At 71.2% G+C, this 57,671-nt stretch carries 50 protein-coding genes (2 of these 50 cut by a window edge); 20 read left to right on the top strand and 30 right to left on the bottom strand.

Going from position 1 to position 57,671, the window contains the following annotated elements; all coding sequences use genetic code 11:
• Nucleotides 1-993: the 3' portion of a PspC domain-containing protein gene (locus tag ACUKCB_RS25580; RefSeq protein WP_473038102.1), read on the top strand. Its footprint begins 522 nt before the window's first position; only the last 993 of its 1,515 coding nucleotides appear in the window; its start codon lies beyond the left edge, outside the window; its stop codon occupies nt 991-993.
• On the top strand, nt 974-1,198 hold the full coding sequence (locus ACUKCB_RS25575) for a hypothetical protein (RefSeq protein WP_473038101.1): 225 nt from the start codon (nt 974-976) through the stop codon (nt 1,196-1,198). Before ACUKCB_RS25580 ends, ACUKCB_RS25575 begins: the two co-directional genes overlap by 20 nt.
• A gap of 22 nt (nt 1,199-1,220) precedes the next feature.
• Here the strand turns inward: ACUKCB_RS25575 and rsmA are convergent, their stop codons facing one another.
• Nucleotides 1,221-2,105 (bottom strand): 16S rRNA (adenine(1518)-N(6)/adenine(1519)-N(6))-dimethyltransferase RsmA, encoded by an 885-nt coding sequence (gene rsmA, locus ACUKCB_RS25570; RefSeq protein WP_473038100.1) that lies wholly within the window; start codon nt 2,103-2,105, stop codon nt 1,221-1,223.
• 69 nt (nt 2,106-2,174) lie between these two features.
• A complete protein-coding gene (locus ACUKCB_RS25565; protein WP_473038099.1) occupies nt 2,175-3,353 on the bottom strand; it encodes a ubiquitin-like domain-containing protein in 1,179 nt (392 codons plus the stop codon).
• A 345-nt stretch (nt 3,354-3,698) separates the two neighbouring features.
• Here ACUKCB_RS25565 and ACUKCB_RS25560 point away from each other — a divergent pair, with 345 nt between their 5' ends.
• From ACUKCB_RS25560 to ACUKCB_RS25550, 3 genes are all read left to right on the top strand, one after another.
• Nucleotides 3,699-4,793, top strand: a complete 1,095-nt coding sequence (locus ACUKCB_RS25560) for a CaiB/BaiF CoA transferase family protein (protein ID WP_473038098.1) — start codon at nt 3,699-3,701, stop codon at nt 4,791-4,793.
• Nucleotides 4,794-4,960: 167 nt separating this feature from the next.
• Nucleotides 4,961-7,231: a hypothetical protein gene (locus ACUKCB_RS25555; protein ID WP_473038097.1), complete on the top strand. Its 2,271-nt coding sequence runs from the start codon at nt 4,961-4,963 to the stop codon at nt 7,229-7,231.
• Nucleotides 7,232-7,826: 595 nt separating this feature from the next.
• Complete coding sequence (locus ACUKCB_RS25550; RefSeq protein WP_473038096.1) at nt 7,827-8,183, top strand: STAS domain-containing protein; 357 nt, start codon at nt 7,827-7,829, stop codon at nt 8,181-8,183.
• A 102-nt stretch (nt 8,184-8,285) separates the two neighbouring features.
• Here the strand turns inward: ACUKCB_RS25550 and ACUKCB_RS25545 are convergent, their stop codons facing one another.
• Entirely contained in the window at nt 8,286-8,981 is a 696-nt protein-coding gene (locus tag ACUKCB_RS25545) for a M50 family metallopeptidase (protein ID WP_473041137.1), read from the bottom strand.
• A 274-nt stretch (nt 8,982-9,255) separates the two neighbouring features.
• Here ACUKCB_RS25545 and ACUKCB_RS25540 point away from each other — a divergent pair, with 274 nt between their 5' ends.
• Complete coding sequence (locus tag ACUKCB_RS25540; protein ID WP_473038095.1) at nt 9,256-9,477, top strand: hypothetical protein; 222 nt, start codon at nt 9,256-9,258, stop codon at nt 9,475-9,477.
• 119 nt (nt 9,478-9,596) lie between these two features.
• Here the strand turns inward: ACUKCB_RS25540 and ACUKCB_RS25535 are convergent, their stop codons facing one another.
• From ACUKCB_RS25535 to ectA, 11 genes are all read right to left on the bottom strand, one after another.
• Nucleotides 9,597-10,040, bottom strand: coding sequence for an SRPBCC family protein (locus tag ACUKCB_RS25535; RefSeq protein ID WP_473038094.1), 444 nt, complete (start codon nt 10,038-10,040; stop codon nt 9,597-9,599).
• 65 nt (nt 10,041-10,105) lie between these two features.
• Nucleotides 10,106-11,098, bottom strand: coding sequence for an NUDIX domain-containing protein (locus tag ACUKCB_RS25530; protein WP_473038093.1), 993 nt, complete (start codon nt 11,096-11,098; stop codon nt 10,106-10,108).
• Entirely contained in the window at nt 11,095-13,197 is a 2,103-nt protein-coding gene (locus ACUKCB_RS25525) for an RNA degradosome polyphosphate kinase (RefSeq protein ID WP_473038092.1), read from the bottom strand. The genes ACUKCB_RS25530 and ACUKCB_RS25525 overlap by 4 nt, the downstream gene beginning before the upstream one ends.
• A gap of 226 nt (nt 13,198-13,423) precedes the next feature.
• On the bottom strand, nt 13,424-14,365 hold the full coding sequence (locus ACUKCB_RS25520; protein WP_473038091.1) for a lysostaphin resistance A-like protein: 942 nt from the start codon (nt 14,363-14,365) through the stop codon (nt 13,424-13,426).
• 199 nt (nt 14,366-14,564) lie between these two features.
• On the bottom strand, nt 14,565-15,401 hold the full coding sequence (gene ehuA, locus ACUKCB_RS25515; RefSeq protein WP_473038090.1) for an ectoine/hydroxyectoine ABC transporter ATP-binding protein EhuA: 837 nt from the start codon (nt 15,399-15,401) through the stop codon (nt 14,565-14,567).
• A complete protein-coding gene (gene ehuD / locus ACUKCB_RS25510; protein WP_473041136.1) occupies nt 15,388-15,993 on the bottom strand; it encodes an ectoine/hydroxyectoine ABC transporter permease subunit EhuD in 606 nt (201 codons plus the stop codon). The genes ehuA and ehuD overlap by 14 nt, the downstream gene beginning before the upstream one ends.
• 35 nt (nt 15,994-16,028) lie before the next feature.
• Nucleotides 16,029-16,757 carry an ectoine/hydroxyectoine ABC transporter permease subunit EhuC gene (ehuC, locus tag ACUKCB_RS25505; protein ID WP_473038089.1) on the bottom strand — a complete coding sequence of 243 codons (729 nt, stop codon included), beginning with the start codon at nt 16,755-16,757 and terminating at the stop codon, nt 16,029-16,031.
• Nucleotides 16,758-16,763: 6 nt separating this feature from the next.
• Nucleotides 16,764-17,624, bottom strand: coding sequence for an ectoine/hydroxyectoine ABC transporter substrate-binding protein EhuB (gene ehuB / locus ACUKCB_RS25500; protein WP_473041135.1), 861 nt, complete (start codon nt 17,622-17,624; stop codon nt 16,764-16,766).
• A 473-nt stretch (nt 17,625-18,097) separates the two neighbouring features.
• Nucleotides 18,098-18,499 carry an ectoine synthase gene (locus ACUKCB_RS25495; RefSeq protein ID WP_473038088.1) on the bottom strand — a complete coding sequence of 134 codons (402 nt, stop codon included), beginning with the start codon at nt 18,497-18,499 and terminating at the stop codon, nt 18,098-18,100.
• A gap of 123 nt (nt 18,500-18,622) precedes the next feature.
• Nucleotides 18,623-19,891, bottom strand: coding sequence for a diaminobutyrate--2-oxoglutarate transaminase (ectB, locus tag ACUKCB_RS25490; protein WP_473038087.1), 1,269 nt, complete (start codon nt 19,889-19,891; stop codon nt 18,623-18,625).
• Nucleotides 19,892-19,982: 91 nt separating this feature from the next.
• Nucleotides 19,983-20,489, bottom strand: coding sequence for a diaminobutyrate acetyltransferase (ectA, locus tag ACUKCB_RS25485; protein WP_268249150.1), 507 nt, complete (start codon nt 20,487-20,489; stop codon nt 19,983-19,985).
• Between the two features lie 776 nt (nt 20,490-21,265).
• Between ectA and ACUKCB_RS25480 the strand changes: the two genes are divergently transcribed.
• From ACUKCB_RS25480 to ACUKCB_RS25470, 3 genes are all read left to right on the top strand, one after another.
• Entirely contained in the window at nt 21,266-21,529 is a 264-nt protein-coding gene (locus ACUKCB_RS25480) for a WhiB family transcriptional regulator (RefSeq protein ID WP_191266404.1), read from the top strand.
• Between the two features lie 145 nt (nt 21,530-21,674).
• Complete coding sequence (locus tag ACUKCB_RS25475; RefSeq protein ID WP_473038086.1) at nt 21,675-22,346, top strand: copper resistance protein; 672 nt, start codon at nt 21,675-21,677, stop codon at nt 22,344-22,346.
• A 29-nt stretch (nt 22,347-22,375) separates the two neighbouring features.
• Nucleotides 22,376-23,011: a copper resistance CopC family protein gene (locus tag ACUKCB_RS25470; protein WP_473038085.1), complete on the top strand. Its 636-nt coding sequence runs from the start codon at nt 22,376-22,378 to the stop codon at nt 23,009-23,011.
• A 94-nt stretch (nt 23,012-23,105) separates the two neighbouring features.
• Here the strand turns inward: ACUKCB_RS25470 and ACUKCB_RS25465 are convergent, their stop codons facing one another.
• Complete coding sequence (locus tag ACUKCB_RS25465) at nt 23,106-23,867, bottom strand: PP2C family protein-serine/threonine phosphatase (protein WP_191266409.1); 762 nt, start codon at nt 23,865-23,867, stop codon at nt 23,106-23,108.
• An 838-nt stretch (nt 23,868-24,705) separates the two neighbouring features.
• Here ACUKCB_RS25465 and ACUKCB_RS25460 point away from each other — a divergent pair.
• Entirely contained in the window at nt 24,706-25,980 is a 1,275-nt protein-coding gene (locus ACUKCB_RS25460; RefSeq protein ID WP_473038084.1) for a glycosyltransferase, read from the top strand.
• A 16-nt stretch (nt 25,981-25,996) separates the two neighbouring features.
• Nucleotides 25,997-26,962 carry an anti-sigma factor RsbA family regulatory protein gene (locus tag ACUKCB_RS25455; protein WP_473038083.1) on the top strand — a complete coding sequence of 322 codons (966 nt, stop codon included), beginning with the start codon at nt 25,997-25,999 and terminating at the stop codon, nt 26,960-26,962.
• Here ACUKCB_RS25455 and ACUKCB_RS25450 read toward each other — a convergent pair.
• On the bottom strand, nt 26,952-27,299 hold the full coding sequence (locus tag ACUKCB_RS25450) for an STAS domain-containing protein (protein ID WP_473038082.1): 348 nt from the start codon (nt 27,297-27,299) through the stop codon (nt 26,952-26,954). The genes ACUKCB_RS25455 and ACUKCB_RS25450 overlap by 11 nt on opposite strands.
• Nucleotides 27,300-27,447: 148 nt before the next feature.
• On the bottom strand, nt 27,448-28,230 hold the full coding sequence (locus ACUKCB_RS25445) for an ANTAR domain-containing response regulator (protein WP_473038081.1): 783 nt from the start codon (nt 28,228-28,230) through the stop codon (nt 27,448-27,450).
• 172 nt (nt 28,231-28,402) lie between these two features.
• Between ACUKCB_RS25445 and ACUKCB_RS25440 the strand changes: the two genes are divergently transcribed.
• Nucleotides 28,403-29,560 carry a PAS domain-containing protein gene (locus ACUKCB_RS25440; protein ID WP_473041134.1) on the top strand — a complete coding sequence of 386 codons (1,158 nt, stop codon included), beginning with the start codon at nt 28,403-28,405 and terminating at the stop codon, nt 29,558-29,560.
• 54 nt (nt 29,561-29,614) lie between these two features.
• Here ACUKCB_RS25440 and ACUKCB_RS25435 read toward each other — a convergent pair whose 3' ends face one another.
• Complete coding sequence (locus tag ACUKCB_RS25435; protein ID WP_473038080.1) at nt 29,615-30,256, bottom strand: response regulator; 642 nt, start codon at nt 30,254-30,256, stop codon at nt 29,615-29,617.
• 6 nt (nt 30,257-30,262) lie between these two features.
• Nucleotides 30,263-34,672 carry a HAMP domain-containing protein gene (locus ACUKCB_RS25430; RefSeq protein ID WP_473038079.1) on the bottom strand — a complete coding sequence of 1,470 codons (4,410 nt, stop codon included), beginning with the start codon at nt 34,670-34,672 and terminating at the stop codon, nt 30,263-30,265.
• A 445-nt stretch (nt 34,673-35,117) separates the two neighbouring features.
• Here ACUKCB_RS25430 and ACUKCB_RS25425 point away from each other — a divergent pair, with 445 nt between their 5' ends.
• Nucleotides 35,118-37,283: a SpoIIE family protein phosphatase gene (locus tag ACUKCB_RS25425; RefSeq protein ID WP_473041133.1), complete on the top strand. Its 2,166-nt coding sequence runs from the start codon at nt 35,118-35,120 to the stop codon at nt 37,281-37,283.
• 160 nt (nt 37,284-37,443) lie between these two features.
• Here the strand turns inward: ACUKCB_RS25425 and ACUKCB_RS25420 are convergent, their stop codons facing one another.
• Nucleotides 37,444-38,082, bottom strand: coding sequence for a hypothetical protein (locus ACUKCB_RS25420; RefSeq protein WP_473038078.1), 639 nt, complete (start codon nt 38,080-38,082; stop codon nt 37,444-37,446).
• Between the two features lie 94 nt (nt 38,083-38,176).
• Entirely contained in the window at nt 38,177-38,782 is a 606-nt protein-coding gene (locus tag ACUKCB_RS25415; RefSeq protein ID WP_473038077.1) for a response regulator, read from the bottom strand.
• 247 nt (nt 38,783-39,029) lie between these two features.
• Here ACUKCB_RS25415 and ACUKCB_RS25410 point away from each other — a divergent pair, with 247 nt between their 5' ends.
• Together ACUKCB_RS25410 and ACUKCB_RS25405 are read left to right on the top strand one after the other, a co-directional pair.
• Complete coding sequence (locus ACUKCB_RS25410; protein ID WP_473038076.1) at nt 39,030-40,787, top strand: S1C family serine protease; 1,758 nt, start codon at nt 39,030-39,032, stop codon at nt 40,785-40,787.
• A gap of 308 nt (nt 40,788-41,095) precedes the next feature.
• Nucleotides 41,096-42,352, top strand: coding sequence for a glycosyltransferase (locus tag ACUKCB_RS25405; protein ID WP_473038075.1), 1,257 nt, complete (start codon nt 41,096-41,098; stop codon nt 42,350-42,352).
• A 64-nt stretch (nt 42,353-42,416) separates the two neighbouring features.
• Here ACUKCB_RS25405 and ACUKCB_RS25400 read toward each other — a convergent pair whose 3' ends face one another.
• The 3 genes from ACUKCB_RS25400 to ACUKCB_RS25390 form a co-directional block, all read right to left on the bottom strand.
• Nucleotides 42,417-43,958, bottom strand: a complete 1,542-nt coding sequence (locus ACUKCB_RS25400; protein WP_473038074.1) for a sensor histidine kinase — start codon at nt 43,956-43,958, stop codon at nt 42,417-42,419.
• A gap of 5 nt (nt 43,959-43,963) precedes the next feature.
• A complete protein-coding gene (locus ACUKCB_RS25395) occupies nt 43,964-44,659 on the bottom strand; it encodes a response regulator transcription factor (protein ID WP_473041131.1) in 696 nt (231 codons plus the stop codon).
• A gap of 119 nt (nt 44,660-44,778) precedes the next feature.
• Nucleotides 44,779-45,726 carry an HpcH/HpaI aldolase/citrate lyase family protein gene (locus ACUKCB_RS25390; RefSeq protein ID WP_473038073.1) on the bottom strand — a complete coding sequence of 316 codons (948 nt, stop codon included), beginning with the start codon at nt 45,724-45,726 and terminating at the stop codon, nt 44,779-44,781.
• Nucleotides 45,727-45,866: 140 nt separating this feature from the next.
• Here ACUKCB_RS25390 and ACUKCB_RS25385 point away from each other — a divergent pair, with 140 nt between their 5' ends.
• The 3 genes from ACUKCB_RS25385 to ACUKCB_RS25375 all read left to right on the top strand — a co-directional run bounded on the left by ACUKCB_RS25385 (nt 45,867) and on the right by ACUKCB_RS25375 (nt 48,824).
• The gene (locus ACUKCB_RS25385) at nt 45,867-48,224 is read left to right on the top strand and encodes a molybdopterin-dependent oxidoreductase (RefSeq protein ID WP_473038072.1); all 2,358 of its coding nucleotides are present in this window, start codon (nt 45,867-45,869) and stop codon (nt 48,222-48,224) included.
• A 61-nt stretch (nt 48,225-48,285) separates the two neighbouring features.
• Complete coding sequence (locus ACUKCB_RS25380; protein WP_473038071.1) at nt 48,286-48,567, top strand: type II toxin-antitoxin system Phd/YefM family antitoxin; 282 nt, start codon at nt 48,286-48,288, stop codon at nt 48,565-48,567.
• On the top strand, nt 48,564-48,824 hold the full coding sequence (locus ACUKCB_RS25375; protein ID WP_473038070.1) for a type II toxin-antitoxin system RelE family toxin: 261 nt from the start codon (nt 48,564-48,566) through the stop codon (nt 48,822-48,824). The genes ACUKCB_RS25380 and ACUKCB_RS25375 overlap by 4 nt, the downstream gene beginning before the upstream one ends.
• A 22-nt stretch (nt 48,825-48,846) precedes the next feature.
• Here the strand turns inward: ACUKCB_RS25375 and ACUKCB_RS25370 are convergent, their stop codons facing one another.
• The 3 genes from ACUKCB_RS25370 to ACUKCB_RS25360 form a co-directional block, all read right to left on the bottom strand.
• The gene (locus tag ACUKCB_RS25370) at nt 48,847-51,045 is read right to left on the bottom strand and encodes a PrsW family intramembrane metalloprotease (protein ID WP_473038069.1); all 2,199 of its coding nucleotides are present in this window, start codon (nt 51,043-51,045) and stop codon (nt 48,847-48,849) included.
• Between the two features lie 144 nt (nt 51,046-51,189).
• Nucleotides 51,190-52,533 (bottom strand): methyltransferase family protein, encoded by a 1,344-nt coding sequence (locus ACUKCB_RS25365; RefSeq protein WP_473041130.1) that lies wholly within the window; start codon nt 52,531-52,533, stop codon nt 51,190-51,192.
• A 74-nt stretch (nt 52,534-52,607) separates the two neighbouring features.
• Nucleotides 52,608-53,720 carry a hypothetical protein gene (locus ACUKCB_RS25360; RefSeq protein ID WP_473038068.1) on the bottom strand — a complete coding sequence of 371 codons (1,113 nt, stop codon included), beginning with the start codon at nt 53,718-53,720 and terminating at the stop codon, nt 52,608-52,610.
• Between the two features lie 109 nt (nt 53,721-53,829).
• Between ACUKCB_RS25360 and ACUKCB_RS25355 the strand changes: the two genes are divergently transcribed.
• Nucleotides 53,830-54,480 (top strand): TetR/AcrR family transcriptional regulator, encoded by a 651-nt coding sequence (locus tag ACUKCB_RS25355; protein ID WP_473038067.1) that lies wholly within the window; start codon nt 53,830-53,832, stop codon nt 54,478-54,480.
• Nucleotides 54,477-54,962, top strand: coding sequence for an NUDIX hydrolase (locus tag ACUKCB_RS25350; protein ID WP_473038066.1), 486 nt, complete (start codon nt 54,477-54,479; stop codon nt 54,960-54,962). Before ACUKCB_RS25355 ends, ACUKCB_RS25350 begins: the two co-directional genes overlap by 4 nt.
• A gap of 64 nt (nt 54,963-55,026) precedes the next feature.
• On the opposite strand, the gene ACUKCB_RS25345 is transcribed toward ACUKCB_RS25350, so the two are convergent.
• From ACUKCB_RS25345 to ACUKCB_RS25335, 3 genes are all read right to left on the bottom strand, one after another.
• A complete protein-coding gene (locus ACUKCB_RS25345; protein ID WP_473038065.1) occupies nt 55,027-56,079 on the bottom strand; it encodes a hypothetical protein in 1,053 nt (350 codons plus the stop codon).
• Nucleotides 56,080-56,158: 79 nt separating this feature from the next.
• Nucleotides 56,159-56,680 carry a hypothetical protein gene (locus ACUKCB_RS25340; protein WP_473038064.1) on the bottom strand — a complete coding sequence of 174 codons (522 nt, stop codon included), beginning with the start codon at nt 56,678-56,680 and terminating at the stop codon, nt 56,159-56,161.
• Nucleotides 56,681-57,353: 673 nt separating this feature from the next.
• On the bottom strand, nt 57,354-57,671 hold the 3' portion of the coding sequence (locus ACUKCB_RS25335; RefSeq protein WP_473038063.1) for a hypothetical protein. The gene runs 252 nt beyond the window's last position; the window shows 318 of its 570 coding nt (coding positions 253-570); the start codon falls outside the window, past its right edge; its stop codon occupies nt 57,354-57,356.

Genomic DNA, 57,671 nt, shown 5'->3' with positions numbered 1-57,671 from the left:
CCGGTACCGCAACCGGTACCCGCCTACTACAACCCGGCCCAGCCGTGGGCCTCGGCTCCGCAGGGGCCGGTGGACCTGGCGGTGGTGTCGGAGCGCACGTCACTCGGCACGGAGGACGGCGGGGACGACGGCGAGGAGGACGAGCCCGACGACGGCGGTGTCGAGGACGGCGGAGGCGGGACCCGCGGCGGCTGCGGCGAGCGGAGCGCACGGGGGGCCAGGCGCTCCCCCCTCGCCTCGCACGCGCTGTGGACCGTGGTGGCCGTGGCCGTCGTGTGGGCGTTCTCGGCTCCTCACCTGGGTCCGCCCCTGTCCGGGGCGTCGACCGCCGAGCTCCTGTTCGGCCCGGAGTTCGGTGTCTACTTCACGGCGACCGCGGTGGCGGTGGTCGGACTGTTCTCACTGATCGGCACCTGGGCCGGCAACCCGCGCGGACTGATGTTCCTCGGCTGCCTGGCGGTGACGGCCTCCGTCCTGGTGGCCTCGACCGACGTCACCGGGCTGCGGTACGGCGAGAGGGTGTGGCAGCCCGCCACGCTCGCCGAGGCGGGCTCCGAGGACCTGCGGCTGCACGTGGGTGCGGGCACGCTGGACCTGGGCGACCTCGCCACCGGACTCCCGCCGGGGGAGACGGTGGACGTCGCGGTCAGGGTGGACGCGGGCGAGCTGGTCCTGGTGGTGCCCGAGGACGCACGCACCAACGTGACCTCGCAGGTCGGGCTCGGCGCGATCGAGTCCCCCGCCCCGGAGGGCGGGAGCGGTGAACGCCACGGTTGGTCCCTCGGCTACGAGGAGACCTTCGAGCCGACGGCTCCCCCGGGGTCCGCCGGTGACGGCGGGGGTTCCGGGGAGAGCACCGGGAACGAAGAGACGGAGGAGTCCGCTGAGGGGTCCGGAGACGATACGGACCAGGACGGGGTGCCCGTGATCAACGTGCGCACCGACGTGGTGGTCGGGAAGGTGGAGGTGCGGCATGGCCAAGCGCAGAACTGACTGGGGTTCGCTCGTCGCGGGGCTGCTGTTCCTCGGGCTCGCGGTCGCCTTCGTCGTCCGGGGCAGCGGTTCGTGGGAGTTCGACGTGATGTGGTTGCTGCCGGTACTCGCGTTGGGCCTGGGTGTGGCCGGAGTGGCCCGGGCGCTGTTCCGGTCCAGGGCCCGTGAGTCCGGGGGATCCGCGTCCCCGCCGGAGCGGGACTGACCGCTCCCGCGCCCGGCCCGGCCTACCCCGGTCGGTGCTCGGCGATGGCGGCGAACTCCTCGATGCCCAGGGACTCGCCCCGCGCCCTGGGGTCCACCCCGGCGGCGCGCAGGGCCTCCTCGGCCGCGGGGGCCGAGCCCGCCCAGCCGGCCAGGGCGGCGCGCAGGGTCTTCCGGCGCTGGGCGAAGGCCGCGTCGATCACCCTGAAGACCTCCTCGCGAGGGACCTCGGTGCTCGGCTGGGGCCGGCGGACCAGCTCCACCAGCCCGGAGTCGACGTTGGGGGCCGGCCAGAAGACATTGCGTCCGACCGTCCCGGCGCGACGCGCGGCCGCGTACCAGGCGACCTTCGCGGAGGGCACGCCGTAGATGCGGCCACCGGGTGTGGCGGTGATCCGGTCGGCGACCTCGGACTGCACCATGACCAGGACCCGCTCCAGGGCGGGGAGGAGTTCGAGCAGGTGCAGCAGGACGGGCACGGAGACGTTGTAGGGCAGGTTGGCCACGAGCGCGGTGGGTGCGGGCCCGGGGAGCTCGGTGATACGCATGGCGTCGCCGGGGACCACGGTGAGCCGGTCGGCGAGGTCGGGTGCGTGGTCGGCGACGGTCCCGGGCAGCGCCTCGGCCAGTGCCGGATCGATCTCGATCGCCGTGACCCGGCGGACGTGCGGGAGCAGGGCGAGGGTGAGCGAGCCGAGCCCGGGCCCCACCTCGACGACCACGTCGTCGGCGCCCACGCCCGCGACGCGGACGATGCGGCGGACGGTGCCGTGGTCGATGACGAAGTTCTGGCCCAGGGTCTTGGTGGGCCTGACACCGAACCGCTCGGCGAGCGCCCGCACGTTGGCGGGGGTGAGCAGGCGGGAACGGTCGTCGGGGTCGGGTGCGGGTGTCTGTGTCACCCACACATCTTGCCGGCCGCCGCCCACCTGCTCGTCCGCCCCGGGGGGACCGGTCGGTCGGGTGGACCGCCGGGCTCAGTCGAAGAGGTGGACCCCGCAGTGCGGCCACTGACTCTGCCAGTTCCCGCCGACCGCGTCGTAGAGCTGCTGTGCGCGCCGGGTCTGTTCGGCCGGGCCGGCCTCGGAGGGCAGGCCGCTGCCGCCGACGGACGCCCAGGTGCTGGTGCTGAACTGGTAGAGGCCGTAGTAGCCGCCCGCGGAGTTGACCGCCGCGGGGTCGCCGCCGGACTCGCACTCGGCGAGCCCGGCCCAGTCGAGGCCGGCCGCCCCGCCTCCGGCCGGGGACGGGGCGGAGACGTCCTCCTCGACCTTGGTGCCGATCTCCACCAGGCCCTGCACGGGCTCGGTGACGACCTCCTCGGCCAGTTCGTGCTCGACCTCCTCCCCGTGGCGCAGGACCAGGGCGGTGGTCACCTCCTTGAGCCCGTCCTCGGGTTCGGTGACGACCTCGCGTTCGCCCTCGGGGAGGTCGGGGTTCTCCCGTTCCACGGTCTGTGCCTCGATGACGATCTCCTCCGTCTCGGGTGTGCCGAGGACGGGCACCACCCGGACGACCATGTCGGGTTCGGCGGGCTCGTCGGGTTCGGGGGAGACGATGTCGTGTTCGCCGGGCTCGATCCCGGCGGAGTCGAGGACGTCCTGGACGGTTCCGCCGGTGGTGCGCGTCTCGGAGCGGACCGTGTCGTACATGACGACCATGCGGGGTGCGCGCTCGGCGCTGACGGAGAGGCCGTCCTCGGGGACGGGGGTGTCGTGGCCCCGGGAGAGCTCGACGCCCTCCGGGTCGAGCCCGATCTGGTGGAGGGCCTCGCCGAGGGTGGCGGCGTTCACCCGGTGGACGTGCTCGTGGCCGTCGAGGTCGATGGTGACCGCACGCGGGGATCGGACGATGACGTGGTCTCCGCTACTGACGGGGGTGTCGGGGGCGGGTGCGACGGCGTCGTGTTCGCCGAGCTGGATCCCGGCGGAGTCGAGGACGTCCTGGACGGTCCCGCCGAAGGTGCTGACCTGGGTCTGCGCACCGTCGGCGTCCAGGGTGACGTTCTTCTCCACGGCCATGGCGGTACCGCCGCCCGCCGCGACGAGTCCGGCGACCGCGGCCGCCAGGAGGAGGAGCGGGGGCGGGGACGGACGGGAGCGTTGGTGCCTCCTGGAGCGACGGGCGCCCCCGTTCCTCCCGGTTTTTGCGGACATGACTTCTGCACCCTTCTGCGCGGAAGGACTGATCGTGTGTGGGAATTCCGGGGGGCGCTCCCGTTGCGGAGCGTTCACGCCCCCGGAGGTGTCGTCGCTGTTCGGGCATGGCGCGCACGGGGAGAGCGAGTGGCCGTTCGGCCATCCGGCAGCTGAACAGGGTCACATTAACACCACCCCTGGAAATGCTTTTGTCTTTGACCAAAAACCATTTACTGACAAAATCCCCGAAGGTGATCTTTTCCCTTTCTCCGTCACCAGCCGGGGGGCGGCCTGGCGGCGGCGGGGCCTACCCTGCACAATGAACCGAACGTCGTTCTAGTAAGCCTGAGCCCCGGAGGCACCATGGGACCCCTCAACGGAATCCGCGTCGTCGAGTTCACCGGGATCGGCCCGGCGCCGATGGCCGGGATGCTCCTGGCCGACCTGGGCGCCAGCGTCATCCGGATCGACCGCCCGCAGGCGGCGAAGGCCATGCGCGCGGGCTCCGCCGGGCCGCACATGAGCGAGGGGCGCCCCGTACTGGGCGTCGACCTCAAGTCGGAGGAGGGCCTGGCCCGCGCACGCGAACTCGTCTCACGGGCCGACGTCCTCCTGGAGGGCTTCCGACCCGGGGTGATGGAGCGCCGAGGGCTCGGCCCCGACGACTGCCTGGAGCTCAACCCCCGCCTGGTGTACGCGCGCGTGACCGGCTGGGGACAGGAGGGCCCGCTGGCCCACACCGCCGGGCACGACATGAACTACGTGTCCGTGAACGGGGCCCTGCACTCGATCGGCCGGGCGGGAGGCCCCCCGGTCCCCCCGATCAACCTGCTCGGTGACTTCGCCGGCGGCACGATGTTCGCGGTCACCGGTGTCCTCGCCGCCCTCCTGGAGCGGCAGGGCTCCGGACGCGGCCAGGTCGTCGACGCCGCCATGGTCGACGGCAGCGCCCTGCTGATGTCGATGGTGCTGGAGGACCGGGCACGCGGTTCGTGGAGCGACGAACGCGGCACCAACTACCTCGACACCGGGGCCCCCTGGTACGACGTCTACGAGTGCGCCGACGGCGGGCACGTGTCCGTCGGCTGCATCGAGCCGCAGTTCTACGCCGCGTTCCTGGAGGGCACCGGGCTGGTCGGCGAGGACCTGCCCGAGCAGTGGGACCAGGCGGGCTGGCCCCGGCTGCGCGAGCGCTTCGCCGAGGTGCTGCGCACGCGCACCCGCGACGAGTGGGGCGCGGTCTTCGAGGGCACCGACGCCTGCGTGATGCCGGTCCTGTCCCCGGAGGAGGCACCCGACCACCCGCACGTGCGGGCCCGCGGGGCGCTCGTCCGGGAGGGCGGACGGGTCCTGCCCGGCCCGGCCCCGCGGTTCGACCGCACCCCCGGCGGCGTCACCAGGGGCCGCCCCCTGCCCGACGCCGACGAGACCCTGCGGGAGTGGGGCCTGGCCCCCTGACCGCTCCCCCGGCCGCGCCCTGGGCGCTCCCCCCGGAACGCGCCACGCGGTTCCGGCGCCTGGACGCGTTCGCGACCCCGCGTCCGGAATCGCCGTTTTCCCCGCTCAGAGCCGCCTGATCACTAGTGTGGGCGGCCGAGGCGATCACGCGATCAGAGGGGGCCGCCATGTCACCGAGTCGACGGCTCTGCCTACGCCCGGGAGTGCGCCTGTACGCCCTCCTGTTGGCAGCCGCGGTCCTGGTGTGCACGGCCCCCGCCGCGGCGGGGGCCGTGAGCGCGCCCGGGGCCGACCCCGACATCACCCGCTCCGGCCCCGTGGTCCTGGTGGGCGTCCCCGGCCTGCTGTGGGAGGACGTCACCCCCGAGCGCACGCCCACTCTGTGGGAACTGGCCGAGGTCGGCGCGATCGGTAACGTGTCGATCCGCACCGCCACCTCCCGCACCTGCCCCACGGACGGTTGGCTCTCGGTCTCCGCCGGGCAGCGCGCCCTGGCCGAGCGCGATCGCTTCACCGTGTGCGAAGCGGCTCCGGAGCCGGTCGTGGACGGCTCGGGGGCGGCCGTGCCCGGGTACGGGTCCTACATCGAGCAGAACGCGGGGGCGCCCTTCGCCGCACCGGTCGGCATGCTCGGCCAGACCGTGCGCGACCGGGGCGGCCTCACCCTGGCCGCCGGTCCGGGCGCAGCGCTGGGAGCCGCCGACGAGTCGGGCAGGGTCGACCACTACGTGGACACCGTGCGCGAGCTCACCCCGGAACGGCTCCGAGGCGTGTCCCTGGCCGTGGTCGAACTGCCCGAACTCACCCGCCTGTACCCCGAGCTCCCGGCCGGGCGGGGGGCGGACGGGCGGGGGCCCGCCGAACCCGATCCCGACGAATCCGATCCCGACGTGCCCGAATGGGAGCGTGACGAGGCCCTGGAGAGGATCGACTCCCGGCTGGCCGCCCTCACCGGACTCCTGCCGGACGGCGCCTCCCTGACGGTGGTCGGAGTCTCCATGGACACCGGCCCCTCACAGTTGACCGTGGCGATGAGCGGGACGAAGACCGACGGGGAGGTGACGGGCCCCGGAGCGTACCTGGCCTCGGAGTCGACGCGGCGCCCCGGTCTGGTGGCGCTGACCGACACGAGTGTGACCGTGCTGGCCGCCCTGGGCGTGCGCCCGGCCGAGCCCACCGGAGGCCGGGTCTGGCAGCTGGGCGAACGCCCGGGGGACATCGAGGAGGCCGTCGACCGGCTGGTGGCCTTCAACACCGCCGCCGTGGTCGTGGGTTCCGCCGTCCCCGGGTTCTTCAGCGGCCTGGTCGCACTCCAACTGCTCATCTACGCGGCGGCCGCCTACGCGCTGCACCGGTACTCCGACTGCGAGCGGGGGAAGCGGGCCCTGGTGCTGTCGGTGACCAGGGTCGTGGCCTTGGCGGGTGCGGCCTTCCCGGTGGCGAGCTATCTGGCCAACCTGATCCCGTGGTGGACGGCGACCACCCCGCCGCTGGCGCTGTTGGCCTCGGTGCTGGCCGCGGACGCCCTGGTGGTGGTCCTGGCCGTCGCGGGCCCGTGGCGGAGGAGCATCCTCGGCCCGATGACGGTGGTGGCCGGCGCGACCACCGTCGTGCTCTTCCTCGATCTCTGCTTCGGCGCGAACCTCCAGATGAACTCGCCCACCGGGTACTCGCCGATCGTGGCCGGCCGGTTCTACGGGATCGGCAACATCGCCTTCGCCACCTTCGCGACCGGCATGCTCATGGCGGTCGCGGGCGTCGCCCACGTGCTGATCTCCCGGGGCAGACGGCGCGCGGCGGTCGTCACGGCCCTGGTCGTCGGGGCGGCCTCGGTGCTGATCGTCGGCTGGCCGGGGTTGGGCACCGACTTCGGCGGGGTCATCGCCCTGATCCCCGGGCTGGCGGTGACCACCATGATGATCGCGGGGGTGCGGATCACCCCGGTGCGTCTGGCCGTGGTGGGCGTGTCCGCGGTCACGGCCATCTCCGTGCTGGCCTGGATGGACTACCTGAGGCCGGTGGCGGAGCGGAGCCACTTCGGCGCGTTCGCGACCCAGGTGGTGAACGGGGAGGCCGGAACCGTGCTTGCCCGCAAACTGGGCGCGATGTTGGGCACCCTGGGCAACTGGCACCTGACCCTGTTGGCCGCCGGGGCCCTGCTGTTCCTCTTCGCAGTCCTCAACCGGCCGGGGAACTGGCGGATCGGGGCGCTCCAGCGGGCCTACGAGTACGCTCCGACCCTCCGCGCGGGTCTGACCGGATCCCTGGTGACCGCGCTGGTGGGCTTCGCCGCCAACGACTCGGGGGTGGCCATCCCCGCCCTGGCCCTGACCGTGGCGGTGCCGCTCACCCTCTCCGCCTGTGTCTGGGCCCTCCAGCAGCGCGACCAGGAGCCGGCTCCGGAACCCGAGCGGATCGGGCATGCACAGCCGATGTGACCCATACCTCACCACTCCCGGGAAAGGTAGGCCGCACGGGCACGACCCGGCGTCTCTCACGTCACGAAACGGCCACGGCGCTGTGGTAAAGTCCGAGGCTGGACGACCTCGGTGACTCAGAACCCGGTGCCGCGACAGGGCACACGGGGGGTCGAACCGGAGGGGACGACCGGCCCAGCCACACTCCCCGCCGACACCCACCGGGGAATGCCCGCCGCCGTAGGCGGGTTCTCACGAGCAGAGGGCCGGACACGGCACCCGAGCCTCCGGCGGAACCGCCGGGCGCGGGGGCAACGCACTCCAGTCCCCGAACCCTCGAACGCCGTCATCATCGATGACACGCACAGCACCAGGAACTTTCGACGCAGTTCGACGCGTTCCTCAAGGTGCCGTGCTTTTCCGAGCAAACCAGGCGAGAAAGGCGTTTCCTCCCCCGGTTTCCAGCCCGGGGCACCACGCAAGGAACTAGATGAACCATCAGCTTGGCTCACGCGGTAACGCAACCAACGCACCGGTCACCACGCGTCCCCGGTGGGGCGACGCGCGGCCTGCCTCGCCGACCCACCGGGCACGGCCCGAGTACGCCGGAGTCGCAATGCCCGACCTGACCATCTCCTCCACCCTGCACGAGTCCGGACGCGTCCTGGCCCTGGACGGGGAGATCGACATGGCCACCGAGACCCGCTTCCAGGAGGCGGTCACGGAGGCGTTGACCACACAGCCCTTCGGCCGTGTCGTGCTGGACTGCTCCGATCTGCGGTTCATCGACTCCAGTGGGCTGCGCGTGCTCATCCGCGCGCTCAAGGCCGCCAAGGAGCAGCAGGCCCTCCTGGTGATCGCCGCGCCCGTGCCGCGGGTGGTACAGACCCTGCGTGTGACCGCGCTGGACACCCGGATCCCGGTGTACCCCTCGGTCTCCCAGGCGCTGGCCGCACCGCAGGCCGCGAACTAGCCCCGGGCGGCACGCCCCGAGCAGCACACGAAGGCCCCGCGTCGGCACGCGGGGCCCGTCGTCGTGTCCGGGGCCGGCTCCGGGTCCGGAAGAGCACCGGGCTCAGAAGAACAGCATCCACACGCCCAGCGCGGTGACGGCCACGTTCACCAGCAGGAACACCATCACCCAGAAGGTGCCCGGCAGGCCGGTGAGGCGTGCCAGCTGATCCGCGTCGGAGTGCGGTGAGGGGTTGCGTACGCGCTGCGACTGGAGCTCGATGACCGGGCGCACCCCGGCGAAGAGCAGGAACCAGATGAACAGGTAGGCGAAGGCCGCCTGGACCTCGTGCGGGGTGAACCAGCTGACGCCGAAGACCACCGCCCCGGTGACCACGATCGACAGCGCGCCGTAGAAGTTGCGGATCATCAGCAGCATGGCGGCGAGCACGACGATGCTCAACCACAGCAGCGCGGTGATACGCCCCGACATCAGCATGAGGATGCCGAGCAGTCCGATCACGGTCGGGGCGACATATCCCGCGAAGACCGTGAGGATCATGCCGATGCCCGTGGGCCTGCCCCGGGAGACCGTCACACCGGACGTGTCCGAATGCAACCGGATCCCGGTGAGCTGACGCCCGCTGAGCAGGGCGACGAGGGCGTGCCCGCCCTCGTGGGCGATGGTGACGACGTTGCGCGCCACCCGCCACGGCGGGCCCAGCAGGACGGCTGCCAGGGCGACCACCGCCGTCGTGACGACGATCCACTGCTCCGGGTCGGGTTGGACGGACAGTACGTCCTGCCACACGTCACCCAAGCTCGTTCCCACCACTGGACTCCCGACTCCCTGCGTCGACCGGACTGCCGTCAGCGGGCCCGCTCAGCCGGCACCGCGGCGTCCGGGAGGCGCGGAGAACACGGGCCCCTGCCGAACTTTAGGGCATTTCGGAGGGTGCCGTGTCGGGCGGTCGGCCGGGGTCCGGTCCGAAAACTCTCCCTGTTTCGGAAGCGATGAACTGGCCAAACAAACACACCCCACCTACAGTCACGACTGTAAGTAGCAACACGACTACAAAGAGCAAGGATTTCGTGTGAAACGCTTCGCCGCTCTCAGCCTCATGACCCTGGCCACCGGCGCCGCCGTGGCCATGGCCGCCTCCCCCGCCGCCGCGGGCGGGGGGTACGAGGGCTACGACGGGTACGACCACGCCCACCGCACCGTGGCCGAGCAGGGCCACGAGTACGGGTACGGCTACTGGCCCGAGAAGGACCGGGACACGGGTTGGAGTAGGGGTTACCACGGCTACTACTGACCTCCCGGTACCGGGCCCGTCCACGGGTCCGGCCGGAGGCTCCGGGCCCCGGTCGTGTGACCGGGGCCCGGACGCGTGGGGGACGACTGGCGCGGCGCCCGCCGGGGGGGCGGGCCCCGTCAGGCCGCTCCGGCCTCCGCCGCCGCCCGGAGGCGCTCCAGCGTCCGCTCGATGCCCCGGGCGTTGCGCGCCGGGGCACCGCTCAGCACGTAGAGGGCCGCCTGCCCCCGCGAGTAGTCGAAGGTCTCGGTGACGAGGGTCCCTCCCCCGGCCAGCTCCTCGAACTCGTAGCGCCAGCGGTGCGACCCGACGTGCCGCCAGGCGATGAGCCGTCCCTCCTCGAACTCCACCACCCGGTTGGTCATCCGATAGGGAAGCCCGAGCATCCTCATGTCCATACCGAACTCGGAGCCCAACTCCAGCCGCTCCGGGCCGAAGTGCGCCTGCTGGACGGTGCCCGACCCGTCGAACACGGGGTGCTGGGAGGGCGCGGCGACGAGGTCGAAGATGCTCTTGGCCGGAGCGTCGACGACAACGCTCCGAGCCACCATGTGTTTGGCCATGACCGCATCATGTCACCGCTCCCCGCACCGCCCTCACCGGGGCCGACGGGTGCCGTTGGGACCGCTCACTCCCGCACGGCGTGCCGCTCCACCCCGGCCAGCGCGCCGTCCGATGACACGTGCACGACCCAGAAGGACCCCTTGCGCAGGCTGCGCTGCTGGGACAGCGGTGCGCCCAACAGGGTGAGCGCCTCGGTCATCAGTTGGGGTACCAGTTCGCCGTGCGTGCACACCACGGTGGGCAGCCTCTCCGCCAGGATCCGCCCGAACGCCTCCTTGGCTTCCTCCACCTCGTACCCCTTCCCTTCACGGCCCACCGTGAAGGCGCGTTCGGTACGCATCGCAACGTCGCACTCGACCGTGTAGGGGAGGAGGGACTCGGTACAGCGCGCCGCCGACGAGGACACCGCGCGGGGCCGGCCGTAGGCGGCCAGCACCCGGGGCAGGGCCAACGCGTCGGCCCTGCCGGTCCCGTCGAGCGGGCGCAGCAGGTCGTCGCCGTTCCAGGCCCGCTTCTCCCCCGCCGAGAGGTGGCGTAGCAGGACCACCGGAAAGGTCCGGGCCGGTCCGGCCCGGAAGTTGTCGAGGACCCGGACGTCGTGGTCGTAGGTGAGCCGTTCGCGGGCCGCCCCGACGGGCACCCACTCCACGGCCTCCACCTCCTCGTTGGGTTCGTAGTCGATGGTCCCGCCCGGTTGGGCCGGGGTGGCCGCCCACCATTCCACCTGCTTGGGCCAACCGTCCTTGAGATAGCGCTGCGGCGGCAGGCGGCGCCCCATCACGGGGGTCAGCCCGGTTTCCTCCTCCACCTCCCGGACCGCGCCGGTGACGGGGTGCTCCCCGTTCTTGAGCTTGCCCTTGGGCAGGGTCCAGTCGTCGCGGTCCGGACGGCGGATGAGGACGACCTCCCGACCCTGGGAGGAGTCTCGCCAGAGCACCGCCCCGGCTGCCCGGATCGGCTCCAGGTAACCGCCCACCGCCGTGTCTCTCGGGGGGAAGGCACTGGTCACTCGGATGTCGGAGCCGAAGGTTCCGGTCCCGGATTCATGGGTGTTCACCCGTCCACCACTCTCAGGTGCCGGTCGCCCCGCAGGGTGTCCTGGAGGTCGACCAGCGGTTGTCCCTCCTCGTCATGGGTGACCCGTTTCCACGTGCCGTCGGGTTCGAGTCGCCAGGAGGAGGTCTTGTCGGACATCGCCAGGTCCATGATGCCCACCAAACGGCGGCACTGCTCGGGTTCGGCGATCCGGACCAGCGCCTCCACCCGCCGGTCGAGGTTGCGGGGCATCAGGTCCGCGCTGCCGATCCACACCCTGGGCCGCCAGCCGTTGGCGAAGACGAAGACCCGCGAGTGTTCGAGGAAGCGTCCGAGAATGCTGCGCACCCGGATGTTCTCGGACAGCCCCGGAACCCCGGCGCGCAGCACGCAGCTGCCCCGTACCCACAGGTCGACGCTGACCCCTGCCTGCGAGGCGCGGTAGAGGGCGTCGATGACAGCCTCGTCGACCAGGGAGTTCACCTTGATACGGATGCGGGCGGGCTCCCCCTTGAGACTGTTCTCGATCTCGGTGTCGATCTGCTGGAGCAGCCCCTTGCGCAAGGCCGCGGGGGCGGTCAGCAGCCTGCGGTAGTGCTTCTTGCGGGAGAAGCCGGTGAGGCTGTTGAACAGTTCGCTGACGTCCTCGCCGACCTCGGAGTCGGCACTGAACAGACCGAAGTCCTCGTAGATGCGCGCGGTGCTCGGGTTGTAGTTCCCGGTGCCGACGTGGCAGTAGCGGCGCAACAGCCCGTCGTCGTCCTTGCGGATGACCATGGACAGCTTGCAGTGGGTCTTGAGGCCGACGACCCCGTAGACCACGTGGCAGCCCGCGCGTTCGAGCTTGCGGGCCCACTGAATGTTGTTCTGTTCGTCGAAGCGGGCCTTGACCTCGACCAGGACCACGACCTCCTTGCCCCCTCGGGCGGCCTCGATGAGCGACTCCACGATGGGGGAGTCCCCGCTGGTGCGGTACAGGGTCTGCTTGATCGCCACGACCTTCGGGTCGGCCGAGGCCAGCTCCAGGAAGCGCTCCGTGGTGGTGGCGAAGGACTCGTAGGGGTGGTGGACCAGGATCTCGCGTTCCCGGATGGCCGCGAACAGGTCGCCGGAGGTCAGGGCGCGCGGTTCGACCGGGACCATGGGCGGGTACCGCAGTTCGGGTCGGTCGGTGTCGGCGATCTGGGTGAGGCCGGCCAGGTTGAGCGGGCCGGGGACTCGGTAGATCTCCTCCTCCTCCGCGCCCAGCTCCTCGCGGAGGATCGACAGCACCTCGTCACTGATGGTCTGCTCCACCTCCAGGCGCACGAGCGGGCCGAACCGGCGGCGCAGGAGCTCGTTCTCCAGCGACTGGACGAGGTCGTCGGTCTCGTCCTCGTCGACCTCCAGGTCCGCGTTGCGGGTGACCCGGAAGGCGTGGTGTTCGACCACCTGGATGCCCTCGAAGAGCTGGGGCAGGTGCGCGGCGATGATGTCCTCGACCGGCACGAAGCGGCCGCCACCGTGTGTGGTGAGTTCGATGAACCGGGGCAGCGAACTGGGTACCTTGACCCGGGCGAACATGTGCCGTTCGTCGTGCGGGTCCCGGACGGTGACGGCGAGGTTGAGCGAACGCCCGGAGATGTAGGGGAAGGGGTGCGCCGAGTCGACCGCGAACGGGGTCACCAGCGGGTAGATGGACCGGCGGAAGTAGCCGTGCAGGTACTCGCGTTCGGCGGTGTCCAGTTCGTTCCACCGGACGATGCGGATGCCCTCCTCGGCCAGGGCGGGGGCGACGCTGTCCTCGAAGCAGGATGTCTGGCGCCGCATGAGTTCGTGCGTGAACAGGGAGATGCGTTCGAGGAGGTCCCGCGGGTGGTGACCGCTGGCCGAGGCGACGGACAGCCCCGTGGCCAGACGGCGTTTGAGCCCGGCGACCCGGACCATGAAGAACTCGTCCAGGTTGCTGGCGAAGATGGCGAGGAAACGGGCCCGTTCGAGCAGCGGGATGTCCTCGTCCTCGGCGAGTTCGAGCACCCGCTGGTTGAAGCGGAGCCAACCCTCCTCCCGGTCCATGAACCTGTCGGCGGGCAGTTCCGCGGTGCCGGGGCCCGCTGGCGTTGACGCTGATTCCGTGCTCACAGTGGGCAGACTCCCCCTTTTTCATGACCACCCGGTGACAACCCCATGAGGGGAAAATGACCGAAACGCGACCGCTATGGGGCTTGTCTACCCATGTCCTGCGCTCCCTCCGCGGATGCCGGAAAAATTTTCCGCACGGGGCGCCGGCGCGCCGCGGTCGGACGGGGTGCGCCCAGCCGGGCGCGCACTGCGGGAGCACACCGTCCGACCTGCTCCGACGGGCCCCTTAGCGGGCGATCCCGACCTGGAGGTCCGGCGGAAGGATGAGGACGAACATCACCACGCGCATGAGGACGTTGATCCACGTGTTGCGGAAGCACGCCCACAGGTAGCCGTAGAGCAGGCTCGCGGCGCCGTAGGTGAGCAGGGCCAGCCCCGTGTCGTGCACGAGGTCGTGACCGGGAAGCTGGGAGACGGCGTCGTAGGGCTGAATGAGCGCGTAGGTCACCGCGAACACCACCGAGGTCACCGTGATGCCGCCCCACCGGCCCAGGAGCAGTTCCAGCCGGGTCTGCATCATGCCGCGAAAGAAGATCTCCTCGCACCCCGCGATCACGGCGAAGGCCACCAGCATCGCGTACAGGGCCAGCGAGGGTTCGGGCAGTCCGATGTGCGGCAGGATCAGGTAGCCGATCAGCCCGACCGAGACGGCCACGGGGATCAGCCCGAGCCAGCGCCAGGGCTCGACCGCCTTCAACGCGATCGACGGCATGGCCGTGCCCTTGCCCTCGACGGTGATCCCCGAGCGGTCCAGAAGCAGCAGCGGGATCGCGAACAGGAACAGCAGCCTGGACACCAGGGCGACCGACATCGCCAGGTCCGGAGCGATCCCCGTCTCGGCTCCGTAGAAGGCGAAGAGCATCGACAGTAAGACCATCGAAACCACGAAACCGGCCAGCAGGAGCACCATCCAGCCCAGCTCCCGGTAGAGCGGATGGCCGTCCATGGCGGCGACGATCCGCCGGTCGAGCTCCTCGCGGCGGCCGAACGCCTGGACGAGCCCCCAGGCCATCACTCCGCCGATGGCCATCGGGAGCCAGGAGATGAGAAGCAGCACGGCCGAGTCGCCGAAGACGTCCTCCCGCAGGCCGGGATGGGCGAACAGCGTCCCCGCGATCAGGGCCGCGGCGAAGGCGGCCCCCCAGGCGAGCCCCCATCTTCGCACCATGGTCACAAGAGTCCCCCCTGTCTCAGAACACACATTCTGCCCCAGGGAAAACTAAAAGCGACTTAATGGCTACGGTATGTCGTCACCCGGTCGTCGGGCCGATCACGACCCGCGCGCACGGGCGAGGGCGTCGGCCGGGTCGCCGCGGCGACCCGGCCGACGCCCTCGCGAAGGTGTCACGGCCCGGGTACGGGAAGGGTCAGTGGCCGTTCTCCAGGACCGACTTGAGGAAGGACTTGGTCCGCTCCTCCTGAGGGTCGCCGAAGATCTGGTCGGGGTGACCCTCCTCGGCGATCTGGCCCTTGTCGAACATCAGGACGCGGTGCGACACGTCCCGGGCGAAGCCCATCTCGTGGGTCACGCACAGCATCGTGATGTCGGTGGTCTCGGCGACCTCGCGCAGCACGTCCAGCACGCCCGCGACCAGCTCCGGGTCCAGGGCCGAGGTGACCTCGTCCAGGAGCAGGATCTCCGGTCGCATCGCCAGCGCGCGGGCGATCGCCACGCGCTGCTGCTGGCCGCCGGAGAGCTGGGTCGGGTGGGCGTCGATCTTGTCGCCCAGCCCCACCAGGTCCAACAGTTCCTGGGCGCGCTCGCTGGCCTCGTCCCTGCTCAGGCCCAGGACGTGGACCGGCGCCTCCATGATGTTCTTACGAACCGTCATGTTGGGGAACAGGTTGAACTGCTGGAACACCATGCCGATGCGCTTGCGCTTCTGGCGCAGGTAGCTCTCGCCGGCCGGCACCAGATCACCGCCCCTGGGCATGTGGCTGAAGGGCTCACCGTCGATCCAGATGTGGCCCTCGGTGATCTTCTCCAGCGTCATCAGCAGCCGCAGGATCGTGGTCTTGCCCGACCCGCTCGGCCCGATGAGCGTCACGCGCTCGCCGGGGGCGACCGAGAAGTCGAGGTGGTCCAGGACCGTGAGGTCGCCGAACCGCTTGACCACCTGGTCGAAGACGATCAGCTTGTCCTCTGCGGACCCGCCCTCGACACCCGGTGCCGTCGTGTTCTCGGGGGTATCAGACGGCGGCATATCGCTTCTCCAGTCGTCGGATAGCAATCGCGGAGGGGATGCTCACCAGGAGGAACAGGAAGCCGACCATGGTGAACGCCTCCACGTAACGGAAGCTGGCGCTGCCGACCTGCTGGGCCATCGCCAGCAGCTCGACCACACCGATGGCGAAGAGCAAGGGGGTGTCCTTGAACATCGCGATGAGGTAGTTGCCCAGTGCCGGAATGACCTTCCGGATGGCCTGGGGCAGCACGATGGCCCCCCAGGTCCGGGTGACGGGCAGGCTCAGCGCCTTGGACGCCTCCCACTGGCCCTTGGCCACGCCCTCGATGCCCGAGCGGTACACCTCCGCGGTGTAGGCCGCGTAGTGCACGCCCAGGACGACGACACCGATGGTGAACACCGAGACGGTGGAAGGAGCCAGCGCGAAGACGAACACCAACTGGATCACGAGGGGCGTCGTTCGGATGAACTCCATCAGGAAGTGCACGATCGCTCCGAGGAACGGCGCCCGGCGGACCACCGCGATGAGCAGCCCGAGGGCCAACGCGATGACGTAACCGAGCACGGTCGCCTGGATCGTGACCAGCAGGCCGCTCAGCAGGTCGGGCATGACCCGACCGGTGAACTCGAAGTCCCAGAAGCCGTTCACTTGGCCACCCCCACCTTCGTACCGACCGCCGGGGGTCGCAGCAGCCCGATGAGCCCGCCGCCGGACGGCGGGGTCCTACCCAGCCTGTGGTTGGCCCGGCGTTCGAGCAGCCGTACGCCGAAGATCAGGGCCTGGGCGACCAGGTAGTAGAGCGCGAAGGCCACCAGGAAGACCGGGATCGTCTCCCCGGAGAGGCGGCGGAGGTCGTCGGCCACCCAGGAGAGGTCGTGCAGCCCCACGAGGTAGACCACGGCCGTGGCCTTCATCAGCTCCACGACGAGGTTGCCGAACGTGGGCAGCATCTGCGCCCACGCCTGGGGCAGAACGACCAGGCGCATGCGCTGCGGCCAGGACATGTTCAGGGAGACGGTCGCCTCGACCTGTGCCTTGGGCACGGCGTTGATCGAGGAGCGCACCACCTCGGCACCGTAGGCGCCGACGTTCAGGCCCAGCGCCAGGATCGCGGCGAACAGGTCGTCCAGCTGGAAACCGGTCGCCACCGGCAGGGCGTAGATGAACCAGTACATCACCACCAGCGCCGCGATGCCCCGGAACACCTCCACGTACACCGTGGCGATGGCCCGGGGCAGCCAGTGGCTCACCGTGCCCAGGATTCCGAAGAACATGGCCAGGACGAAGGCCAGGACGATCCCACCGAGCGTGAGCTGAATCGTGAGCCACGCGCCCTCGAGGAAGCGCGGCCACTGTTCGATCAGGAACTCCACGCCGGATCAGCCTTCGCAGAGTTCAGCGGTGGTGGCGTCGTCGGGGAGGTCGGCCTCGGTGAAGCCCCACTCCTCTCCGAGCTCCAGCAGACGGCCGCTTTCCTTGAACTCCGCGATGACCCGGTTGATCTCCGAGAGCAGTTCCTCGTCCTCCTGGCGGACGCAGAGCCCGCCCCAGCCCTTCTCCTCCTTGCCGTCCATCACGGGGTAGAAGGGCTCGGTGACGGTGTACTCGTCCTCCTTCTCGTGCTCGATCAGCAGGTAGGTGTGGGACACCGCCAGCATGGAGACCGCGTCGACACGGCCGGACTGCAGCAGCTCGAAGCCGCGGGTCTGGTCCGGGATGAGTTCGAGCTGGTCCTCGGGCACGCCGAAGTACTCGGCGTAGGTCTGCTCCACCGAACCGTTGAGCACGGCGAGCGTGAGGTCGGGGTTGTCGGCGAAGTCCTCGAAGTGCTGGATGTCGTGGGGGTTGTCCTTTTCCACCAGGAACGCCTCGGGGGACGTCGCGGTCGGTTCGCTGAACGCGACCTGTTCGCAGCGCTCGGGGGTGATGAACACACCGGCGGCGATGACGTCGTAACGGTTGGCCTGGAGGCCGGGGATCAGGCCGTCCCAGGAGGTCGCCGAGGCCTGGATCTCCGGGATGCCCAGCTCCTCGAAAACGGCTCGGGCCACCGCCGGGGACTGTCCGGCCGCCTCACCGGTGGAGTCGACGAAACCGAAGGGCACCTCGTTGGCGAGGGCCACCGCCACGAAGCCCTGTTCACGCAGACGCTCGAGGGTGGACTGGCCCTCCTCGCCGTCGGCACCGACGGAGTCGTCGACCCGGCTGCACGCTGCGAGGCCGGCCGTGGCGAGGCCGATGCCTCCCAGTCGGAGGGCGTCTCGACGTCCCCAGGTGCCCCGCCGACGCGCTGGTCCCTGATTCTTCACGACTGCTCCTCGAAAACTCGCGAGAGCGGAGCCTTCGCCCGAAGGACACAGGGCGAGGGCGCCGCGTATTCGGATGGTGGATTCGCCTCGTGCGGGCGCTTCCGCGGTGCGGTGCCGCGATCCTGGCCGCCGCCCGGGTGCTCGGGACGACGGCGCTGGTACGGGGTTCTCCCTCCCCGTGCGCGCTCTGCAGTAACTGAACAGGTTTAGTCCGTTATGCACTGGTTATGAGTCATGTCTCGTCCGGCGACCCGATGACGCACCCTCCGCGAGCTGGTCACCTGCACTTGGTGACTTTGGGTCCCCGTGTCCGCCACCCAGGGATTCCCACCCCGGGAAGCCGAACGGGCGGGGCCCGGACACCCGGACCCCGCCCGTTCGATCGACACTCCGTGCCCGAGGGGCTACACGGTGGCGTCCTCCTCGACGACCAGCGGGTAGACGCCGTTCTCGTCGTGGACCTCGCGCCCGGTGACGGGCGGGTTGAAGACGCACAGCACGCGGAAGTCCGTCTTGGGCCGGACCGTGTGCTTCTCGTGGCCGTTGAGCAGGTAGAGGGTGCCCGGGGTGATGATGTGCTTCTCCCCGGTCTCCTCGTTGGTCAGCTCGGCCTCGCCCTCGATGCAGTGCACGAGCTCGACGTGGTTGGCGTACCAGAACGTCGATTCGGTGCCCGCGTACAGCACGGTCTCGTGGAAGGAGAAGCCCACCTTCTCCTTGGCCAGGACGATCCGACGGCTGCGCCAGTTCTCGGTCTTGATGTCGGCGTCGGTCTCGCTGATCTCGTCCAGACTGCGAACGATCACTTGGGTCTCCTTAGCGTGCTGATGCGCTGGGTATGCGCTGGTTACAAGGTACGGGGCCGACCGACACCCCCGGTAGGGGTGCCGACCGGCCCCGAAGTCCTCGGTGGACGGTCTCCCGTGCGCCTAGGAGCTCTTGGCTCCCTTGACGGCGGCGCGGGCCGCGTCGGCCATGATGTCCAGGCCGGTGGTCAGCTCCTCATCCGTCGCGGTGAGCGGCGGGAGCAGCTTGGCGACCTCGTCCTCGGGACCGGAGGTCTCGAGGAGCAGGCCGCGGTCGAAGGACTCGGCGGCGACCTTCTTGGCGAGGCCGCCCTCGGCGTCGAAGGCCAGACCGCGGGCCAGACCGCGACCGCGCACGTGCGCGCCGAAGTCGGCGTGCTCGGCGGCCATCTCGGCGAGACGGGCCTCGACCATGTCGCCCTTGGCCCTGGTCGCGTCGGAGAAGGCGTCGTCGCTCCAGAAGCGGCGCAGGGCCTCGGCACCGGTCACCATGGCGGGGTTGAAGCCGCGGAAGGTGCCGTTGTGCTCGCCCGGCTCCCAGACGTCCAGCTCGCGCTTGAACAGCGTGAGAGCCATCGGCAGGCCGTAACCGCTGATGGACTTGGACAGGGTGACGATGTCCGGGGTGATGCCGGCCTCTTCGAAGCTGAAGAACTTGCCGGTACGGCCGCAGCCCATCTGGATGTCGTCCAGGATCAGCAGGATGCCGTACTCCTGGCAGAGCTCGGAGAGCCCGCGGAGCCACTCGGCGCTGGCGACGTTGATGCCGCCCTCGCCCTGGATGGCCTCGACGATCACGGCCGCCGGGGCGTCCAGACCACTGCCGCTGTCCTCGAGGAGGCTGCGCAGCCACAGGAAGTCCGGGGTCTTGCCGTCGAGGTAGTTGTCGAACGGCATGGTCGCCACGTGGTCGAGCGGCACGCCGGCGCCGCCCCGCTTCATGGAGTTACCGGTGACGGCCAGGGCGCCCAGGGTCATGCCGTGGAAGCCGTTGGTGAAGTTGATGATGGTCTGGCGACCGGTGTACTTACGGGCCAGCTTGAGCGCGGCCTCGACCGCGTTGTTGCCCGCGGGGCCGGGGAACTGGACCTTGTAGTCCAGGTCCCTCGGTTTGAGGATGACGTCCTCGAACGTTTTCAGGAACTCGCGTTTGGCCGTGCTGTACGCGTCGAGGCTGTGGACGATCCGGTCGTCCGTCAGGTACTCGATCAGCGAGGTTTTCAGCTCGGGGTTGTTGTGGCCGTAGTTGAGCGATCCGGCCCCGGCAAAGAAGTCGAGGTAGGGCTTGCCCGACTCGTCGTAGACGTGACTGCCGACAGCCTTGTCGAAGACGACAGGCCAGTTCCGGCAGTATCCGCGGACTTCGGACTCGAGGCGCTGGAAGGTCTCCATCGTGATGTTCCTTGGTTCCTTTCCCCAACTTCGTGGGCTCATGGCTTAGACGAGGGGTGGGTCAGGATCGAGTTCGATCCGGTGCGGACGGTCAGTCGTCGGTTTCGGGCTGCGGGCCGAAGGGCCCGATGCGGACGAGGTCCTCGGGCTCGTGGGGCTCCTCGCCGGCCTTCGGGAAGTGCTCCTCGCCGAAGAGCGGGCTCCAGACGGCCTCGGTGCCCCTGCTCCGCGCGAATGAGGCGAAGAGGGCCCGGGAGGCTTCGTTGTCGGGAGTGACGGTCGCTTCGAGGTACTGAAGACCCTGCTCGGCGAAGGTGTCGCCGATGAAGTCGAGCATCCGGCGGGCGAGCCGCTGACCCCGGTACGCGGAGTCGACGGCCACCTGCCAGAGGAAGTACGTGTCCGGGCTGTCGGGACGGACGTAACCGGTGACGTAGGCCGCCACCCGGCCGTCGGTGTCCCGCGCCACGACGCTGGTCGCGGCGAAGTCCCGGCACCAGAGCGTATAGGCGTACGGAGAGTTGATGTCCATCCCCGTCTCGCCGGCCAACCGCCACATGTGTGGCCCGTCCTCCGGGGAGGGGTGCGTCAGGCGCACGCCCTCACGGCCCGCGGCCTCTGCGGTCTGGGAGCTCACGGCCCCGCCTTCAGTTCGGTCGCGTGCTTGGAGGTTCGTTCGTAGATGTGGCACGTCGATCGAATTTAGCGAACGAAGGTCAAATACGTTTCAGCGAGATTCCGCGCAGATGTTTCAAAGGATTCAGATCGGGTAGGACTCGTTCATTTAGCAGCTTGAGGCCACTCTGACCCGGGCTCACAGGTGACGCGCAGTAGCGGTCATCCGGGCCGCTCACGCCCTGCCCATCAGGGGGTTCGGCCCCGCGGACGGGGGCGTGCGACCCGGGGTCCGGACACATCCGCCGATGGGCCGCCGACAGCCGTCAGGGTCAAACATAGAGCCTCAACGAGCAATATTAAGCGTGCGTTAAGTCACATCAATTCGGTGGAAACCTCGCGACATAACGCGTGATCGCGACCCCTCGCACGTCACACGCTACGCCCGCCTCCCCTCGGAAGCACCCGTGCGCAGGAGATTCCGCCGATTCTCGGGCGATGCACCGGGACGCCGCCCCGCCCCGGACCCGCCCGAGGCAAGGGGACACGGGCCCAAGCCACAGTCGAACGTCCTTGATGAATCGCCGATTTTGCAGCAGACTCTGTGTAGTACGACCTCATGTAGTACTACAATTAGTCGCACCGCTGAGCCGAAACCCGACAGGTCCCACACCCCGGGACGGCAGCGCGGCCACGAACTTCGCTGACCCGCCGTGGGACCACGGTGAGGACCACTGACCAGGGATCGGAGGCGCCCCCGTGAACCGCCTGTACCACGAGAGCGAGGACTGGGTCGAGCAGGGGAACTGCCGCTCCTACGACCCGGAGATCTTCTTCCCGGTGAGCAGCACCGGGATCGGCCGCACCGACACGGAGCAGGCCCTGGCCGTCTGCCGCAGCTGTACTGTTCGCCCGGAATGCCTGCGGTGGGCCCTTCGCGCCGGTGAAGCTCACGGAGTCTGGGGTGGCACCACCCCGGAGCAGCGCCGCTACATGCGTCGCGAGCTGGTACCCGCGGGATAGGTCGGGAGAGGGCCCGCCGGGTGCGTGAGGGATCGCACCCGGCGGGCCCTCCTCCGCTCCCCGGGCCCAGGCTCCGAGACGGACGAGCCGGTTCTCACGTCCGGAGATCTTGCGGCCCCCGGGGGCACGATCTAGGTTCACTACCGTGCGACCCGCTCACGGCACGCTCCGCCTCATCCGCACGGCACTTCTGGCCGGTGCGTGCACGGGGCTGGCCTGGGTCGGACACAACCTCTGGGCCTCCGGCCCCGCCGGAGCCGGAGGCTTCCTCCTGGCCACGGTGTTCCTCTTCGCCATCCTGTGGCGGTTCACCCGCCTCATGCGGGGCTTCGGCGACATCTTCGCCGTGCTGGCCCTGGCCCAACTCGCCCTGCACCTGCTCCTCCAGGGTGCGGCGGAACCCGAACTCCTGGCGCTCGCACCCGGAACCGACCACAGCGGACACGGCCTGCTCCACGCCTTCGGTCTCGCACCGGGAATGCTGTTCGCACACCTGTGGGCGGCCCTGCTCGCCGCCGCGCTGCTGGCCCGCGGAGAGTCCGCGCTCTGGTCGCTGGCGAGTGCCGTGTTCCGAGCCCTGCCGCGGCTCCTGGGCGCCCCCGAGCTCGCGTTCGCGGCGCCCGGGCAGGCGCTCACCGCGCCTGTGCCCACCGCTCCCCCTCCCCCCGTACCGTCGACGCACGGACCCCGCGGGCCTCCCGGTTCGTCCGCGCTCCGCCTCGACCCGCACCCGGGCCCCGACCGGTCCCGGACCACCGACGCGGACCAGACGAGGAACCCGGACCGGCACGGACGACCCCGTGTCCTCCGGGTGTGAACCGCATCCGAACGGCCTGAGAGAAGACCATGAGAAAGTCCCGTACCGCCGCCCTGATCGCCCCCTTCGCCGCTGCGGCCCTGCTGCTGGCGCCCTCCCCCGCGCTCGCCCACGACGTGCTCACCGGTTCCGACCCCGAGGACGGCGACACCCTCGACGCCATCCCCGAAGAGGTGGTCCTGTCCTTCAACAACGCCCCGATGGAGGGTGGCAGCGGCAGTGCCGTCGTCGTGACCGGACCCGACGGAGCGGAGAAGCAGGAGGGCGACCTGGCCTTCGACGGCACCGACGTGTCCGTGGGACTGGAGCCGCTGGAGGAGGCCGGTGAGTACACCATCGCCTTCCGCGTGGTCTCCTCCGACGGCCACCCCATCCAGGACACCCTGACCTTCTCGGTGACCGAGGAGGCCGTCGCGGCCGCCGCACCGGAGGAGACCGAGGAGGAGGCACCCGCCGACGGCACCGAGGAGACCGGGGAGGCCGAGGAGAGCCCGGTCGACGAATACCCGGTCGCGGCCGAGGAGGACGCGTCGGAGAGCGGGAGCTCCCCGCTGATGGTCCTGGCCGGCATCGTCGTGGCGCTCGCCGCCATCGGCGCCGTCGTGCTGGTCGTGGTGCGCATGCGCAACCGCCCCGGCTCGGGCGGGGGTTCGGCCCGCGACTAGGCACGGACGGCGTCCACCGACGGACACCCGCGAACGACGGAGGGGCCCGCACGTTTCGGCGTGCGGGCCCCTCCCGGGTTCGTCGTGTGCCGTGTCAGCGGCGCCGGGCCAGCAGGATGCTGATGTTGTCCTTGCCGCCCGCTTCCATCGCGGCCTGCCAGAGGGCGTGCACGGCCGCCTCGTCACTGCCCGCCTCGGCGATCATCCGCTCCATCTCCTCGGGCAGCACCAGGTCCGACAGGCCGTCACTGCACATGAGCCAGGCGCTGGGGTCCGCGGCCTCGTCCCGGCCCACGTGGGGGACCATCGAACCGCCCGAGCTGCCGCCCAGGGACTGGGTGATGAAGTTGGTGGTGACGGGGCGTCCGTCCTCGGAGGGCGGAAGCGCGGGGGAGTCGTCCTCGGAGAGCTGGCGCAGGTGGCGGCCCTCCAGGCGGTAGGTGCGGGAGTCACCCACGTTGAACCAGAAGTTGCCGTCGCTGTTGAGCAGGACCCCGGCGACGGTGGTCCCCATGCCGGAGAACTCGGTGTGCTGGAGGGCGTGGTCCTTGATCTCCTCGTCGATGTTGCTGAGGAGCTGGGCGATCTCCTCCGGACCGTTGAGGCGCGGCCCCATCTCGGCCATCCGGTGCACCGCGTGCTCGGAGGCGATCTCTCCCGCTGCCTGGCCGCCGATACCGTCCGCGACCGCCAGGATGACCGGTTCGCTCACCGGCAGTACGCAGCGGACCGGGGAGGTCATGTTCGCACTGGCGACGGTGAGCGCACCCATGACCACGGAGTCCTCGTTGGCGGGGCGGATAGCGCCCCGGTGCGTGAGGGCCGTGACAATGACTTCCCCACCAGCGACACCCATACGCCCTTCCTCCCGTTTCATCGGCCGTGGCCGGTTGCCCGGCGCCAGGCGCCGGGTCTTTGGTCGAGTCCCGTACAACGTCTGGATTCTGCAACCGTACCGAGCCACTGCCGGAGTCGGTCAAAATCCGCGTACATCATGGCGGAAAACACCCGGATATGCAGTTCCTGCACCGGTTTTCGCCGCCAAAAGTGTTGTGGCCGTTGGGCCTGGGGCGTGTGTTGTGCCGTCGTCCGCTTCCGCTCCGACAGTAGCGGTGCCGGGACCCGGCCGACAGGGTCTGGCTCCATGTTCGGTCAAGGCGCAGTACAGAGGGCCGGTCCCAAGGGGTGGCCGGACCGGCGCCGGGGCCCCGGGGCGGTGGATTCGGTGCCGGTGACGGCCCGGACCCACGTTGTCGGCTCGCTCACCGTCTGGCAGAATAGGACCCGTTGGGTGTCTAAGACGCAGACACACACGGCCCCGCCCCACGCGTGATCCTCGGTTCCCCAGGCACGCCCGGTGGCTCGATTCCTCCTTCGACGGTCGTTTGGTGTGGTCTTGTCGTGCGTCGTTCCCCTCTCCTTCACTCTCCGGTACCCGCCGTCCGCACACTTCGCGTGCGTGCGGTACCCAGTGCTGCCCGGCGCCCCCCTCCACCGGTTCGCGGCCCCTCTCCCCCGCACCCCTGAGCCCCCGTGCCCCACCGTCCGGAACCCGGCGGTCCGGTGCCCGTCCACGGCATCGGCCTAGGACCAACGCACACAGTCCCGCCCGGTTGGATTCCGATTCCCCGCTCCGGAGTCCCCCGGGCCCATCCACAACGGACACCACGGCGGTGTCCAAGGAGTTCAGCCCAGTGAAGATCGCCATGGTCGCCGAACACGCCAACCCCCTACCCGCCCACCGGGGCGAACCGGCCTGCCCCGCGAGCCTGCACGTGTGCGCCCTGTCCCGCCAGCTCGCCAAACGCGGTCACAGGGTGACCGTCTACGCACGCCGCAGCGACCCCGAACAGCCCGACGGCCGCACCCGCATGGCCCGCGGCGTCTCCGTCGCCTACCTGGACGCCGGGCCGGCCCGGCCGCTCTCCGAGGACGAGCAGGCCGAACACACCGGGGCCTTCGGTACCGCGCTCGCCGCCGTCCTCGACGAGGACACCCCGGACGTCCTGCACGCCGTCGGCTGGACCAGCGGACTGGCCGCCCTGCACGCCCAGGCGCACAGCGAGAAGGACCAGAGCGGTACCCCCCTCGTCCAGACCTTCCACTCCCTCAACGCCAGCGAACAGCGCTCCGGCCTCACCCACCGGCCCGACCGCGCCCGCATGGAGACGATCCTGGCATCCCGGGCCGACCACGTCCTGGTCAACTCCACCGACCAACAGGGCGAACTCGCCCGCCTCGGTGTGCCCCGCCACCACGTGAGCGTCGTGCCGTTCGGGGTCGACACCGACCACTTCAGCGTCGAGGGCAGCGCCTCCGCCGAACCCTGGCAGGCCCGCCGCGAGGAGCGGCCCCGCCTGGTCTCCGTGACCTCCCTGACCGAGGCCGGGGGCGCCCAACGCCTGGTCGAGGCGATGACCCGGCTGCCCGAGGCCGAACTGCTGCTCGTCTCCACCGCGGACGACCAGGACGTCGCCATCGACGAGAACGCACGGCGGATCGAACTGTTCGCCAAGGAGGCCGGGGTCGACGACCGAGTGCACCTGACCGGCCCGGCGGAACGCAAGGAGCTCCCCCGCCTGCTGCGCTCGGCCGACGTCTACGTCTCCGCCACCGCCTACGACCCCTACGGCGGTGCCGTGCTGGAGGCCATGGCCTGCGGTCTGCCCGTGGTGGCCACGGCGACCGGAGCGGTCCCCGGTGCGGTGCTGCACCGCACCAGCGGCGTACTCATGCGTTTCGGCCGTCCCGACGAGGTCGCCCGTTCCGTGCGCGCCGTCCTGAACACGCCCACCATGAGCACCGCCTACGGCATCGCCGCCGTGGACCGCGCACGGTCCCGGTTCACCTGGCAGCGCATCGCCGTGGAGACCGAACTCGCCTACCGGCGTTCCCGTCCGCAGCAGGCCGAACGCGACGACACCGAGGAGGAGGAGACCGACCTCCTCCTGTCCGGAGTCGTGAACTGAACGGGCTCCCCCACTGATGACGTTCGAACACCAGGGCCTGCTCTTCCGCCGGGAGAGACGGTTCCACGAGGTGGCCGGAGAGCGGTTGCGGTCGGCCGTACGCGAGGACGCGCACACCGTGCTCGCCGTCGCCGACCCCGCCGCTCTCCTGGAGGCGCTCACCCCACACGAGCGCGGCCGGGTGCACGTGGTCGACCGGGGTGCCCTCTACGACGCCCCCGGCCGCACCATGGCCGCCCTGCACCGCCTGGCCCTGGTCCACGACCCCGTGCCGGTCAGCGTGGTCGCCGAACCGCCGCTCTTCGGTGGTGCGTTGGAACGACGTGAGTGGCACCGGTTGGAGTCGGTGCTGAGCACGGCACTGGCCCCGGTCCGGATGCGGCTGCTGTGCGTGCACGACGAACGCCCTCTGGGGCCGGGCGCCCGCTCCGCGGTCCGTGCCACCCACCCGGCGCTGGTGGAGGCGGACGGCCCGCACCCCAACCCGGTCTACCTGGGTGTCCAGGCCTTCGGCCGCCTTCCCCGGACGCCGGAGCCGCTTGCCGTGCAGGGGCCCGTCCACGGCCTGGAGATCGGCCAGTCGCTCCCCCGCCTGCGCGGCGAGCTCACGGCGCTCGGCACCACCCTCGGGCTGGCCCCGGACCGGCTGGACGGCCTGGTGGTGGCGGTGAACGAACTCGCCGCCAACGTGCTCGAACATGGGGCGGGCAAGGGGAGCGTGAGCGTGTGGCGGGCGGCGGACCGGTGGGTGTGCGACGTCTTCGACGAGCGGGGCGGCCTCTGCGACCCGCTGACCGGGTACCGTCCCGCCGACGGCCTCCGCTCGCGCGGCTACGGGCTGTGGATCACCCGGCAGACCTGCGACTACCTGGAGATCTGCGGGGGCGGTGAGGGTTCGCTGGTACGGCTGCACTTCCTCGACGAGCAGGCGAGGCTGGACCGCAGGGCGCGGCTGGAGCGGCAGGCGCGGTTCACATCCTGAGGGTCTCCACCGCGGTACCGGTACTCGCGCTGATCGGGATGACCTGGTCGATCCCCGCGATCACGAACAGGCGGTTCACCTGCTGCTGAGGTTCGGCGACGATGAGGCCCAGCCCCAGGTCGCGGGCCTGCCGGAAAGCCGAGACCAGAACGCCGATGCAGCGGGAGTCGCAGAAGCCCACCTTGGCGAGATCGACCACCACCCCCGTCGGGAGGGGGGCCGTCAGGACCCCGTCCAGGGCCTGCGCGAGCGCGGGCGAGGTGACCGCGTCCATCTCCCCCACGGGTGTCACGACGACGACGCCATCCTCGCGGCGGATCGAGATGTCTGACGTCACGCTCGGCTCTCCTTGTCGTTCGCCTGCCCCGGGGCGGCGGCCCCGGGCGGACCGACCGCCGTCGCTCACGGCGACGGCCCCGAGCCCTCATCATGACGGCTCCCGGTCACACTCGGGACTCAGCCCGAATCAGCCCCGGCACCGGTGCTCAGCGACCGTCCGCCCGTGGTCCCCGCAACCGCTGTGACCGCTGCGGCCCGGTGTTCTGCTCCACCAGGTCCCGAGCCACGTCCACGACCTTCTTCCGGTTGCGCTGGGCCACCTCCCGCAGGGCGGCGAAGGCGGTGTCCGCGTCACAGCCGCGCGCGTGCATGATGATCCCCTTGGCCTGGTCGATCACGGTGCGCGCGGACATGGCGCGGCGCATGTGGGCGGACTCGCGGGCCGCGTCGGCCTGGCGGCCCGCCGTGTGCAGGGCCATCGCCGCGTGCTCGGCGAGCAGCGCGGTGAGCTGGGTGACGACCACCTCGTCGAAGGCGTCGGCCCGGCCGGAGTGCACCCCGAAGGTGAGGATCCGGTCCTCGTCGCCGTCGCCGTCCCCGGGGAGTTTGCTGGGTTGGGTGACCGAGGAGCGATCACCGCACTGGACCGCCATGCTCGTGTACCGGGGCCAGCGGTGCTCGCGCAGCACGTCGGCGACCCGGACCTGGCGCATCTCGCGAACCGCCTCCACGGTGGGGCCCTGGTCGGTCGTGTACTGGTGCTCCAGCGCCTCGGAGAGATCAGCGTGTGACGCTCCGTAGTCGGTGACCACGTGGCGGATGGCCCCGTCCGCACCGACCACCTCACGCCAGACCACCACCAGGGCGGCCGAGCACCCCGGGACGCCCAGGGCAGCGGCCCTGCTCATCTGATCCAGGGCGCGTTCGAGGGTGGTGTTCTCCGTCTGCCCCAGCGCGGCGATGTCACGCGCAAGGTGTTCGATCCACACCGTCCGAACCTCCTCCAGACGTCCCGGGTTCCAGCACCAAAGGTAACCTTCGGGAGACCCTCGACCGGACGACAGTCAGCTTCGGCCGGAAGACATCGGAGACAACCGTGTCAGGCCCCGACCGCACGGGTACTGGCAAGACGCCCTCGAAGATGACCGGGAGACCGTGAGCGTGCCGGAGAACCTCGCCGATCTGCAACGCGAGATCGCTGCTCTGAGTGAACGCATAGCCGCGTTGAGCGACACGCACGCCATGTACCCCGACGACGCCCAGGGCACCGCCGAGGCGGCCCTGGCCGAACTGGAGTACGCCGAACGCCTGCTGGGGTCGGTCGGCGGCGAGTTGGCCCGCGCCCACAGTGAGCCGCCCGGACCGCGAAGGCCCGCGGAGGACGGGGACCGCGTCCTGCTGCGCGCCGTCTTCGGCGAACTCAGCGTGCCGGTGGTCCTGCTGGACCACGACGGCTACATCCGCAGGATCAACAACGCCGGAGCCAACCAGCTGGGCAGCGCCCCCGGCTACCTCACCGGAAAGCCCTTCTCCCACTTCGTCGACCTGCGCAAACGGGCGGCCATGCAGTCGTGGCTGGCCGCCGTGCTGCGCGGGGACGGCCCCGCCAACCTGGAGTCGCGGCTGGCCCAGCGCGGTTGGGCGGAGGACGTGCACCTGACCCTCACCCGCCTGGAACTGCCCACCGAGGCACAGCCGCTGGTCCTGGTCGCGATGTCGCCGCCCATGAACGGCACGGAGGAGGAGGGCCCCGCCCCGTTGGAGGCGGAGGTGGAGGACCAGGTCGTGGTGCTGGCCGCCAGGCGGTTGGACGTGCTGACCCGGATGACCAGGCTCCTGCTCCGCGGCACCACACCGACCAAGGGGCTCGCACTGACCGAGGCGGCCGACCTGCTGGCCGACTCGTACGCGGACTGGGTGATCATCGACGTCCGCGACCTGCCCGGGGACCCCGAGGCGGCTCGCCGCGCAGCCGTGGTCGGCCCGGCAGACGCACCCGCGGGCCAGCGCGAGGAGGTCGCCGGGCTCACCCCCGGGGACTCCGACATTCCGGGCGAGGTGCTGGGGAGGGGTCAGTCGCTGCTGTTCCCGCTCATCGAGGACGAGACGGTCCTCGGTCGAACCGGGGCGGGGGCACCGCTGCTCTCCGTGCTCGGTGCGGGTTCACTGCTGTGCGTGCCGCTGCGGGGCAGCCGGGGCGTACGCGGCGCGCTCACCCTGATCCGCCGCAGCAACCGGGGGAGTTTCCGCCTCGCCGACCTGGGCCTCATCGAGGAGATCGGCGAGCACATCGGCCTCGCCCTGCCGCCCCGGCCCTGAGCTGTGTCTGCTCGGGGCCGAAGCGCCAGCGGAGGCCCGAAATAAGCGCTAAACCTACTCCTCGGGGCCGTGCAGGGTGTCGACCAGGGTGGACAGCCGGGAGGCGGAGCGGTCGACACGGCGGACGGCGTCCACCAGCGGCTGGTCGACCTCCTGGTAGTTGTCCACGATGTGCTCGCGCAGCGAGGCCAGGTCGGACTGGACCTGGCGGGAGCGCTGGGCGAGCTGTTCGGCGAGGACCCTGCCGGGTTCGCCGGTCTCCTGGCCGAGGACGCGCTGGAGCGACCTGGCCTGCTCACGCATCTGCGCCTTGAGCTGGTGCAGCTCCACGAACACCTCGACCTTGGAGCGCAGCACCCACGGGTCGAACGGCTTGATCAGGAAGTCCACCGCGCGCGAGGAGTAGCCGCGGAAGACCTGGTGCCGGTCGACCTCCTGGGCGGTCAGGAAGATGATCGGCACGTCCTTGGTCTTCTCGCGCTGCTTGATGTGCGCGGCGGTCTCGTATCCGTCCATGCCGGGCATGATCACGTCGAGCAGGATGACCGCGAAGTCGGTGCCCAGAAGGTGCTTCAGTGCCTCCTCACCGGAGTTGGCCCGGACCAGGTTCTGGTCGAGAGAGGTGAGGGCCGCCTCCAAAGCGATGAGGTTTTCGTCGCGGTCGTCGACGAGGAGGATGTTGGCCTTCTGAGTCACTGCTTGCTACTCCGAGTCTTCGGTCGGGGTGCTACCGGTGCTGCCAGCGGCCCCGTTCGCTTCGCTGTCGTCCCTGGTACCGCTGTGGGGTTCGTCGCCCGTGGCGCCATTGTGCCCGCCCGGGGGCGCCGCCGTCTCACCGGCCTGCGCATCGTCCGCCGCGGCACCGGCCCGGGTCTCCTCCGGTCCGGCCGTGAGCCACCTGCGCATCACGTCCAGGAGGTGATCGAGGTCGACCGGTTTGGTCACGTAGTCGGTGGCACCCGCCGCGAGGCTGCGCTCCCGGTCACCCTGCATGGCCTTGGCCGTCAGGGAGATGATCGGCAGGTCCTCGAACTGGGGCATCTCCCGGATGCGCTGGGTGGTCTGGTTGCCGTCCAGTTCGGGCATCATCACGTCCATCAGGACGAGTGAGATGTCCTCGTTGGCCTCGAGTTTCTCGATCCCCGTGTGGCCGTTGTCAGCGTAGAGGACCTCCAACCCCTGGGCTTCGAGCGCACTGGTCAGCGCGAACACGTTGCGCACGTCGTCGTCGACGATGAGCACGCGCTGGCCGGCGAGGACGGCACTCCGCTCCGGGTCGGGCCGGGCCTCCGCGGTCTCCTGGGACGACTCGTCCTCTGCGGGCTCGGGCGCCTTGAGCACCTGCACCATCGGCAGCGGTTCCTCGGGCTCCCCGGAGTCGGTCAGCGCGGCCACGACCGCGTCGAAGTCCTCGTCGGGCAGGTCGAGGTCGTGGTCGAGGTCGGTCAGCGGCTCGTGCTCGCCGCGGCCCGTCTCCAGCGCGGGGACCGGTTCCATGGCGGAGAGCGCCTCGGCCGCCTCCCCCGCGTCGTCGGGCAGCCGCACCGGGATCAGCAGGGTGAAGGTCGAACCCTGGTTGGCCACGCTCTGCACCCGGATCTCACCGCCGAGCAGGCGGGCGAAGCTCCGGCTGATGGACAGGCCCAGGCCGGTACCGCCGAAGCGCCGGGACGTCCCGCCGTCGCCCTGGTGGAAGGCCTCGAAGATCACCTGGAGCTTGTCCTCGGCGATCCCGATGCCGGTGTCGGCGACCGTGAACGCGATGACCTCCTCGTTCTCCACGAACATGTCGAGGTCGGTGTCCTCCAGCGCCCAGGCGGGCTCGATGAGCAGCCGGACCTCGCCCTGCGGGGTGAACTTGACCGCGTTGGAGAGCAGGTTGCGCAGGATCTGTTGGAGGCGCTGTTCGTCGGTCCACAGCGTGCCGGGGATGTCCGGGGACACGTCCACCGCGAACGCCAGCCCCTGCTCACCGGTGATCGGGCGGAAGGTGGCCTCCACGTAGTCGACGAGCTGTGCGATCGAGACCTCGCTGGGCTGCACCTCGGCGCGGCCCGCCTCCACCTTGGACAGGTCGAGGATCTCGTCGATGAGCAGCAGCAGGTCGCTGCCGGCCTTGTGGATGGTCTGGGCGAACTCGACCTGCTTGGCGGACAGGTTCTGCTCGGCGTTGTCGGCGAGCAGCCGGGCCAGGATCAGCAGGCTGTTGAGCGGAGTGCGCAGCTCGTGCGACATGTTCGCCAGGAACTCGGACTTGTACTTGGACGAGACCTGGAGCTGGTGCGCACGCTCCTCCAGGGCGTTGCGGGAACGCTGGATCTGCTGGTTCTGGAGTTCGATCGCGCGGTTCTGGTTGGCCAGCTGGGTGGCCTTCTGGCGCAGTTCCGCGTTCTTGCCCCGCAACTCCTCCTGCTGGCGCTGGAGCTCGTTGGAGCGCTCGCGCAGCTGGCTGGTGAGCTGCTGGGACTGTTCGAGCAGGTGCTCGGTGCGGTTGTTGGCCAGGATGGTGTTGATCGTGGTGCCGAGGAGGGCGACCAGCTGGCGGAGGAAGTTCTTGTGGATCTCGCGGAACTCCTCGTAGGAGGCGAACTCCACGACGCCGAGCGAGCGCCCCTCAGTCACGATGGGAAGGATGTACAGGTTGCGCGGCGCGGCGGCGCCCAACCCCGACTCGACCGTGACGTAGCCGGGCGGGATGTTGGAGATCTGCTGTTCGACCTGCTGGGACAGGGCCTCCCCGGCCAGACCGACACCCATGCGGATGCGTCGGCGCTCCTCCGAGGGTTGGAAGCCGAAGCCCGCGTAGAGGCGGAAGATGTCCTCGTGGTCCTGGTCCTCGGGCAGGTAGCAGGCGCCGTGCTGGGCGTCGATCAGCGGCGTCACCTCGGTCATGATCAGGCGGGCGAGCTCGTTCAGGTCGCGGTGGCCCTGGATGTGACCGGAGATGCGGGCCAGGTTGGACTTGAGCCAGTCGGCGTCGCGCTGGTCGGCGGTGGTCTCGCGCAGGTTGGACACCATCAGGTTGATGTTGTCCTTGAGCTGTTCCATCTCACCGCGGGTGTCGACCTGGATGTTGCGGGTCAGGTCGCCCTTGGCGACGGCGTTGGCGACCTCGGCGATCGCGCGCACCTGTGTGGTGAGGTTGCCCGCCAGGCCGTTCACGCTGTCGGTGAGCTGCTTCCAGGTGCCGGTGACGCCCTCGACCTTGGCCTGGCCGCCCAGCTGCCCCTGGCTGCCCACCTCGTGGGCGACCCGGGTGACCTCGGTGGCGAAGGCCGACAGCTGGTCCACCATCGTGTTCACCGTCGTCTTCACCTCCAGGATCTCGCCCTGGGCGTTGACGTCGATCTTCTTGGTCAGATCGCCCGCGGCGACCGCGGTCGTGACCTCGGAGATGTTGCGCACCTGCGTGGTGAGGTTGTGCGACATCGAGTTCACGTTCTCGGTGAGATCGTTCCAGATGCCCGAGACGCCCTTGACGCTGGCGCGGCCGCCCAGCTTGCCCTCGGTACCCACCTCACGGGCCACCCGGGTCACCTCGTCGGCGAACGCGGACAACTGGTCCACCATCACGTTGATGGTGTCCTTCAGCTCCAGCATCTCGCCCTTGGCGTTGACGGTGACCTTCTTGGTCAGGTCACCGGCGGCGACCGCCCGCGTGACCATGGAGATCTGCCGTACCTGGTAGGTCAGGTTGTTGGCCATCGAGTTGACGTTGTCGGTCAGGTCCTTCCAGACCCCGGACACGTCGCGCACGTGGGCCTGACCGGCCAGCTTGCCCTCGGTACCGACCTCGCGGGCCACCCTGGTGACCTCGTCGGCGAAGGTCGAGAGCTGGTCCACCATCTTGTTGATGGTGTCCTTCATGTCGAGCATCTCGCCCTGGGCGTCGACCGTGATCTTCTTGCTCAGGTCGCCCTTGGCGACCGCGGTCGTCACCTGGGAGATGTTGCGGACCTGGTAGGTGAGGCTGTTGGCCATCGAGTTGACGTTGTCGGTCAGGTCCTTCCAAATGCCCGACACGCCCTTGACGTTGGCGCGGCCACCCAGCTTGCCCTCGGTACCCACCTCACGGGCCACCCTGGTGACCTCGTCGGCCAGGGAGTCGAGCTGGTCGACCATCGTGTTCACGGTGTTCTTCAGGGCCAGCATCTCGCCCTGGACGTCCACCTCGACCTTGCGGGTCAGGTCGCCCCGGGCCACCGCCGTGGTCACCTTGGAGATGTCGCGGACCTGGTTGGTCAGGTTGTCCGCCATCGAGTTCACGTTGTCCGTGAGGTTCTTCCAGATGCCCTGGACCCCCCGGACGTTGGCGCGGCCACCCAGCTTGCCCTCGGTACCCACCTCACGGGCCACCCGGGTCACCTCGTCGGCGAACGTGGAGAGCTGGTCCACCATCGTGTTGAAGGTGTCCTTGAGCTCCAGCATCTCGCCCTGGACGTCGATGGTGATCTTCTTGCTCAGGTCACCCCGGGCGACGGCGGTCGTGACGGTGGAGATGTCACGGACCTGGAGGGTGAGGCGGGAGGCCATCTGGTTGACGGACTCGGTGACCTCGCGCCAGGCACCGGAGACGTCCTCGACCCGGGCGCTGCCGCCCAGCTTGCCCTCGGTACCCACCTCACGGGCCACCCGGGTGACCTCCTCGGTGAAGCCGCTCATCTGGTCGGCCATCCGGTTCACCGTGTTGGCCAGGCGCAGCAGGTCGCCCTTGAGCTCGCCGCGGCGGCCCTCGGTCGAGGCCCTGCGGTTCAGTTCACCCTCGGCGACCGAGTCCAGGACGCGGGCGACGTCGGTGACGGGCTCGGCGACCTCGTCCAGGAGGACGTTCAGCGCTCTGGCGCTGTTGCCCCAGGCTCCCCTGGCGGGGTGGACGTTGACCCGCTCGTTGAGCCTGCCCTCGTCGCGCACCACGTCGCCGACCCGCTGGAGCTCGGTACTGAGCTGTTCGCTGTGGTCGATCACCTCGTTGAACACCGAGGTGATCTCGCGGAGCTTGCCGCTGCCCCGCGACCTGAGCCGGACGCTGAAGTCACCGTCGCGCATCCGGTACAGGGCACTCAGAATCTCGTCGAGCTGGTCGTCGGCCAGTTCCGTGACCGCCTCGGGCATGAAACCCCTCCTCAATCCCGCACGCCATCTCGGCTACCGGACCCGCACGCCTCGACCGGGCCGACCCACGCCGGGGCGGCCCCGCACGAACCGCACGCACGGGACACGGGGGCGCACGCGTAGCCACGGGCACCCTTGGTGACACTCCGTCACGCTACCGCCGCGAAGTACCACCCGAAAGAAGCGGATGTGTCGTCTTACACTAACCGGCCGCGCCACCGAGCACAGGAGGGTTCGCCATGTTGGGCACGGGAGGGTCGGCCGTACCGGTCTCCTGCCCGCTGTCGGGGCCCGCCAAGCCCGCCCGCCCCGGGAGCACGCGAACCGTGGTTCGGGAGGGAACGCGGCGACCAGGTGGGCGGCACGCGTATCGTGGCAGTGGCCACTACTCCCACACCCGCGCCCAGTGACGAAGGACACCGACGGCTTGGCAGCACAAGACGCGTTGAAGGTCGCTCGACGAGAGTTCCCCCCTGCTCCCGAGACCGCGGCGGCCGCCCGAGAGTTCGTGCACGACACCCTGCTGACCTGGGGTGTGCCCGACCCCTTCGACGACATCATCCTTCTGGTCAGCGAACTGGTCACCAACGCCGTCATCCACGCGGACTCGGCGCTGGAGGTGGCCGTGCGCCGCTCGGAGGGTTCGACCGAGGTCATGGTCACCGACTCCGCACCCGAGCGCGCCGTCCCGCAGGCCGGCCCGCTGGCCGTGGACACCTCGCCCTCCAGCGGGGACGAGCGCAACGGCGGCCTGGGGCTGGCCCTGGCGTCGGCCATCGCCTCCAGCTGGGGTGTCAGCTACGGGCGCAACGACAAGGCCGTGTGGTTCCGCATCGAGGACAGCGCCGGGGCGCACCCGTCGTTGGAGTCCCCTCCGGTGCGCAAGGGCCCCTCCCGTGCCGTGCGCCCGCCCGTGTGGTCGGCGCTGGACGCGGCGCTGAGCTCCCGGTTGTCCCTGCCCCAACTGCTGGAACGCACCGTGGAGTACGCGACCTCGGCGCTGAGCGGGGACGCCGCCTACATCGCGCTGGCCACCTCGGACGAGACCATGTGGGAGGTGCGCTCGGCGGTCGGCCTGACCGGCGGGGCGCCCTGGCGACCGCTGCGGGTGCGAACCGAGGAGATCTTTCCGTCCGCCGCGCCCGAGCCCGGACCGGTGATCAACGACGACCTGATGATCGCCCGTGCCACCCGGGGTGCCCTGGCCAGGGCCGGGATGCGCTCCCTGGTGACGGCTCCGCTGATCGTGGACGGCCGGGTGACGGGGCTGCTCGGGGTGGCCTCCGCCCGGGCCCGGCACTTCGGTCCGGGGGCGGCCAAACGGCTCCAGGAGGGCGCGGACCTGATCGCGCTACCGGTGGAGCGGTCCCGGCTGGCCGAGGTCGAGCTGAGCCGCCGTGCCTCGCTGAGCTTCCTGGCCGAGGCCAGTGACCTGCTCGCGGGCACCCTGGACGAGCGGATGACGGGTGCGCTGGCCGCGCAGCTGATCACCTCCCGCCTGGGCCGCTGGTGCGCCATCCACACCATCAACGAGCTGGGGCTCTCCAAGCTGACCCACGTGGTGCACGGCGACGAGAACCTCAGCGACATCCTGCGTTCGCTGCTGACCGCCCTGCCTCCGCGCGAGCAGCGTGAACCGGGGCCGTTGTGGACGCACGAGGAGCTGGTCCGGGAGGGGCTGGACGAGCAGCTCACCGGAATGATCGCCCGGGGCCCAGCGATCAGTGTCCCGCTGGTGGCGCACGGCAGGGCGCTGGGCCAGATGACGATCGGCAAGAACGAGTCGGACGACTTCACCCGTGAGGAGGCCGACGTCGCCGACGACCTCAGCCGCCGGGTGGCCTCGGCGATGGAGAACGCGCGGCTGCACGAGCGGCACACGGCGATGAGCACGGCCCTGCAGCGCAGCCTCCTCCCGGCCAAGGACAAGGAGCCGGTGATCCCCGGTGTGGACCACGCGGTCTACTACCGTCCCTCGGACGAGCGCAGCGAGGTGGGCGGCGACTTCTACGACGTGTTCTCCGCCAGCGGGCGCTGGTGCTTCGCCATCGGTGACGTGTGCGGTACCGGACCGGAGGCCGCCGCGGTCACCGGCCTGGCCCGGCACACCCTGCGTGCGCTGGCCAGGGAGGGCTTCACCCCGGCGCACATCATGCAGCGGCTGAACCTGGCGATCCTGGACGAGAACACCTCGACCCGGTTCCTGACCATGCTGTACGGGGAGATGACCCCGGCCACGGACGAGGCCGGAGGCATGCGGGTGCGCATGGTCTGTGCCGGGCACCCGCTGCCGCTGCGCCTCAACCAGAAGGGCGAGGTGCAGGCGTTCGGCAGCTCCCAGCCGCTGCTGGGCGCGTTCGAGGACGTGGGGTTCAGCACGGAGAGCGTGGACATCCGTCCCGGCGAGGTGGTGCTCGCGGTGACCGACGGCGTCACCGAGCGGCGCAGCGGTTCGGACATGCTCGGCGACGAGGGGTTGGAGAAGATCTTCTCCCATGCGGCCGGCCTGACCGCCCAGGCGGTGATCAGCCGGATCGACCGCGAACTGGAGGAGTACGCCCCGGGCGGCAACGTCGACGACACCGCGATGCTGGTGCTGCGCTTCCTGTAGGGCGGTGCTCACCGGGCCCGGTGGCGATGGTGCCCGCCGGCCCGCGGCCGGGCGTCCCGGCACGGAAACCGGGGCTCCGAAGCGCTCCGAAGCCCCCGGTCCCGTTTGGTCACGGGCGCCCTCAGCAGGCGTTCCGCGTCAGTTCAGCACCTCTGAGGGGTCAACGCAGCGGACCGCACGCGGCCGGGTTGGTGGCCTCCATCGGCAGGTCCGGGTCCAGGTCGCTGGGGCCCAGGACGTCACCGTAGGTGCCGTCGCCGTCGTAGTCGATGCCGTGGATGACGATGACCGCGTTGCCCGCCCGGATCGCGTCCGCCGCGGCGTCGCTCAGTTCGAGGGTGCGGTCGTAGGAAACGCTTCCCTCCGGGGCCGTGGGGAAGCGGTCGACGGCGAGGCCGCTGGCGGCGCTGGTGTCCCCCTCGGTGGTGAGGGAGGTCTCGACCCCGCCGTAGGCGTCGATGCCGTCCAGGGTGCTCAGCGCCCGCCGACCGTTGTGGATGCCGGCGTCGTAGTCGGTGGGGCACTCGCCGCGCCCTCCGACGTGGATGTGCTGCGCGTGCGGGTGCCCGGCGAGGACGTCGTCGACGTGGATCCGGATCCGCGCGTCGTTGTCGGCCAGCCACACCTGTGCCGTGCCCGCGGCGTCGGAGTTGTTGACCGTGACCGGGTCGAGCCGAGCCGTGTACTTCTCGACGCCGTGGTAGCCGGACCAGTCGTCGGCCTGAGCTGTCGCGGCCATCATCGGAAGGGCGACGGCCGTCGCCGCCATCACGCTGGCGATGCTTCGGGCGTGCAGCATGGGACCTTCTCACCTAGAGGAAGTTACTATTAGTGAGTATCCAGATACGAAGAGATATGGCAAGGACATCGACCCCGCCCCGGCCCCAAACCGGTCAGAGCCAGCCCATGTCCTGGGCGGTGCGGATGGCGGCCATCCGGTTCTCGGACCCGGTCTTGCCGATGGCGTTGGACAGGTAGTTGCGCACCGTGCCCTCGGTGAGGTGCAGGCTCCTGGCGATACGAGCCACGGTGGCCCCGTCGGCGGCAGCGCGCAGGACCTCGGCCTCACGGTCGGTGAGCGGACTCTCCCCGCCGACCATCGCGGCGGCGGCGAGTTCGGTGTCGATGTAACGGCCGCCGCCGTGAACCTTGCGGATGGCCCCGGCGAGCTGCTCGACGGGGGCGTCCTTGGCGAGGAAGCCGCGGGCGCCCGAGGCCAGGGCGCGGCGCAGGTAACCGGGTCGGCCGAAGCTGGTGAGGATGACGACCCCGCAGTCGGGCGCACGCTCGCGCAGCTCGGCGGCGGCATCCAGGCCCGTGGCACCCGGCATCTCGATGTCCAGGACGGCGACGGCCGCGCCGTGTTCGACGACGGTGTCCACCACCTGGTCGCCACGGCCGACCTCGGCGACGACCTCCAGGTCGTCCTCCAGGCCGAGGAGCGCGGCGATCGCTCCGCGCACCAGGTGTTCGTCGTCGGCGAGAACGAGCTTGATCACGGGGCCTTCCCTGTCGTACCGCGTCCTGGGACCGCGGGCACGGTATGGTTCCGGACATTGTGTCGCATAAGACCCGGATTCGCGCGGGAATCCGGGTAGGACGGAGCGCGTTCACGTCTGCGGGAGCGCGACCGGCCAGGGGCGGAGCGAACTCGAAACCACGCTGTATCGGGCTCTCACCCTGTTCTAACCCACGCGCCCCAAGATGAAGCATGTCAGTACATCGTCCCGCAAGCCGGAGGATGAGTTGCACCCCAACGACCCGAGTGACGGTCCGGAGACCGGTGCGAGAGCCGAGCACGGCGACGCCGAGCACGGTCGTGCCGGGTCCGGTGCCACCGACCGCCCCAACGACACCGAGGCGGCCCCCGGCCGAGGCCCCCTCGCCGACGACGGCCCCGCGGTGAACGACACGCCCGCGGCGAACGGCGATGGCGACCGCGCCGCCGAGCAGGCGGCACAGCCCTCCCCGAGCACCCCCGAGGCGCCCGGGGACCGGCCCGCTCCGCGTTTCTCCCCGCCCGAGGGCGCCGAGCCCGGATGGGCGACCGGCCCCAACGACACCGACCGGGCCTCCTATGTCTTCCCCGGCCCCGAAGGCCACACCGGGGGCTCGCCGCCCTTCCCCGGGGCCCAGGGGCAGGGCGGCCCCCAGCCCGGGGCCCACGGTGCCCAGCACGGTCCCCACGGCGCCCCGCAGGGACCGCACACCGCGGCCTTCGCGTCCGCGGGTCACGGCGGCCGGCCCGGCCAGCAGCACGCCTTCGGCGGTCCCGCCGGCCCCCACGTGCCCGGTACCGGGCACCAGCCGACCGGCTCCCACCAGATGGGCCCGTTCGGACAGCAGCCCTACGGCCAGTTCGGCCAGGGCCCCTTCCCCGACCGGCCCCAGGAAGCGCGCAGGAAGCGCGGCATGGGCAAGGTCGTGGGCATCGCGGCGGCGACCGCTCTGGTCACGAGCCTGATCGTGGGTCCGGCGGCCGCGTTGGGCACCGCCTACCTCCTGCCCGACGGGCCGAGCTCGCCGGTCAGCTCGCTCACCGGTGAACAGGGAACGAGCGCCACCGAGGGGGCCGTGGGCGAGGTCGCCGAGCAGGTCCTGCCCAGCGTGGTCTCCCTCCAGGCCGGATCCGGCGGCGGCAGCGGAGTCATCATCTCCTCCGACGGACAGATCCTCACCAACTCGCACGTGGTGGAGGCGGCCCAGGGCGGCCCCCTCCAGGTGCGGTTCAACGACGGGAGCGCGGCGGAGGCGGAGGTGCTCGGTTCCGACCCGGTCTCCGACATCGCCGTGGTCCAGGTCCAGGGCCGCAACGACCTCACCCCGGCCACACTCGGCGACTCCGACCAGGTCGGCGTGGGCGGCGACGTGGTGGCGATCGGTTCGCCGCTCGGCCTGTCCGGCACGGTGACCGCGGGTGTGGTGAGCGCGCTGAACCGCCCGGTGAACACCGGGGTGACCGAGACCGGTGAATCCCAGACGTCGACGGTGATCAACGCGATCCAGACCGACGCCGCGATCAACCCCGGCAACTCCGGCGGCCCGCTGGTGAACATGGCCGGCGAGGTCGTCGGCATCAACACCGCCATCGCCGGCCTGTCCCAGGAGAGCGGTTCGGTGGGTCTGGGCTTCGCCATCCCGATCAACCAGGTCCAGCCCATCGCCGAACAGCTGATCGAGGACGGCAGCGCGAGCTACCCCGCCATCCAGGCCACCATCGCGCCCAGCCGGGTCGGCGGAGCCGAGATCATGGGGCTGACCGAGGGCGGTGCCGCCGACGAGGCGGGCCTGGAGGTCGGTGACGTGGTGGTGTCCGTGAACGGTGAGAGCGTGTCCTCAGCCGACCAGCTGATCGCGCAGATCCGCGCCCACCAGCCCGGCGACGAGCTCACCCTGGGCGTGCTGTCCGGCGGCAGCGGTTCACCGGAGGACGTCGAGGTGACGCTCGGCGAGCAGAGCGCGAGCTCCGCCGAGGAGGAGACCTCGGAGGTCGAGGAGGACTGACGGGGGCGTCTTCCGCCACGGTTCCTCGAAACGTGAACGGGGGCGGGTCGGCCGGCGGGCCGGTCCGCCCCCGCCCTCGTGCGCTGCCCCGTACCGGTCGTCGCGCCCTCGGCCGGCCCCCCTGAACAGTCACCTGCATCGCCCGGGCAGACACGGAGAGCGTTCCCCTGGGCTCCGTGTGCTGTACCGCCGGTCGCCTCGACGTCACCGGGAGGTCGGCGGCGGTCCACGACCGTGGACCACACTCGGGGTGGTCCGCGCCGGACCGGAGCACGGGCCGGCCGCTCGACGCCCCCAGGAGAACCGGTATGTCCACGTCCTTCGCCACCCGGTCCCCGGCCGTCCCCCGCGCCCCGGGCAGGAGCGGCGGGGGGCGGCCCGCCCGGGTGCTCATCGGCACCGACACCTACCCGCCCGACGTGAACGGCGCCGCCTACTTCACCGCGCGGCTCGCCCGCGGCCTGGCAGGGCGCGGAGCCGACGTGCACGTCCTGTGCCCTTCCCCCGACGGCCGACCGCACGTGGCGGAGCGGGACGGGGTGGTCGAGCACCGGTTGCGCTCCCTGCCGTCCCTGGCCCACGAGAGCGTGCGCCTGGCCCTGCCGCCCGGGGTGCGCGGCCACCTGAACCGTCTCCTGGACCGGCTGCGCCCGGACGCCGTGCACATCCAGAACCACTTCCTGGTCGGCCGGATGCTCGCCGGCGCCGCACGTGTCCACGGCATCCCGGTGGTGGCCACCAACCACTTCATGCCCGAGAACCTCTTCGACCCGATGCGGGTACCCGAGGCCCTGCGCCCGCACGCGGCCCGGCTGGCCTGGTGGGACCTGGCCCGGGTGCTCTCCCGGGCCGAACACGTGACCACGCCTACCCCCGCCGCCGCCGAACTCCTGGCCGCCCGGGGGTTCGCGCGGCCGGTGGAGCCGGTCTCCTGCGGCATCGACCTGGTGCGCTTCCGGCCGTTCCCCGAGGGCGCCCCGGCAACGGAGCGGCGCCGTACCCGCGCCCGGCTGGGCGTACCCGAGCGCACGACGATGCTGTTCGTGGGCCGATTGGACGAGGAGAAACACGCCGACGAACTGGTCCGGGCCGTGGCGCGCACCCGCGGCGTCCAGCTGGTGCTGGCCGGGCACGGCGCGCACCGGGCCAGGCTGGCGGAGCTGGCCCGGACCGAGGGGGTAGCCGACCGGGTGGTGTTCCTCGGGTTCGTGCCCCATCGGGACCTGCCCGACGTGTACCGGTGCGCGGACGTGTTCACCATCGCGGGCACCGCCGAACTCCAGAGCATCGCCACACTGGAGGCCATGGCCAGCGGGCTGCCGGTGGTGGCCGCCGACGCGATGGCGCTGCCCCACCTGGTGGAGGAGGGCCGCAACGGCTACCTGTACCCGCCGGGCCGCCCCGGCGAGCTCGCGGCACGGGTGGACGCGGTGGTCGCCGAGGAGACGGAGCGGGTCCGGATGGGCGCGCACAGCCGGGCGATGGCGGCCCGGCACCGCCTGGAGGACTCCCTGGAACGCTTCGAGCGGATCTACCTGAACGCCGCCGTCGGCGCCCGGCCCTGACCGGCCCGGTCCGCCGGGCCGCGCCCCCTCCCCACGGGCGGCGCGGGGCCTGCGTTCCCCCGCTCTAGGTGGCCGTCGGGTCCTGGCCGGGTGGCACAGGTGGGGCGGGCGGGCCGGGCGCGGGTTCGTCCCGGGGCGGGCGGTGGACGGGCAGGTGGAGGCCGATCACGGTGCCGCCGCCGTCGCGGTTGCGGGCCCACACCCGGCCGCCGTGCGCGTGGGCGATCTCCTTGACCATGGCCAGACCCAGGCCGGATCCGGGCAGACTGCGGGCCACGGTGGCCCGGAAGAACCGCTCGAAGAGGTGGTCGATCTCCTCCGGGTCCACGCCCGGGCCGCGGTCCAGCACCTCCACCGAGCCGTCACGGACCCGGATCTCGATCGGCGCGCTCCCGTCGGGGTCGAACTTCGCGGAGTTCTCCACCGGGTTGGCCAGGGCCCGCTCCAAGGCACCCGGGCGTCCCCAGACGAGGCTGTCGTCCGCGTCCACCAGGATCTCCCGACCGGTGCGGCGACGGCTCCGGGCCGCCACTCGTTCGGCGACGTCGGCGAGGGCGACCGCGCTCGGCGACTCGTCCTCGTGGTTGCCGGTGGCCAGCCCGACCAGTTCGTTGACCAGGTCGGTGAGTTCCCGGGTCTCACCCTGGAGGTCGTCGATGAGTCGTTGGCGACCCTCGGGGCTGAGCCGGTCCACCCGGCCGAGCACCTGCACGTTGGTGCGCAGGCTGGTGAGCGGGGTCCGCAACTCGTGTGCGGCGTCCTGTACCAGGCGGCGCTGTTCGTCCTTGGAACGGGCCAGACGGGCCAGCATCGCGTTGAAGGCACTGCCGAGGCGACCCACCTCGTCGTTGCCCGGCTCCTCCGGCGCTCCGTGCCGGCCGTTCCCCTCCCGGTCCCCGCTACCGGTGCCGGCGGTGCCGTCCCGGTCCGGGGTGACCGGATCCAGGCGGCCGGTGGAGCTGACGTACTCGGCGGCGTCGGTGAGCCGGACCAGGCGACCGGTGATCCGGTGGCCGACCAACCACCCCACCGAGGCCGCGCACAGGGCGACGAACAACCCCACCCACAGGATCTGGGTGGCCAGCCGCCCGACCATCTGCTCGATCGGCGACAGCCGCTGCAGGAGCTGGATCGCGCCGCGCCCGTCCCCCAGCGAGACCGTGCCCACCCGGTACTTTTGACCGTGGACCTGCTGCTCGCGGGTGTCGACGACACCGGCCTCCTCGTCCCGGGCGACCTCCAGGTCGGCGTCGGTGGGGTGGAAGGAGGAGAGTTCGTGGCGGTTGGCGAGCAACCGGGCCCAGGTGCCGTCCGAGGCGAGGACCTGCGCGTCCAGGCTGCCCGGGGCCAGGAAGGTGAAGGTGCTGCTGTCCGGGGCGTTCTGGTTGTTCTCCGCGGAGACCACGAGCTGCCGGGACAGGTTCTGCACGGCGGCGTCGAACTCGCTCTCGGCGTCCGCCCGGATGAGCGCGGCCGCGGTGCTGTAGGCGAGGGTGCCCACCAGGGCGATCGTGACCGCCGCGACCAGCGCGAACAGTACCGCGAACCGGGTTCCCAGCCGCCACCCGCCCGGGTGCAGCAGGACACCGCCGCGAAACGCGTTCATCCGGCTCACCCCTGGGGACGCAGCGTGTACCCGACGCCCCGGACCGTCTGGATCAGCGGCGGGCCGCCATCCTCCAGTTTGCGGCGCAGGTAGCTGATGTAGACCGCGAGGTTCTTGGACTCGGGCCCGAAGTCGTAACCCCAGATGCGGTCGTAGATGGTGGCGTGGTCCAGAACGATCCCGGCGTTGCGCATGAGAAGTTCGAGCAGGTCGAACTCGGTCTTGGACAGCTCGATCTCGCGTTCGCCCCGCCAGACCCGGCGGGCCCGGGTGTCCAGGAGGAGCTCTCCCACCCGCAGCGGCCCCTCACCCGCCTCCCCCGTCACGGGCGCGGCGCGGCGCAGCAGGGCACGCAGCCGGGCGAGGAGTTCGTCGAGCTCGAAGGGTTTGGCGAGGTAGTCGTCGGCACCGGCGTCCAGGCCCGCCACCCTGTCGGGGGTCTCCACCCGTGCGGTGAGCATGAGGATGGGGGTCCTGTCGCCCTCCGCCCGCAGGACGCGGGCAACGCCGAGGCCGTCGACCCCGGGCATCATGACGTCGAGGACGAGCAGGTCGACGGGGTCGGCGTGGACGGAGGCCAGCGCCTGGACTCCGTCCGCCGCCGTCCGCACCGTGTACCCCTCCAGCTGGAGTGCGCGTTCCAGGGACTCCCTGATGGCCCGGTCGTCGTCGGCGACCAGGACGGTGGCGGTGCTTTCCATGGCCCCCATGTTCTCCCACCCGGGTGAGAGGCCGGTAAGAGGCGGGCCGGAACGGTACTTGACCTTCTCCATACCCTCTCCGTGCCCGCCCGGGCGGGCACCCCGGGAGGATTCCCCGGTCAGGCGTCCGGGTCGAAGGTACGTGTCCGGGAGAGGCCGGCCGCACGGCCCTTGCCCGCCACGACCAGCGCCATCTTCCGGGACGCCTCGTCGAGCATCTCCTCGCCGAGCATCACGGCGCCCCGCCGGTCCACCGTGGTGGCGTGCGCGTAGGCGTCCAGGATCAGCTCGGCGTGGTCGTAGTCCTCCTGGGAGGGCGCGAAGACCTCGTTGGCCGCCTCCACCTGGAGCGGGTGCAGCACCCACTTGCCGTCGAAGCCGAGGGCCGCGGTGCGCCTGGCCGCCCGGCGGAACGCGTCGACGTCGCGGATCTGGAGGTAGGGGCCGTCGACGGCCTGGAGCCCGTGGGCCCGGGCGGCCACGAGGATGCGCATGAGGACGTGGTGGTAGGCGTCCCCGGTGTCGTAGCCGGGCGGCTGTTCCCCCACCACCAGGCCCTTCATGTTGATCGAGGCCATGAAGTCAGCGGGCCCGTAGACGAGTGTCTCCAGGCGGGGTGAGGCGGCGGCGATCCCGTCGACGTTCACCAGGCCCCTGGCGTCCTCGATCTGTGCCTCGATACCGATCCGGCCGACCGGCAGGTCCACGGCCCGTTCGATCTGGGTGAGGAGGGTGTCCAACCAGTGCACGTCCCGGGCGGCGGTCACCTTGGGCAGTACGAGGGTGTCCAGGTGGGCCCCGGCCCCCTCGACCACGGTGATGACGTCGCGGTAGGCCCACTCGGTGGAGACGTCGTTGACGCGCACCGAACGGACCTTGCCGTCCCAACCGCCGTCGTTGAGCGCCTTCACCACGTTCTCGCGGGCGGGCTCCTTCTCCGAGGGCGCCACCGCGTCCTCCAGGTCCAGGAAGAACGCGTCCGCGTCCAGCCCCCGGGCCTTCTCCACGAACCGGGGGTTGGACCCCGGCACCGCGAGTACCGACCGCCGTGACCTGAGCTCACCCATCGTCGTACCGCTCCCCTGTTGTCGCTGGTCGTACCGCGGGCCCCGGGGCCCGCGCGCCCCATCATCGCACCGGGCGGTGCATAGAGTGTGGCCTGGGACGGGGAACCGCACCGTCCCGGAGATCCACACGGGGAGTGCACATGGCAGCGACGCTGCACCCGACCAGCACCCACTGGGGCAGCTACCAGGTCGAGGTCGAGAACGACCGGGTGGTCGGGGTCCGCCCCGACCCGGAGGACCCCGCGCCCGCCCCCGTCATGGGCAACACCCCCCGGGCCCAGCACCACCGCACCCGTGTGGCCCGCCCCGCCGTGCGCCGCCGGTGGCTGGAGCACGGGCCCGGCCCCGACCCGTTCCGGGGCGAGACCGGGGACTCCTACGTGGAGGTGGAGTGGTCCACGGTGCTGGACCTGCTCGCCCGTGAGCTGGACCGGGTGCGCACCGAGCACGGCAACACCGCGATCTACGGGGGCTCCTACGGCTGGGGCAGCGCGGGCCGGATCCACCACGCGCAGAGCCAGCTGCACCGCTTCCTCAACACCATCGGCGGGTACACACGGTCCCGGACCACGTACAGCCACGGCGCCCTGGAGGTGCTGTTCCCGCGCATCATCGGCACGCCCGCCGCGAACCGGCTGCTCAGCCGGGTCCCCTCCTGGGAACGCATCCGCGAGCACACCGAGCTGCTGGTGAGCTTCGGCGGGCTACGGGTGTCCAACACCTGGACGACCTCGGGCGGCCGGGCGGCGCAGACCGCGGGCCCTGCGATGCGTGCGGCCTCGGACTCCGGGGTGGAGTTCGTGTCGGTGTCCCCGCTGCGCGACGACACCGCCGCCGAGGTCGATTCCGCGTGGGTCTCGCTGAGACCGGGCACCGACACGGCGGTGATGCTGGCCCTGATGCACGTGCTGTTCAGTGAGGGGCTGGCCGACACCGCCTTCCTCGACCGCTACACCGTCGGCGCCGACCGGCTGCGCGCCTACGTGACGGGCGTCCGGGACGAGCGCGGCGAACCCGGCGGGGTCGAGCACTCCCCCGAGTGGGCCGAACGCGTGAGCGGGGTGCCCGCCGCCGACCTGCGGGCGCTGGCCCGGCGGATGGCCGGGAAGCGCACCCTGGTGAACGTCGGCTGGTCCGTGCAGCGCGCCCGGTACGGGGAGCAGCCGCTGTGGGCCGGGTTGGCGCTGGCGTGCTGCCTCGGACAGGTGGGGCTTCCCGGTGCGGGGTTCGCCTCGGGGTACGGGTCCATGGGCAACTACGGCGGCGGTGCGACCCCGCTGGGGCTGCCGCGTATGCCGCAGGGCAACAACCCGGTGAACTCGTTCATCCCGGTGGCCAAGGTGTCCGACATGCTGCTGCACCCCGGGCGGCCCTACGACTACGACGGTGAGCGCCGCCGTTACCCCGACATCAGACTGGTGTACTGGGCGGGCGGCAACCCCTTCCACCACCACCAGGACCTGCCCCGATTGACCAGGGCCTTCGCACGCCCGGACACCGTGGTGGTGCACGAGACCCACTGGACGGCGACCGCCCGGCACGCCGACATCGTGATCCCCGCGACCACCGCGCTGGAGCGCGACGACATGGCCGCCAGCCACGGCGACCTGGCCCTGCGCGCGATGCCTCGGGCGGTGTCCCCGCACGGGCTGGCCCGCGACGAGTACGACACCTACACCGACCTCGCCGATCGGCTGGGCGTGCGCGAGGAGTTCACCGAGGGGCGGAGCAGCCGCGACTGGATGCGGGTGGCCTACGAGCGGTGGCGCGCCCTGCTGGCCCGCAAGGACCTGGAGGTCCCCGGCTTCGACGAGTTCTGGGAACGCGGTCGGATCGAGATGCCCGCACGGGTCGAGGACGAGACCCACCTGGGCGAGTTCCGCCAGGACCCGGAGACGAACGCGCTGCGGACACCGAGCGGGCGGATCGAGCTGTACTCGGAGACCATCGCCTCCTTCGGCTACGAGGACTGCCCGGGCCACCCGGTGTGGCTGGCCGGACCGGCGGTGACCGGTGGGGACGGGACGGACCGTGCTCCGGACGGCGGTGACCGGCCACTGGTGCTGATCGCCAACCAGCCCTCCGGAAGGCTGCACAGCCAACAGGACATGGGCGGGTACAGCACCTCCCAGAAGGTCGGCGACCGCGCCCCGCTGAGGATGCACCCGCGGGACGCCGAGACCGCCGGGGTGAGGGCGGGCGACGTGGTGCGGGTGCAGGGACCGAGCGGTTCGTGCCTGGCGGGGCTGGTGGTCAGCGACGCCCTCAGGCCCGGTGTGGTGCAGCTGTCGACCGGCGCCTGGTACGACCCCTCGGGTGCGGACGTCACCTGCGCGCACGGCAACCCGAACGCCCTCGCCGAGGACGTGGGGACGTCCTCGCTGGCCCAGGGCTGCACCGGGCAGCTGGTGCGGGTCCGGGTGGAGCCCTATGCGGGCGCCCCGCCGAGGGTGCGCGCCTTCGACCCCCCCGAGGGTGTTCGGCCGCTCGGGGACTGATCTGACTCACCTTGGCGTCACATCATGGGCATCATTCAGACCGGTCATTACAATGACCATTATGGAGACCATTCCGATCACCGAGGCCAAGGCAAAGATCGCCGAACTCGCCGACCGGGCTCAGCGCGAGCACGCCGACTACACCTTCACCAAGAACGGTCGTCCGGCTGTCGTCATGATGTCCGTGACTCAGTACGAGTCACTGATGGAGACACTGAGTATCCTGTCCGACCCTGAAGCACGTGCGGACCTGGCCGAGTCCGATGGCTCCGAGGAGTTCACCACCGAGGAGGAGATGGCCGAACTCATGCGTGACCGGCTGCACCGGGAATCAGCTGCGTGAGGGTCGTTTACCAGAGCGCCGCGAGCCGGGTCCTGACCGAGGAGCTTCCCGAAGCGATCGCCTCGGCTGCTTACGAGTTCATCATCGGCCCGCTCAGCAACAACCCCTGGCGTGTGGGCAAACCACTCGAACAACCCTTCGCTGGACTGCACACCGCGAGACGGGGGACCTACCGGATCGTCTACAGGATCGACCCGGGCAAGGAAGTGATCGAAATCCACTCCCTTCGTCACCGCCGCGACGCCTACCGAGCCTGAGGCCACCGCTCGCGACGGCGTGTCAACGGCTGATGAGGCGGTTCACCCGCCGAGGCAGGGCCATTCCGGCGAACCCCAGGAGCGCGTACCCCACCTGGCCCGGGGCCAGCATGCCCAGGACGGCCCCGGTGTTGGCGGTGGGCGACCGGAGGAACTCGCCCATCCTCGGGTGGGCGTGCGGGACCGCGTTGCCCATGGTGAGCAGGCTGAGCACCGCCAGACCGGTGAGCGCCGTCCACACCGTCGCGGCGGTGTCCGCCTGGGCGGCCCAGCCGTAGAAGAGTTCGACCGCCCGCACCGCGTAGGCGGGAACACCGCCGGGTCCGGGGTCCGGGGCGGCACCGGCGCCGGGCCCCGCCGTGGCGAGCAGCACCGCGGCGGCCACGACGCCGCCGGTCCCGGCCAGACCGATGCGGCGAGCCAGGTCCCGGGCGTTGTGGGCGAGCTCCTCCTGGGAGGGGTAGCGGCGCCGGCTCTTCCCGCGCGAGCGGGCCTCGCCCATGGCGTTGGCCCGGCGCCACCGCAGGAACCGCAGGGCGTCGCACAGCGCACCGGGCCCCTGTTTGGCGGCCATCGTGGCCGTGGCGGACTCGTGCACGACCGTGGTGAGGGCCGTGGCGAAGGTGACCGGAAGGTCCACCCAGGACAGCGCGATCCGGCGGAAGAGCGGGGCGATGTCCGCGGGGATGCGCACGCGCATGGCCACCGACCTGCCGTGCGCCCACCGGCGCAGCCCCGGCAGCGGTGCCCGGCCGGGGAGCGGGGGCGTGGTCTCGGCCGCCGCTCCGATCAACCGGTAGTCCATGGCGACCGCGAACACCAGGGCGATCAGCAGCAGCCACGGGGTGAGCGCACCGCCGCCGAACACGCCGTACACGAAGGTGGAGACCGGGTCGAGGCGGGCCCCGGCGGCTCGGGCGTTCGTCTGGAGGTGCTCCAGGAACACCAGGGCGGTGGCCAGGACCGGCAGCAGCCACAGCCAGCCCCCGTACCGGCGGCCGACAACGGCCAGGCCGAGGGTGGCGCCGATGAGACCGGTGACGACGGCGTGCCCGGAGAAGACCGCGGAGGCCGAACCCGTCGGCCCGGGGGCGGCGCTCCCACCGGCCGGGAAGAGTCCGCCGCCCTGTTGGACCGCCCCCGCACCCGTGTCCGCCGGGGCGAAGAGGGCGACCCCGTTGAGCAGTTGTTCGGCCAGCTGGAAACCGGCCCCGGCGGCAGCGGCCAGCAGCAGGAAGTCGACCGCGGACAGGCGGCGCAGCCGGTGCCGGGCCAGGAGCGCCAGGAACAGCAGCGGAGCGAGTTTGCCCAGTTCCTCCACGGTGACCGCGACGTAGGTCTGGCTGAACACGTGCTGGACGTCCAGCCCGAGAGCACCGCTGACCAGGGCGGAGAGGAGTGCGGTCGGCCACATCAGCAGGGCGCCGAGTGCGCTCACCCTCAGGAGGGTAGCGAACGAGACGGTCCGGGACCTGGCCAGCAGCGCCAACTGGAACAGCAGCCAGAACGTGAGGACCAGGGCCGGCAGGGCGACGCCCAGGGCCGGGACGGCCAGGGGGGCCAGCAGCAGGGTCCCGAACATGAGCCAGCACCACGTGCCGCGCAGTCCGCGCAGGAACCGGACCGGGCCGGGGGTGCGTTCACGGGCGCGTTCGACTCTGCGGGCGAGGCGTTCGGCCAGGTCGGGTCCGGGCCCGCGGGGCAGGCGGGAGTGCCGGGCACCGGGCTCGACACAGTGGTGCTGCTGGGCGGCCCGCACCAGTTCGGGCCGGTTCCCCTCCCGGGCCCGCACCGCGAAGTCCGCCCGGGCCTGCGGGATGTCCGGACCGACGATCTCCCGCACGAAGTCGGCCGGGCCCGCGGCGACGGTGAGCTCGCTGGCGGCGACCAGGACCGCGGCGGAGAAGTCCTCGACGCAGACGAGGAAGTCGGTGGGTTCGGGCCCCCAGCCGCGGATGAGGTCGATGAGGGTGCCGGTGTCGAGGGGTACTTCGGTGACCGGGTCGTAGGAGAACTCGGCCCGGGTGCGGCAGACCAGGAGGCGGTCCACGCCCATGGCCCTCCCGGCCGCGACGATCCCGCGGATCAGGTTGCGGTCGCGGGGAACCACGAAGGGGGTGGTGACCTTGCCCCCGGCGCCGACCCACTGGGGGTCGAACTCGGTGGCGCCGGCACAGACGCGCAGCACGAGGTCGCGCGCGAGCATCGCCTGTTCTTCCATGGACTTCCTCGTGCCGGGGGGCTGAGTACACGGGGCCCGCGCCCGGCGTCGTCCGGGTGCCGGGCGGCCCCGCACGAGCATAACGGCGGAGGGGTCCGGCGGAACATGCGCGTTCGTGGCTTGTGGCCGCTTTGGCGCCCGGGGTCAGGGAGCGGTTCCCGAAGCGGCCGGTGAGACGGTTCCGTGCGGTTCCCTGGAGGGGCGCGGGCCCGCCCCGAAGGCGTCCCCGCACAGCTGCACGAAGTGGCGCAGCACCGGCAGCGACAGGACCCAACCGGTCATCGCCCACCCCAGGTGGAGGTGGTCCATGGCGCGCGCCAGGGCGGCGACCCCGCTCCACCTGTCCCCCGCCCCGTTCTCGTAGGTGAGCCGGTAGAGCACCTCGGGGTGTTCGGCGGCCGGGCGCATGGTCAGCGCCGTGGGCCCGCGTGCCGCCACCCAGCTGCCCAGGGTTCGGCACATACCGCAGTCCATCGCGACGTACAGGGTCCCCGGGGTCCGTCCGGCCCAGGGGCGCCACCGGGGCAGCCACGGGCGCACCCCGGCACGGTAGGCGTCCCAGTCCCGGCCGAACCGTACGCGCAGCTGCCCGCCCTCGTGCCAGGAGGCGAACCCGGCCCCGTAGCCCAGTGCCACCAGAGCGCCCAGCAACAGCGGCGGGTACAGGGCCCCGGCCAGCAGGTAGACCAGCACGATGGTGAGCTGCATGGGGTTGCGCACGTAGGCGTAGGGGCCGCTGGTGACCAGGCGGGCGGGCGGGTCGTAGGGCAGCGGGGTCCCGTTGCCCACCGCCGCGAACTCACGTGCCGCCGCCAGCCCCGGCAGGCAGGCCAGGGCGAGGACCTGCGCACCGGCGGTGAGGACCTCGGGGGACGCCTCCCACGGGGCCCAGGGCTCCCGCAACGCTTCGGGCGCCCACCCGGCGAACGCGTCCAGCGCGCTCGGCACGGCTGGCGCGGTGGCCAGCGCGCACACCGGCAGCACGAACCCCAGCCCGAAGGCGAGCACCGCCTGTGCCCACATCCGGGCGCGGACCAGTTGGCGGTGCCGGGTCCAGAAGGCCAGCATCAGCGCGGGGATCAGGCAGAACGACGCACCGAGGATCTCTCCGAGCAGCCAGAGCCGTCCCAGGACCACCACCGGTTCGGCCAACGGCATGAGGATCACGTCCAGCCACACCAGCAGACCGGTGACGAGCGGGACCGGCAGCAGCCGGAGCAGGAGCGCGGGCAGGGCTCCCCACAGCAGCACCCAGGCGAGCAGCAGGTCGACCGGCGTCCCCAGCCACACGGCGCCCTCGGCGTGGAAGGACCACCAGCCCGCGTGCTGTGCGACCAGGTTCAGCGGGACGAGGGTGAGCAGCGCCCAGCCGGAGGCCACGATCATCGAGGCGGTCTCCTTCTGGCTCGGGGCCCGCCACAGGCACAGCCCGAGGAGCACCGCGAGCGGGAGGAGCAGGCCCACGCCCCGCACGAGCAGGGCGGACAGTTCCGGGACGGCCTCCGGAGCGGGTACGGCGGCGGGGGTCGCCCCGGGAGGGAGCGCGAGGACGAGTTCGGGGATCAAGGCCGGACCCCCTGCCGCGGCGTGTCCGACGGGGGCGTGTCCGCGGCCTCGGCGAGCGGTTCCCCGGCGGCCGTGCCGAAGGTCCCGGCGAGGTACTCGGCGGCCAGGCCCGTGGCGTAGGACTGCACGGGGCCGAAGTACCAGGAGGGGTCGTAGGTCCGCTCGTACTCGATCTCCCAGGACAGACGGGTCCCCTCGCCCTCCTGCCGCCAGGTGGCCACGGCGCGCTCCATGTCCATCCAGTTGGCGAAGGCGGTGTCGGTGGTGACCTCGAAGACGACCCGGCCCCCGTCGGGGCGCACCTCGCTCTCGACGACCTCCAGTTCCATGCGGCGCGGGGTGGGTTCATCGCCGATGGCCAGGGTGCGGCGCGGGGTGAAGCGGACGAGGCGGGTGTCCCCCGGTTCGAGGCCCTCACCGACCGCCTCGACCGGCTCGGGGAACGGTACGGCGCGCAGGAGGAGCGCCTGCGGGGGGCCGTACTCGGGCGGGGCCGCGAGGGCGTCGGCGATCTCGCCGGGGGCGGCCTCGACCAGCACCGAGCCCTGGCCGCCGCTCTCGCGCGGCAGCAGGGAGAACCCGCCCACCCCCTCCAGCGTGAGGGCGAACAGGACCGGGACCGCGACCAGCGCGTTCGGGTGGCGCTCGTCGGACCGCAGCAGTGCGGCACCCGTCCAGGTGACCAGGGCGACCACCCCGTAGATGAGCGGTGCGGAGATGACCAGGCAGACCAGGCCCTCACCGAGCAGCGGCCCGGCCAGCAGCAGGCCCAGGGTGGTGACGGCCATGGCGGCACCGACCGCGCTGTGGACCCGGCAGCACAGGACGACGAGCAGGGCCAGGAGGGCGGGCAGTCCGACGTAGAACAGGGCGGTCTGGTCCAGGCCGCCGAAGCGGGTCACCCGTACGGCGAGCAGGGCGGCGAAGGCCAGGAGCACGATCCCGGCCAGGAGCCACCGGGCTCCGGAGATCCTCGGTGCTTCGGAACGCCGTCTGACGAACGCGGGTGCGGCGCGGCGGCCCGCGGCGTAGAGCTCGGCCGCCTCCCGGTCGGAGGTGCCGGGTTCCTGGTCGTCGGGGTTCTCGGGCGGTTCGGATGGCTGCGCCATGGAGTCTCCTTGTCGCGCGGTACCGCGAAGATCCTTGCTCGACCGATTAAAGCATACGATTTAATCAGTCGATTAAACCGTATGATGAAGCACGAACCGAGGGAGGGCCATGACAAAGAGCGGCGGCGGAGTCCGCAAGAGCAGCACGCAGACCAAGGAACGTCTCATCACGGCGGCGGGCGAGATCCTGCGCGAGGAGGGGTACACCGGTGCGTCGGCCCGGGCGATCGCCACCCGGGCCGATGCCAATTCGGCGCTGGTCTTCTACCACTTCGGCGGGGTCGACCAGCTGCTGCTCGCCGCGCTGGACCGGTCCAGTACCGAGCGGATGGCCATGTACCGGGAGCTCGCGGGGCAGGCGCGCACCCTGGAGGAGCTGGTCGAGGTCGCCACCCGCATCTACCGCACCGACCTGGAGCGCGGCTACATCGCCGAGTTCTCCGAACTGGTCGCGGCCGCGGTCACCGAACCGGAGCTGCGCGAGGAGATCAACCGGCGCTCGCAGCCGTGGATCGACTTCATCGCCGGAGAGTGGGAGCGTGTGCTCGGCGGATCCCCCCTGGGGATGCTGCTGCCCGCCCGCGAGGTCGCCTACGCGGCGATCGCCTTCTACCTGGGGGTCAACCTGTTCTCGGTCCTGGACGAGGACCGGAGCCGGACCGAGGCCGTGTTCGACCTGGCCGGGACCCTCGCCCCGCGTGCCAAGCTGCTGACGCTCCGCCTGCCGGGGCGCGGCGCCAAGACCAAGGAGGACCAGTGAGCATCGACGTCGCCGAGGGAATCGAGTTCCCCGACACCTCCGACGGCAACCGCTGGGTCGCCGGAGCCGTGATCACCGACGGCCGGGGCAACGCGTTCACCCAGCGCCGCTCGGCCACCCGGAAGGTGTTCCCGCACTGCTGGGACATCGTGGGCGGGCACGTCGAGGAGGGCGAGGGCATGCTCGACGCCCTGGCCCGCGAGATCCATGAGGAGACCGGGTGGCGGCTGTCCTCGGTGGAGGCGGAGCTGTACCGGCTGGACTGGGACCCGGGCGACGGGGTGACCCGCCGCGAGGTCGACTACCTGGTCCGGGTCGACGGCGACCTGGCCGACCCGACTCTGGAGGCCGAGAAGCACACCGAGTTCATGTGGGTCGACGAGACCAGGGTGCACCTGCTGCGCGACGCCCGCGACCCCGGCGACTACTTCATCACCGACATCGTCCGGAAGGGACTCGAGGCCGCCCGCGCCCTGGCCTGACCTGGCGGCCCGGCGCTCCGACCGAGTCCGCCGGGCCGTCGAGATCGGGTCGGGGTCAGGTCCATCATCGAGCCAGGCGCACCTCGGTGGGGTCGGCCGCGTCCCACTCGATCTCGACGCTGCCCCTCTCGACCAGCGCGTCCATGCCCAGGAGTTCGGTTTCGACACGATCCCGGTACACCATCCCGTCGTACTCGAACAGCACGACCAGGTAGCCCTGGCAGGAGGAACCCTGCTGTGGAGTGCAGTCCTGCCCGACGATCTCCGCCTCGCCCCGGACGACACGCTCCTCCGGGACCGTGACCTCGGGGTAAGCCAGGTGGAGGGCCAGCAGGGTGGACATCACGGCCGCCAGGACGACCAGTGCGGTGATCCGCCCGGTGTAGTCGGGCAACAGCCGGAAGGGAGCCGGCGGAACCGTGACCGGGGCCAGATCGGCCTGACGGTAAAGGGCGGCCATCAGCAGCAGCGGGCCGAAAGCCAGCGGGGGCGCCGCCAGCAGTATGAGCCCCTCCGTCACGAACAGGCCCGCCACGAGGGCCGCCACCGCGAGGAGGAGCAGCAACACCCCGGGGACAGCACGGACGGCCACCTGCCTGCGCAGCCCCGCGCCACCCCGCTCCGGCCCCTTGACCAGGGTGCGCGCCCGCCGCCAGAACCAACTGGCCCGCGTACCGAGGCGGTGCCAGAGGCCGAACACCGCAAGCAGCGCGGGCGGCACCAGCAGGAGCGGTATCCACCACGACCAGCCGTAGCCGTATCCGCTGATCATGGCTTTCTCCGGGGCGTCCACCAGGTGTCTGACCTCCACCCGAGTCGGGTCTCCGGGACGGTACTCGCCCCGGACCCGAACGAGTTCCTCCTGTGCCCGGAGCGGTTCCGGACCGGGCCGGAGGCTCACCACCGGTGTGCCGTGGTCGACCATGACCACCTCGGCTTCGGTGACCTGTGTCGGCCGGAGCTCCAGGGAGAGCCGTTCCACCAGGGGCGCCGCCAGCACCAACAGAAGGAACGCGAGCGGAACGCCGAGCAGCCCGGCCAGGATCGCCCCGAAACATCCGGGGCCGCCCTCCCTCTTCCGACTGCGGTCCTGGGCGAGACGCTGGGTGAACTCCACGAAGCCGGGCGGCAGTTCCTGGCGGCGGTCCGCCTCCGGCCCCGCCGGTCCGTGTTCCCCGGAGGGTGGTCGCGGTGCATCACTTCTCCCAACGGACGTCGGAGGGGTCGGCAGGGTCCCAGCTCACCGGCGCCTCGGCGGCCCGGATCAGTTCCTCGGCGGTCTCCGACTTCCCGAGGGGGAACGTGCTCCGGTACAGCAGCCCGTCCGCCTCGTACTCGACGGTGAGGCGGTAGGTGCAGGAGCGCCCCTGGGAGGCGCACCGGTAGTCCACCACCTCCGCCGTGCCGTGTTCACGGGCGCCGTCCGGGACGACCACCGGCGCCAGGGCGAGGAGCAGGACGGAGACCGCCGGAACCGGCACCACGAGGACCGCCGCCAGGTACGGCACCCAATGCGGAACCGGCCGGAACACGCGGGGCGGACGGCGCAGGGGCGCGTGTTCGGCATGGCGGTACAGAGCCCGGACCCCGAGGCCCAGCCCGTACACCACCAGTGCCGCCCCGACCCCGCACAGCCACAGCGGTGTGCCGTCGGCGACCAGGTCCGCGCGGTCGGACCGGAGCAGCGGCAGGGCGTACAGTCCCGTACCCGCCGCCACGAGCGCCCCGCCCGGGACCGCCCACGGCAGCGAACGCCGCCACGGGGGGGTCCTGCCCCGGAGTCCCCCAGCGCAGGACCCGGACCCGGCGACGGAACCAGCCCGCCCGGACCCCGCCCCGGTGCTGGAGGAGCAGCACGCCCAGCAGCAGAAGACCGGCCGGGACCGTCCAGGGCCACAGCGGCCACCTGTAGTCGGCGAGGGCGACCTGCTCGGGTTCCTCGGGCAGGTGGACGACGGTCCGGGTGAGCGGGTCCCCGGAAGTGTGCCGTCCCCGGGCGGGCGCGATCACCCCGGCACCGTTCGCGGCGGTGAACCGCACCACCGGCTCACCGTGGTCGACCGCGATGACCTCCGCCTCGACCGCCACCCCGTCCAGGGCGAAGGCGGCCCGGTGGACCAGTTCCTCCGTGGCGTGGAAGGCCCCCGCCCCGACCAGTACGCCGAGAACCGCGACGCACAGCCGGACCACGGCCGGGTACCGGTCCCTGGCGGGCGGTCGGGGCGACAGCGAACGCCGGTGCGACTCCAGCTCGCGCGCGAAGTCATTGAAGCCGGGGGGCAGGGGGACGCGATTCACGGGGGATGCCTTCCACACGAAGGGACGGGAACGGCCGGGGGAGGCACGGCCGAAACCTGGATCGGGCCAGATCAGGCCGGTCTTCCGGCCCGGTCACTCACGGGCGAACCGCAGCACGGAGGGTCGGATGCGGCTCCACTCCACCCGGACGGTCTGCGCCGCCTCGTACTCCTCGCTGTCGGAACAGGCGATCTCGATCCGTTCCCGGTACGGCAGGCCGTCGGCCTCGTACACCACGTGGACCCATCCCCTGCACCCGCCCTTCCCGTTGGAGCGAGTGACCTCGGCGACCGGCAGTTCGGCCGTGGTCGAGTCCGCCAGGGCGATCTGGTCCCGGACCGTGTGCACGCCGAAGCCGACGGGTAGAGCGAGGAACCCCGCCAGGACGAGGCCCAGCAGCGCCACGAACTC

The sequence above is a fragment of the Nocardiopsis moroccensis genome (genome assembly GCF_055763695.1).
Note: the sequence above shows the minus strand (reverse complement) of the source record. Positions and strands in the feature narration are given on the sequence as shown.

What these genes read in the sequence shown, in the direction of transcription:
- ACUKCB_RS25575 (WP_473038101.1), top strand. Translation starts at nt 974, where the DNA reads ATGGCCAAGCGCAGAACTGACTGGGGTTCGCTCGTCGCGGGGCTGCTG.
- ACUKCB_RS25565 (WP_473038099.1), bottom strand. Translation starts at nt 3,353, where the DNA reads ATGTCCGCAAAAACCGGGAGGAACGGGGGCGCCCGTCGCTCCAGGAGG.
- ACUKCB_RS25560 (WP_473038098.1), top strand. Translation starts at nt 3,699, where the DNA reads ATGGGACCCCTCAACGGAATCCGCGTCGTCGAGTTCACCGGGATCGGC.
- ACUKCB_RS25555 (WP_473038097.1), top strand. Translation starts at nt 4,961, where the DNA reads ATGTCACCGAGTCGACGGCTCTGCCTACGCCCGGGAGTGCGCCTGTAC.
- ACUKCB_RS25550 (WP_473038096.1), top strand. Translation starts at nt 7,827, where the DNA reads ATGCCCGACCTGACCATCTCCTCCACCCTGCACGAGTCCGGACGCGTC.
- ACUKCB_RS25535 (WP_473038094.1), bottom strand. Translation starts at nt 10,040, where the DNA reads ATGGCCAAACACATGGTGGCTCGGAGCGTTGTCGTCGACGCTCCGGCC.
- ACUKCB_RS25520 (WP_473038091.1), bottom strand. Translation starts at nt 14,365, where the DNA reads ATGGTGCGAAGATGGGGGCTCGCCTGGGGGGCCGCCTTCGCCGCGGCC.
- ehuA (WP_473038090.1), bottom strand. Translation starts at nt 15,401, where the DNA reads ATGCCGCCGTCTGATACCCCCGAGAACACGACGGCACCGGGTGTCGAG.
- ehuD (WP_473041136.1), bottom strand. Translation starts at nt 15,993, where the DNA reads ATGCCCGACCTGCTGAGCGGCCTGCTGGTCACGATCCAGGCGACCGTG.
- ectB (WP_473038087.1), bottom strand. Translation starts at nt 19,891, where the DNA reads ATGGAGACCTTCCAGCGCCTCGAGTCCGAAGTCCGCGGATACTGCCGG.
- ACUKCB_RS25470 (WP_473038085.1), top strand. Translation starts at nt 22,376, where the DNA reads ATGAGAAAGTCCCGTACCGCCGCCCTGATCGCCCCCTTCGCCGCTGCG.
- ACUKCB_RS25465 (WP_191266409.1), bottom strand. Translation starts at nt 23,867, where the DNA reads ATGGGTGTCGCTGGTGGGGAAGTCATTGTCACGGCCCTCACGCACCGG.
- ACUKCB_RS25455 (WP_473038083.1), top strand. Translation starts at nt 25,997, where the DNA reads ATGACGTTCGAACACCAGGGCCTGCTCTTCCGCCGGGAGAGACGGTTC.
- ACUKCB_RS25430 (WP_473038079.1), bottom strand. Translation starts at nt 34,672, where the DNA reads ATGCCCGAGGCGGTCACGGAACTGGCCGACGACCAGCTCGACGAGATT.
- ACUKCB_RS25420 (WP_473038078.1), bottom strand. Translation starts at nt 38,082, where the DNA reads ATGCTGCACGCCCGAAGCATCGCCAGCGTGATGGCGGCGACGGCCGTC.
- ACUKCB_RS25405 (WP_473038075.1), top strand. Translation starts at nt 41,096, where the DNA reads ATGTCCACGTCCTTCGCCACCCGGTCCCCGGCCGTCCCCCGCGCCCCG.
- ACUKCB_RS25400 (WP_473038074.1), bottom strand. Translation starts at nt 43,958, where the DNA reads ATGAACGCGTTTCGCGGCGGTGTCCTGCTGCACCCGGGCGGGTGGCGG.
- ACUKCB_RS25395 (WP_473041131.1), bottom strand. Translation starts at nt 44,659, where the DNA reads ATGGAAAGCACCGCCACCGTCCTGGTCGCCGACGACGACCGGGCCATC.
- ACUKCB_RS25390 (WP_473038073.1), bottom strand. Translation starts at nt 45,726, where the DNA reads ATGGGTGAGCTCAGGTCACGGCGGTCGGTACTCGCGGTGCCGGGGTCC.
- ACUKCB_RS25385 (WP_473038072.1), top strand. Translation starts at nt 45,867, where the DNA reads ATGGCAGCGACGCTGCACCCGACCAGCACCCACTGGGGCAGCTACCAG.
- ACUKCB_RS25380 (WP_473038071.1), top strand. Translation starts at nt 48,286, where the DNA reads ATGGAGACCATTCCGATCACCGAGGCCAAGGCAAAGATCGCCGAACTC.
- ACUKCB_RS25370 (WP_473038069.1), bottom strand. Translation starts at nt 51,045, where the DNA reads ATGGAAGAACAGGCGATGCTCGCGCGCGACCTCGTGCTGCGCGTCTGT.
- ACUKCB_RS25360 (WP_473038068.1), bottom strand. Translation starts at nt 53,720, where the DNA reads ATGGCGCAGCCATCCGAACCGCCCGAGAACCCCGACGACCAGGAACCC.
- ACUKCB_RS25355 (WP_473038067.1), top strand. Translation starts at nt 53,830, where the DNA reads ATGACAAAGAGCGGCGGCGGAGTCCGCAAGAGCAGCACGCAGACCAAG.